At 72.5% G+C, this 57,137-nt stretch carries 49 protein-coding genes and 1 pseudogene (2 of these 50 cut by a window edge); 34 read left to right on the top strand and 16 right to left on the bottom strand.

Annotation, left to right across the window (positions count from 1 at the left end; genetic code table 11):
- A protein-coding gene (gene xseA, locus ACZ3YL_RS19910) for an exodeoxyribonuclease VII large subunit (RefSeq protein WP_188309607.1) crosses the window boundary here: on the bottom strand, positions 1–754 show its 5' portion. Its footprint begins 485 nt before the window's first position; 754 of the gene's 1,239 nt are visible here — the first part of the coding sequence; it begins with the start codon at positions 752–754; its stop codon lies off the left edge, out of view.
- A 10-nt stretch (positions 755–764) separates the two neighbouring features.
- Positions 765–2,123: an APC family permease gene (locus ACZ3YL_RS19905; RefSeq protein WP_188309608.1), complete on the bottom strand. Its 1,359-nt coding sequence runs from the start codon at positions 2,121–2,123 to the stop codon at positions 765–767.
- 109 nt (positions 2,124–2,232) lie between these two features.
- Here ACZ3YL_RS19905 and ACZ3YL_RS19900 point away from each other — a divergent pair, with 109 nt between their 5' ends.
- Positions 2,233–3,207 carry a 4-hydroxy-3-methylbut-2-enyl diphosphate reductase gene (locus ACZ3YL_RS19900; protein ID WP_188309609.1) on the top strand — a complete coding sequence of 325 codons (975 nt, stop codon included), beginning with the start codon at positions 2,233–2,235 and terminating at the stop codon, positions 3,205–3,207.
- Between the two features lie 160 nt (positions 3,208–3,367).
- On the top strand, positions 3,368–4,114 hold the full coding sequence (gene ppgK / locus ACZ3YL_RS19895; RefSeq protein WP_188309610.1) for a polyphosphate--glucose phosphotransferase: 747 nt from the start codon (positions 3,368–3,370) through the stop codon (positions 4,112–4,114).
- 18 nt (positions 4,115–4,132) lie between these two features.
- Here ppgK and ACZ3YL_RS19890 read toward each other — a convergent pair whose 3' ends face one another.
- Positions 4,133–4,723 carry a DUF6542 domain-containing protein gene (locus tag ACZ3YL_RS19890; RefSeq protein ID WP_465658756.1) on the bottom strand — a complete coding sequence of 197 codons (591 nt, stop codon included), beginning with the start codon at positions 4,721–4,723 and terminating at the stop codon, positions 4,133–4,135.
- Between the two features lie 162 nt (positions 4,724–4,885).
- Between ACZ3YL_RS19890 and ACZ3YL_RS19885 the strand changes: the two genes are divergently transcribed.
- The 4 genes from ACZ3YL_RS19885 to ACZ3YL_RS19870 all read left to right on the top strand — a co-directional run bounded on the left by ACZ3YL_RS19885 (position 4,886) and on the right by ACZ3YL_RS19870 (position 7,168).
- Positions 4,886–5,278: a VOC family protein gene (locus ACZ3YL_RS19885; RefSeq protein WP_465658754.1), complete on the top strand. Its 393-nt coding sequence runs from the start codon at positions 4,886–4,888 to the stop codon at positions 5,276–5,278.
- Positions 5,279–5,362: 84 nt separating this feature from the next.
- Positions 5,363–6,436 (top strand): redox-regulated ATPase YchF, encoded by a 1,074-nt coding sequence (gene ychF, locus ACZ3YL_RS19880; protein WP_188309613.1) that lies wholly within the window; start codon positions 5,363–5,365, stop codon positions 6,434–6,436.
- A gap of 199 nt (positions 6,437–6,635) precedes the next feature.
- Positions 6,636–6,917: a type II toxin-antitoxin system Phd/YefM family antitoxin gene (locus ACZ3YL_RS19875; RefSeq protein ID WP_188309614.1), complete on the top strand. Its 282-nt coding sequence runs from the start codon at positions 6,636–6,638 to the stop codon at positions 6,915–6,917.
- Complete coding sequence (locus ACZ3YL_RS19870) at positions 6,914–7,168, top strand: Txe/YoeB family addiction module toxin (protein ID WP_188309615.1); 255 nt, start codon at positions 6,914–6,916, stop codon at positions 7,166–7,168. Before ACZ3YL_RS19875 ends, ACZ3YL_RS19870 begins: the two co-directional genes overlap by 4 nt.
- A gap of 178 nt (positions 7,169–7,346) precedes the next feature.
- Here ACZ3YL_RS19870 and ACZ3YL_RS19865 read toward each other — a convergent pair whose 3' ends face one another.
- Both ACZ3YL_RS19865 and ACZ3YL_RS19860 read right to left on the bottom strand, forming a co-directional pair.
- Positions 7,347–8,012, bottom strand: coding sequence for an HAD-IA family hydrolase (locus ACZ3YL_RS19865; RefSeq protein WP_188309616.1), 666 nt, complete (start codon positions 8,010–8,012; stop codon positions 7,347–7,349).
- Between the two features lie 77 nt (positions 8,013–8,089).
- A pseudogene (locus ACZ3YL_RS19860) lies at positions 8,090–9,237 on the bottom strand (dihydrofolate reductase family protein).
- A gap of 190 nt (positions 9,238–9,427) precedes the next feature.
- Here ACZ3YL_RS19860 and ACZ3YL_RS19855 point away from each other — a divergent pair.
- From ACZ3YL_RS19855 to ACZ3YL_RS19765, 19 genes are all read left to right on the top strand, one after another.
- On the top strand, positions 9,428–10,267 hold the full coding sequence (locus ACZ3YL_RS19855; protein ID WP_465658752.1) for a methyltransferase domain-containing protein: 840 nt from the start codon (positions 9,428–9,430) through the stop codon (positions 10,265–10,267).
- A gap of 134 nt (positions 10,268–10,401) precedes the next feature.
- Entirely contained in the window at positions 10,402–11,817 is a 1,416-nt protein-coding gene (locus ACZ3YL_RS19850) for a DUF4190 domain-containing protein (protein ID WP_465658750.1), read from the top strand.
- A gap of 215 nt (positions 11,818–12,032) precedes the next feature.
- Positions 12,033–12,197: a hypothetical protein gene (locus ACZ3YL_RS19845; RefSeq protein WP_188309621.1), complete on the top strand. Its 165-nt coding sequence runs from the start codon at positions 12,033–12,035 to the stop codon at positions 12,195–12,197.
- Positions 12,198–12,206: 9 nt separating this feature from the next.
- Positions 12,207–12,653 carry an NUDIX domain-containing protein gene (locus tag ACZ3YL_RS19840; protein WP_465658747.1) on the top strand — a complete coding sequence of 149 codons (447 nt, stop codon included), beginning with the start codon at positions 12,207–12,209 and terminating at the stop codon, positions 12,651–12,653.
- 139 nt (positions 12,654–12,792) lie between these two features.
- Positions 12,793–15,525 carry a SpoIIE family protein phosphatase gene (locus ACZ3YL_RS19835; protein WP_465658745.1) on the top strand — a complete coding sequence of 911 codons (2,733 nt, stop codon included), beginning with the start codon at positions 12,793–12,795 and terminating at the stop codon, positions 15,523–15,525.
- 229 nt (positions 15,526–15,754) lie between these two features.
- Entirely contained in the window at positions 15,755–18,370 is a 2,616-nt protein-coding gene (locus ACZ3YL_RS19830) for a SpoIIE family protein phosphatase (RefSeq protein ID WP_465658743.1), read from the top strand.
- 93 nt (positions 18,371–18,463) lie between these two features.
- Positions 18,464–20,341 (top strand): ABC transporter family substrate-binding protein, encoded by a 1,878-nt coding sequence (locus ACZ3YL_RS19825; protein ID WP_465658741.1) that lies wholly within the window; start codon positions 18,464–18,466, stop codon positions 20,339–20,341.
- A gap of 257 nt (positions 20,342–20,598) precedes the next feature.
- Positions 20,599–22,503, top strand: coding sequence for a translational GTPase TypA (gene typA / locus ACZ3YL_RS19820; RefSeq protein WP_188304154.1), 1,905 nt, complete (start codon positions 20,599–20,601; stop codon positions 22,501–22,503).
- Positions 22,504–22,935: 432 nt separating this feature from the next.
- Entirely contained in the window at positions 22,936–24,582 is a 1,647-nt protein-coding gene (locus ACZ3YL_RS19815) for a peptide ABC transporter substrate-binding protein (RefSeq protein WP_188304155.1), read from the top strand.
- 141 nt (positions 24,583–24,723) lie between these two features.
- Positions 24,724–25,650 (top strand): ABC transporter permease, encoded by a 927-nt coding sequence (locus ACZ3YL_RS19810; protein ID WP_188304156.1) that lies wholly within the window; start codon positions 24,724–24,726, stop codon positions 25,648–25,650.
- Positions 25,643–26,584, top strand: coding sequence for an ABC transporter permease (locus ACZ3YL_RS19805; protein ID WP_188304157.1), 942 nt, complete (start codon positions 25,643–25,645; stop codon positions 26,582–26,584). Before ACZ3YL_RS19810 ends, ACZ3YL_RS19805 begins: the two co-directional genes overlap by 8 nt.
- A gap of 19 nt (positions 26,585–26,603) precedes the next feature.
- Positions 26,604–27,656 (top strand): ABC transporter ATP-binding protein, encoded by a 1,053-nt coding sequence (locus ACZ3YL_RS19800; RefSeq protein ID WP_188304158.1) that lies wholly within the window; start codon positions 26,604–26,606, stop codon positions 27,654–27,656.
- Positions 27,649–28,665, top strand: coding sequence for an ABC transporter ATP-binding protein (locus ACZ3YL_RS19795; protein WP_188304159.1), 1,017 nt, complete (start codon positions 27,649–27,651; stop codon positions 28,663–28,665). Before ACZ3YL_RS19800 ends, ACZ3YL_RS19795 begins: the two co-directional genes overlap by 8 nt.
- A gap of 212 nt (positions 28,666–28,877) precedes the next feature.
- Positions 28,878–30,503 (top strand): peptide ABC transporter substrate-binding protein, encoded by a 1,626-nt coding sequence (locus ACZ3YL_RS19790; RefSeq protein WP_188304160.1) that lies wholly within the window; start codon positions 28,878–28,880, stop codon positions 30,501–30,503.
- A 111-nt stretch (positions 30,504–30,614) separates the two neighbouring features.
- Positions 30,615–31,541, top strand: coding sequence for an ABC transporter permease (locus tag ACZ3YL_RS19785; protein WP_188304161.1), 927 nt, complete (start codon positions 30,615–30,617; stop codon positions 31,539–31,541).
- Between the two features lie 76 nt (positions 31,542–31,617).
- On the top strand, positions 31,618–32,532 hold the full coding sequence (locus ACZ3YL_RS19780; protein WP_223242083.1) for an ABC transporter permease: 915 nt from the start codon (positions 31,618–31,620) through the stop codon (positions 32,530–32,532).
- A gap of 16 nt (positions 32,533–32,548) precedes the next feature.
- Entirely contained in the window at positions 32,549–33,601 is a 1,053-nt protein-coding gene (locus ACZ3YL_RS19775; protein ID WP_465658737.1) for an ABC transporter ATP-binding protein, read from the top strand.
- A gap of 13 nt (positions 33,602–33,614) precedes the next feature.
- Complete coding sequence (locus ACZ3YL_RS19770; RefSeq protein WP_465658819.1) at positions 33,615–34,820, top strand: ABC transporter ATP-binding protein; 1,206 nt, start codon at positions 33,615–33,617, stop codon at positions 34,818–34,820.
- Positions 34,821–34,987: 167 nt separating this feature from the next.
- Entirely contained in the window at positions 34,988–36,037 is a 1,050-nt protein-coding gene (locus ACZ3YL_RS19765) for an ABC transporter ATP-binding protein (RefSeq protein WP_188304164.1), read from the top strand.
- A gap of 9 nt (positions 36,038–36,046) precedes the next feature.
- Here ACZ3YL_RS19765 and ACZ3YL_RS19760 read toward each other — a convergent pair whose 3' ends face one another.
- The 5 genes from ACZ3YL_RS19760 to ACZ3YL_RS19740 form a co-directional block, all read right to left on the bottom strand.
- A complete protein-coding gene (locus ACZ3YL_RS19760) occupies positions 36,047–37,765 on the bottom strand; it encodes an ABC transporter family substrate-binding protein (protein ID WP_465658735.1) in 1,719 nt (572 codons plus the stop codon).
- Positions 37,766–37,933: 168 nt separating this feature from the next.
- Positions 37,934–40,339: a peptidoglycan binding domain-containing protein gene (locus tag ACZ3YL_RS19755; protein WP_465658733.1), complete on the bottom strand. Its 2,406-nt coding sequence runs from the start codon at positions 40,337–40,339 to the stop codon at positions 37,934–37,936.
- 239 nt (positions 40,340–40,578) lie between these two features.
- Positions 40,579–41,037: a DUF6113 family protein gene (locus ACZ3YL_RS19750; protein ID WP_223241918.1), complete on the bottom strand. Its 459-nt coding sequence runs from the start codon at positions 41,035–41,037 to the stop codon at positions 40,579–40,581.
- The gene (mshB, locus tag ACZ3YL_RS19745; RefSeq protein ID WP_188303530.1) at positions 41,034–41,942 is read right to left on the bottom strand and encodes an N-acetyl-1-D-myo-inositol-2-amino-2-deoxy-alpha-D-glucopyranoside deacetylase; all 909 of its coding nucleotides are present in this window, start codon (positions 41,940–41,942) and stop codon (positions 41,034–41,036) included. Before mshB ends, ACZ3YL_RS19750 begins: the two co-directional genes overlap by 4 nt.
- Before the next feature lie 31 nt (positions 41,943–41,973).
- Positions 41,974–42,168, bottom strand: a complete 195-nt coding sequence (locus tag ACZ3YL_RS19740) for a DUF2304 family protein (protein ID WP_030062563.1) — start codon at positions 42,166–42,168, stop codon at positions 41,974–41,976.
- Positions 42,169–42,480: 312 nt separating this feature from the next.
- On the opposite strand from ACZ3YL_RS19740, the gene ACZ3YL_RS19735 reads away from it, so the two are divergent.
- From ACZ3YL_RS19735 to ACZ3YL_RS19720, 4 genes are all read left to right on the top strand, one after another.
- Complete coding sequence (locus ACZ3YL_RS19735; RefSeq protein ID WP_188303531.1) at positions 42,481–44,655, top strand: S9 family peptidase; 2,175 nt, start codon at positions 42,481–42,483, stop codon at positions 44,653–44,655.
- A gap of 179 nt (positions 44,656–44,834) precedes the next feature.
- The gene (locus ACZ3YL_RS19730; RefSeq protein ID WP_188303532.1) at positions 44,835–45,800 is read left to right on the top strand and encodes an ABC transporter ATP-binding protein; all 966 of its coding nucleotides are present in this window, start codon (positions 44,835–44,837) and stop codon (positions 45,798–45,800) included.
- Entirely contained in the window at positions 45,797–46,519 is a 723-nt protein-coding gene (locus ACZ3YL_RS19725) for an ABC transporter permease (RefSeq protein ID WP_188303533.1), read from the top strand. The genes ACZ3YL_RS19730 and ACZ3YL_RS19725 overlap by 4 nt, the downstream gene beginning before the upstream one ends.
- 8 nt (positions 46,520–46,527) lie before the next feature.
- Positions 46,528–47,778 carry a sensor histidine kinase gene (locus tag ACZ3YL_RS19720; RefSeq protein WP_465658730.1) on the top strand — a complete coding sequence of 417 codons (1,251 nt, stop codon included), beginning with the start codon at positions 46,528–46,530 and terminating at the stop codon, positions 47,776–47,778.
- A gap of 10 nt (positions 47,779–47,788) precedes the next feature.
- Here the strand turns inward: ACZ3YL_RS19720 and ACZ3YL_RS19715 are convergent, their stop codons facing one another.
- Positions 47,789–47,911: a hypothetical protein gene (locus ACZ3YL_RS19715; protein WP_465658728.1), complete on the bottom strand. Its 123-nt coding sequence runs from the start codon at positions 47,909–47,911 to the stop codon at positions 47,789–47,791.
- 118 nt (positions 47,912–48,029) lie between these two features.
- On the opposite strand from ACZ3YL_RS19715, the gene ACZ3YL_RS19710 reads away from it, so the two are divergent.
- Positions 48,030–48,659: a response regulator transcription factor gene (locus ACZ3YL_RS19710; protein WP_188303535.1), complete on the top strand. Its 630-nt coding sequence runs from the start codon at positions 48,030–48,032 to the stop codon at positions 48,657–48,659.
- A gap of 27 nt (positions 48,660–48,686) precedes the next feature.
- Here ACZ3YL_RS19710 and ACZ3YL_RS19705 read toward each other — a convergent pair whose 3' ends face one another.
- Positions 48,687–49,595, bottom strand: a complete 909-nt coding sequence (locus ACZ3YL_RS19705; RefSeq protein ID WP_223241920.1) for a SirB1 family protein — start codon at positions 49,593–49,595, stop codon at positions 48,687–48,689.
- Positions 49,596–49,626: 31 nt separating this feature from the next.
- The gene (locus ACZ3YL_RS19700; RefSeq protein ID WP_465658726.1) at positions 49,627–50,637 is read right to left on the bottom strand and encodes a GNAT family N-acetyltransferase; all 1,011 of its coding nucleotides are present in this window, start codon (positions 50,635–50,637) and stop codon (positions 49,627–49,629) included.
- Between the two features lie 133 nt (positions 50,638–50,770).
- On the opposite strand from ACZ3YL_RS19700, the gene fdxA reads away from it, so the two are divergent.
- A complete protein-coding gene (gene fdxA, locus ACZ3YL_RS19695; RefSeq protein WP_030287402.1) occupies positions 50,771–51,097 on the top strand; it encodes a ferredoxin in 327 nt (108 codons plus the stop codon).
- 20 nt (positions 51,098–51,117) lie between these two features.
- On the top strand, positions 51,118–52,266 hold the full coding sequence (gene dapC, locus ACZ3YL_RS19690) for a succinyldiaminopimelate transaminase (RefSeq protein WP_188303538.1): 1,149 nt from the start codon (positions 51,118–51,120) through the stop codon (positions 52,264–52,266).
- A gap of 59 nt (positions 52,267–52,325) precedes the next feature.
- On the opposite strand, the gene ACZ3YL_RS19685 is transcribed toward dapC, so the two are convergent.
- Both ACZ3YL_RS19685 and ACZ3YL_RS19680 read right to left on the bottom strand, forming a co-directional pair.
- The gene (locus tag ACZ3YL_RS19685; RefSeq protein WP_223241928.1) at positions 52,326–53,129 is read right to left on the bottom strand and encodes a hypothetical protein; all 804 of its coding nucleotides are present in this window, start codon (positions 53,127–53,129) and stop codon (positions 52,326–52,328) included.
- 309 nt (positions 53,130–53,438) lie between these two features.
- Complete coding sequence (locus tag ACZ3YL_RS19680) at positions 53,439–54,506, bottom strand: VldE C-terminal domain-containing protein (RefSeq protein ID WP_188303539.1); 1,068 nt, start codon at positions 54,504–54,506, stop codon at positions 53,439–53,441.
- A 146-nt stretch (positions 54,507–54,652) separates the two neighbouring features.
- Between ACZ3YL_RS19680 and dapE the strand changes: the two genes are divergently transcribed.
- Together dapE and ACZ3YL_RS19670 are read left to right on the top strand one after the other, a co-directional pair.
- Positions 54,653–55,729: a succinyl-diaminopimelate desuccinylase gene (gene dapE / locus ACZ3YL_RS19675; RefSeq protein WP_188303540.1), complete on the top strand. Its 1,077-nt coding sequence runs from the start codon at positions 54,653–54,655 to the stop codon at positions 55,727–55,729.
- A gap of 111 nt (positions 55,730–55,840) precedes the next feature.
- Positions 55,841–56,650: an LOG family protein gene (locus ACZ3YL_RS19670; protein WP_223241921.1), complete on the top strand. Its 810-nt coding sequence runs from the start codon at positions 55,841–55,843 to the stop codon at positions 56,648–56,650.
- A gap of 75 nt (positions 56,651–56,725) precedes the next feature.
- Here the strand turns inward: ACZ3YL_RS19670 and folP are convergent, their stop codons facing one another.
- On the bottom strand, positions 56,726–57,137 hold the 3' portion of the coding sequence (gene folP, locus ACZ3YL_RS19665; RefSeq protein WP_465658817.1) for a dihydropteroate synthase. 401 nt of this gene lie beyond the right edge of the window; the window shows 412 of its 813 coding nt (coding positions 402–813); its start codon lies beyond the right edge, outside the window; it ends in the stop codon at positions 56,726–56,728.

Genomic DNA, 57,137 nt, shown 5'->3' with positions numbered 1-57,137 from the left:
CGACGAAGTCCAGCAGCGGCTGGTCCGGCTCGTGCCCGATCGCGCTGACCACCGGCGTACGGGCGGCCGCGACCAGCCGCACCAGCCCCTCGTCCGAGAACGGCAGCAGGTCCTCCACGCTGCCGCCGCCGCGGGCCACGATGATCACGTCCACCTCGGGGTGCTCGTCCAGCTCCCGGACGGCCGCGCTCACCCGCTCCACCGCGCTGACCCCCTGCACCGGGACGTTGCGCACCTCGAAGCGCACGGCCGGCCAGCGCCGCCGGGCGTTCTCCAGCACGTCCCGCTCGGCCGCCGAGCCGCGCCCGGTGACCAGCCCGATGCACTGGGGCAGGAACGGCAGCCGCTGCTTGCGCCCCTCCGCGAACAGCCCCTCCCCGGCCAGGCGCCGCTTCAGTTGCTCCAGCCGGGCCAGCAGCTCGCCCAGGCCCACCGGCCGGATCTCCGAGGCCCGCAGCGACAGCTGCCCGCGCGCCGCGTACCACTCCGGCTTGGCGTGCACGACGACCCGCGCGCCCTCCTGCACCACGTCCGCGACCTGGTCGAACACCGAGCGGAAGCAGGTCACCGTGAGCGACACGTCGGCCTGCGGGTCGCGCAGGGTCAGGAACACCACGCCCGCGCCGGGGCGGCGGCTGAGCTGGGTGATCTGCCCCTCGACCCACACCGCGCCGAGCCGGTCGATCCAGCCGCCGATCAGCGCGGAGACCTTGCCGACCGGGAGCGGGGCTTCGGGGGAGCTGGAGTTGGCCATGCGTACGAGGCTAGCGGCGCCCGCCGACACCGTCCGCCGTACCGCCCTGCACGCCGAGCACCACCAGGCCGACCGCCAGCCAGACCAGCCCGACCAGCTGCGCGGTGGTCGAGGCCTCGTAGACCACCGCGCCGATCACCGCGATCCCCAGCAGTGGGACGACCAGGTGCCGCAGCCGGTCCCGCGATCCGTGCCGGACGGTGTACCAGCCGATCACCGAGGCGTGCAGCAGCGCGAAGGCGGTCAGCGCGCCGACGTTCACCACCGAGGTCAGCTGGTCCAGCCCGTCGTCCCGCTCGGCCGCCCAGACCGCCGCCGCCATGGTGACCACCGCGGCCGCCAGCAGCGCCCGGCGCGGCACCGCGCTGGCCGGGTCGACCGAGCCGAGCAGGCGCGGCAGCCGCCCGTCCCGGGCCATCGCGAAGACCAGCCGCCCGGCCGCGGCCTGCCCGGCGAGCGCCGCGAAGGCCGCGCCGATCGCCTTGCCGGCCGCCACCAGTACGTGCAGCCAGTGGCCGACGCCGCCCTCCACGGTGTCGTAGAAGGCCGAGCCCTGGGCGGCCGGGTCGGCGGCCAGCCGCTGGGGGGTGGTGGGCTCCAGCACCGCCGCCAGGTAGGTCTGGGCGACGAACAGCACCCCAGCTAGCGCCAGGCACCACAGCACCGCCCGGGCCACCGCCGCCGAGGCGCCGACGGCCTCCTCGACGAAGGTCGCGATCGCGTCGAAGCCCAGGTAGGAGAGCACCGCGACGGACACCGCGGAGAGCACCGCGGTCATCGAGAAGTCCCCGACGGCGGTGAACGGGGTGTCCCAGCCGCGCCGCGCGCCGTCCTGCGCCAGCACCACCGTGGCCGCGACCACGAACACCACCAGTACCGTGATCTCCAGCGCGAGCACGGCGAAGCCGACCGTGGCCGCCGTACGCACCCCGATCAGGTTGAGCGCCGTGGTCACCACCACGGCGACCGCCGTCCACAACCAGCGGGAGACCTCCGGCACCAGCGAGTGCAGCGCGATCCCGGAGAACAGGTAGGCCACCGCGGGGATCAGCAGGTAGTCGAGCATCGCCATCCACCCGGCGATGAACCCCGGCCCCTCGCCCAGCCCGGCCCGCGCGTAGGCGAACACCGAGCCGGTCTGCGGCACCGCGCGCACCATCTGGGCGTACGAGAAGGCGGTGAAGCCCATCGCGACCGTCGCCGCCAGGTAGACGGTCGCGACGGCGCCGTGGCTCTTGGCGTCCAGCACGCCGAACACGCCGACCGGGGCCATCGGGGCGATGAACAGCAGTCCGTAGACCATCAGATCGCGGACGCCCAGGGTGCGGCGCAGGCCGCTCGGCGTCGGCTGCTCGCTCACAGCGCTCATAGACACCACATTTGAGCAGTTCCGACTGATTTCGACCGGAAAGTGCCTGCTGTCGGCGCGGCTCCCCGGCCCGGGCGGCGGGGCTCCCGGCCGCCCGTACGATGGAGCCATGTCCAACACCGCGCAGCGCCGTGTCCTGCTCGCCGCCCCCCGGGGCTACTGCGCGGGTGTCGACCGCGCCGTGATCGCCGTGGAGAAGGCCCTGGAGCAGTACGGGGCGCCCATCTACGTCCGTAAGCAGATCGTCCACAACAAGTACGTGGTGCAGACCCTGGAGAAGAAGGGCGCGATCTTCGTCGACGAGACGGAGGAGGTGCCCGAGGGCTCGATCGTGGTGTTCTCCGCCCACGGCGTCGCCCCGGCCGTCCACGACGAGGCGCGGGCCGGCAAGCTCGCCACCGTCGACGCGACCTGCCCGCTGGTCACCAAGGTGCACAAGGAGGCCGTGCGCTTCGCCGACGAGGGCTACGACATCCTGCTGGTGGGCCACGAGGGCCACGAGGAGGTCATCGGCACCATGGGCGAGGCCCCGGACCGGATCCACCTGGTGGACGGTGCCGAGGACGTCGCCAACGTCGAGGTGCGGGACGAGTCCAAGATCGTCTGGCTGTCCCAGACCACGCTGTCGGTGGACGAGACCATGGCCACCGTCGGCGAGCTGAAGAAGCGCTTCCCGGCGCTGGTCAGCCCGCCCAGCGACGACATCTGCTACGCGACCCAGAACCGCCAGGTCGCGGTCAAGCAGCTGGCCCCGGAGACCGACCTGCTGATCGTGGTCGGCTCCAAGAACTCCTCCAACTCGGTCCGCCTGGTCGAGGTCGGCCTGGAGTACGGCGCCAAGGCGGCCCACCTGGTCGACTTCGCCGAGGAGATCCAGGAGTCCTGGCTGGAGGGCGTCACCACGGTCGGCCTGACCAGCGGCGCCTCGGTGCCGGAGATCCTGGTCGACGGGGTGCTGGAGTTCCTGGCCGCGCGCGGTTACGACACGGTCGAGACGGTCAAGACCGCCGAGGAGCACCTGACCTTCTCGCTGCCCAAGGAGCTGCGCCGCGACCTGCGCGCCGAGGCCGCGGGCAAGCTCTAGAGTCCGTCCGCGTCGGACCCGGTGCCCGGTGCGGGCACCGGGTCCTTTGCGTCCGCCCGTTGCGTCCGCCCGTTGCGGTGCGCCCCCGCCCCGGCTCTCGTAACTTTGTGCACAGGCTGTGGACGAGCCGGTCCGCGGCCGGACGGCGGAGGGTGGAGCGATGACGGCGGTATTCGGCGTGGACATCGGCGGTTCGGGCATCAAGGGCGCCCCGGTCGACCTCGCCCGGGGCGTACTCGCCCAGGAACGGCACAAGGTGCTCACCCCCCAGCCGTCCGAGCCGGAGGCCGTGGTCGCCGCCGTCCGCGAGGTGGTCCGGCACTTCGACCACCAGGGCCCGGTCGGGCTGACCTTCCCCGGCGTGGTGGTCGGCGGCCGCACCCGGACCGCGGCCAACGTCGACAAGGGCTGGATCGGCCTGGACGCCGCGGGCATGTTCCGCGACGCGCTGGACCTCCCCGCGACCGTCCTCAACGACGCCGACGCGGCCGGCCTCGCCGAGACCGCGCACGGCGCCGGGCGGGGCGAGCCGGGCGTGGTCCTGGTGCTCACCTTCGGCACCGGCATCGGCAGCGCGCTCTTCGTCGACGGCACGCTGGTGCCCAACACCGAGCTGGGCCACCTGGAACTGCGCGGCAAGGACGCCGAGCGCCGGGCCTCCTCGGCCGCGAAGGACCGGCACGACCTGAGCTGGGAGCAGTGGGCCGGGCGGGTCGACGAGTACCTGGACCTGGTGGAGATGCTGTTCTCGCCGCAGCTGATCGTGATCGGCGGCGGGGTGAGCCGCAAGCACGACAGGTTCCTGCCGCTGTTGAAGGACCGCGGGGTGCGGGTGGTGCCGGCGGAGCTGCGCAACGACGCGGGCATCGTCGGGGCCGCCATGGCGGCGGCCCGGGCGGCGGGCTGAGGCCCGCCCGCCGGGGCGTCAGCGGGAGCGGCGGATCCGGCGCTGGGCGACGAAGCGGGCCAGCACGATCAGCGCGGCCAGCCCGGTGCCGGAGAACAGCCAGCCGGCCCGCAGCGCCAGCCCGGTCGCCAGCGCCACCACCTGGGCGGTGACGCCCGAGGAGGTGACCGGCGCGAGCAGCAGCAGGCCGAGCGCGAAGGCGATCGGCCCGCTGATCGGGGCGGCCAGCAGGTCGGCGTAGCGGACCCGGACGGCCAGCTGGAAGCAGACCACCAGGTAACCGAGGCCGAACAGCCAGCCGAGGTCGTCGAAGAGCAGCCGGTCCAGGCCGGCCACCGCGAGCGTGGCCAGCACCGCGACCACGCCGGTACCGATCGCGGTCAGCCGGGTCGGCCGGCCGGTCCGCCGCCGCCCGTAGACCCGCAGCCGGCGCTTGGGGGACGGCCGGGGGGCGGGCCGGTCGGCCACCGGGCGCAGCCGGGAGGGGGGAGCCGCGGGGGCTCCGGCGCTCTCGGGTGCCCGGCCGGGACCGGGGACGGCGGCCGGGGCCGCGCCGCTCGACGGACGGCGTCTGGGCCCTGGCGGCTGGGTACGGATGCTCTGCTCCACCCGCCCAACGTACGGTCCGATCATCGCCACACTGTGTAATGGACCGTTCAGGTCTTGTCCCGTGTCCCCGGAAGGCGTACTCCTGTGATCGTCACTCAAGGGGCTGACCTGCTCGGCCGAGTCGACTCACCATGATCATCTGATGACCGTACGGGGACCGCGATGACCGCCGCATTCACCTTCGAACGCCTCGACCACGTCCAGCTCGACATCCCGGCCGGTGCCGAGGACGAGTTCCGCGCCTTCTGGTCCGGCGTGCTCGGGATGACGGAACTGGCGAAGCCGCCGGTGCTGGCGGCCCGCGGCGGCTGCTGGTTCCGCGGCGGCGGGGTCGAGGTGCACCTCGGCGTCACCCCGGACTTCCGCCCGGCCAAGAAGGGCCACCCGGGCATCCTGGTGACCTCCCTGGACGCCCTGGCCGAGCGGCTCACCGCCCATGGCCACGAGGTGATCTGGGACGACAACCACCCCGGTCACCGCCGCTTCTACGCCGCCGACAAGCTGGGCAACCGGCTGGAGTTCCTGGAGCCGCTGCCCGCGCCGACCGAGGAGTGAGGCTCCGGGGGCGCTGCCCGTAGACTTGGGGGTCGGCCCGTACGGTGCCGACCCAACTCCTCCAAGCCCACGGGACTGCGCTTCATGTCGCTCACGATCGGAATCGTCGGCCTGCCGAACGTCGGCAAGTCGACCCTGTTCAACGCCCTGACCAAGAACGACGTGCTGGCGGCCAACTACCCGTTCGCCACCATCGAGCCGAACGTCGGTGTCGTCGGCGTCCCGGACGAGCGGCTGGCCAAGCTCGCCGAGATCTTCGGCTCCCAGCGCATCCTCCCGGCCACCGTGGACTTCGTCGACATCGCCGGCATCGTGCGCGGCGCCAGCGAGGGCGAGGGTCTGGGCAACAAGTTCCTCGCCAACATCCGTGAGTCGGACGCGATCTGCCAGGTCGTGCGCGCCTTCACCGACCCGGACGTGGTGCACGTGGACGGCAAGGTGTCGCCCAAGGACGACATCGAGACCATCCACACCGAGCTGATCCTGGCCGACCTCCAGACCATCGAGAAGGTCCTGCCGCGACTCCAGAAGGAGGCGCGCCTCAAGAAGGAGACCGCCTCCGTGCTGGCCGCCGCCGAGGCCGCGCAGGCGGTCCTGGAGACCGGCAAGACCCTCTTCGAGGCCGGCTTCGACACCACCCCGATCCGTGAGCTGCACCTGCTGACCGCCAAGCCCTTCCTCTACGTCTTCAACGTGGACGAGGACGAGCTGGCCGACGAGGACTTCAAGAACGCCCAGCGCGAGTTGGTCGCCCCGGCCGAGGCGATCTTCCTCAGCGCCAAGATCGAGTCCGAGCTGATCGAGCTCGACGACGCCGAGGCCCTCGAACTCCTCCAGGCCATGGGCCAGGAGGAGCCCGGCCTGGCCACCCTCGCCCGGGTCGGCTTCGACACCCTCGGCCTGCAGACCTACCTCACGGCCGGCCCCAAGGAAACCCGCGCCTGGACCATCAAGAAGGGCGCCACCGCCCCCGAGGCCGCCGGAGTCATCCACACCGACTTCCAGAAGGGCTTCATCAAGGCCGAGGTGATCTCCTTCCAGGACCTGGTCGAGACCGGCTCCATCGCCGAGGCCCGCTCCAAGGGCAAGGCCCGGATCGAGGGCAAGGAGTACGTCATGCAGGACGGCGACGTGGTGGAGTTCCGCTTCAACGTGTGATCAGACCACTGCTGCATGTCACGTGACGTGGCAAGTGCGCAGGTCGGAGAGGGTCGGATTCCAGGAGTCCGGCCCTCTCGTCATTTCCGTGCTGACTTGGTGCTGACGTGCGAGAGCCTGCATCGGCTGTCTATCCACCCGGAAGCGCTCGCTTGAGTGGTACCTTATTCGGTACCACTCGCCGAAGGGGGTATGCGCCATGTCCATCACCGCGAGCGAGGCCCGCAGGGATCTCTTCCCGTTGATCAAGAAGGTCAACGAGGATCATGACGCCATCGAGATCGTGTCCAAGCACGGAAATGCCGTGCTCGTCTCGGCCGAGGATTACGCCTCCTTGCGCGAGGGCTCCTATCTCCTGCGTTCGCCGGCGAACGCGCGTCGCCTGCTGAAGGCGTACGACAATGCGCTGAACGGCACAGGGCTCTCCGAGCGCACACTCATCGACCCCGACTCGGCTGATGCCGGGCGGGGTGTCGAGTGAGGCTCGTCTTCGAAGAGCAGGGCTGGGAGGACTACACGTCCTGGCTCACGAACGATCGCAAGATGCTCGCGAGGATCAACAAGCTCATCGAGGACGTCCTGCGCGATCCGTTCACCGGGATCGGCAAGCCCGAGCCGCTGAAGTACCACCTGCCAGGGGCCTGGTCGCGGCGGATCGACGACGAGCATCGCCTCGTCTATCTGGTCACCGACCGGGAAGTCATCGTCCTGGCGGCCCGCTACCACTACTGATTTCCGGTCCTGGCGTGCTGTCACGGCGCTGATCCGTGCTGACTCGGGCCCTCGGAATCAGCGTTTCCGCGGGTCGCGGCTGTGTGGTGGCAACTCTGCCGCGGCGTCTGGCGGGTGCCGCAACTCTCGTGCCGGGGGCCGGACTCCGGGTGCAGTCCGGCCCCTTCGGCGGGTCCGGTCAGGCCTGGACGGTGACGGTCAGGGTGCCGTCGGGGGTGGTGGTGACGGTGACGGCGTCGAGGGTGGGGGCGAGGGCGTCCGGGTGGTGGGCGGCGGCGCGGGGGCCGATGCCGATGACGCGCATGCCGGCCGCCCGGGCGGCGGCGATGCCGGCGCCGGAGTCCTCGAAGGCGAGGCAGTCGGCGGGGGCGAAGCCGAGGGCGGCGGCGCCCTTGAGGAAGCCCTCGGGGTCGGGCTTGCTGGCGCCGACGGACTCGGCGGTGACCAGGACGGGCGGCATCGGCAGGCCGGCGGCGTCCATCCGGACCTGGGCCAGTGGCAGGTCGGCGGAGGTGACCAGGGCGTGCGGGAGGCCGGCCAGTGAGGCGAGGAAGGCGTCGGCGCCGGGGACCTGGACGACGCCCTCGGTGTCGGCGCGCTCCTCGGCGAGCATCTGCTCGTTCTCGGCGAGGTTGACCTCGACCGGGCGGTCCGGCAGCAGGACGGCCATGGTCGCGTGGCCCTGGCGGCCGTGGACGACGGTGAGCGCCGCGACCGGGTCGAGGCCGTGCCGCTCGGCCCAGCGGGTCCAGCAGCGCTCGACCACGGCGTCGGAGTTGACCAGGGTGCCGTCCATGTCGAGCAGGAGGGCGCGGGCGGTGAGCCGGACGGGGGCGGCGGTCATGGGGCTGCTCCTGGGAGGGAGAATGGCGGCGACGAGCCGGCGAAGGCGAGCTCTTTGTTTCTAAATGATACAAAAGATCACGGGAGCAGGTGGGCGTTGACCGCCCGGGCCTGCGCGGCCAGCTCCGCCAGCTCCACCACCTCGACGCCGGCCGCCTCCAGCAGGGCCGTGCCCTGGCAGTCGGTGACGAAGAGGTCCGGCTCCCGCCAGGCGACCACCACCCGCGGCACGCCCGCCGCGATGAGCAGCCGGGCGCACGGCACCGGTCGCGAGGCCCGCTGGCCGCAGGGCTCCAGGCTGCTGTAGACGGTCGCCCCGCGCAGTCGGGGGTCGTTCGCCGGGAGCTTGGCCAGGGCCGCCTCCTCGGCGTGGTCGTGGACGTCCGCCTCCCGGCTGTAGCCCTCCGCCAGCACCTCGCCGTCGGCGCCGACGATCACCGCGCCGACCGAGAAGGCCGTCCCGGAGGGCGGGCAGCGGCGGGAGAGTTCGACCGCCCGGCGCAGGTGGTCCAGGTCGGTGGCGGCGGGGTGGGTCACGGCGCGGGCTCCTTCGGGGCGTACCTGAGCAGGACGACGTCGCCCACCGTACGTGCCTCCAGCAACCGCATCCGCCGGGCCGGCCCGCCCGGGAAGGCGGCCGGGCGGACGAACCGGGGCGCCCCGTCCTGACCGACCAGCAGCGGGGCGACGGCCAGCTGGAGTTCGTCCGCCAGGCCCCCGGCGAGGAACTGGGTGTGCACCCCGCCGCCGCCCTCGACCATCAGCCGGCGCACCCCGCGCGCGCCCAGGTCGTCCAGCACCGCGCCGAGGTCCACCGAGTCGCCGAGCGGGACCACCTCGGCCAGCCCGTCGAGCCGGGGTCGCAGCACCGCCGCCCCGGCCGTCGTGGTGTAGGCGAGCTTGGCGCCGCCGGTGTGCCAGAAGCGCAGGTCGGCGTCGAGCGCGCCGCTCGCGCTGAGCGTCACCTTCAGCGGGTGCTCCGGCCGCCCGGCCGCCACCCGGGCGGCCCGCCGGGCGGGGTCGTTGACCAGCAGTCGCGGGTTGTCGGCGCGCAGGGTGTTGCCGCCGACCAGGATCGCGTCGGCGGCCGCCCGCTCCTCGTCGACCCGGTCGAAGTCGGCGGCGTTGGAGAGCAGCAGGCGGTCGGGGGAGGCGTCGTCGAGGTGGCCGTCGAGCGACACGGCGGCGCTCAGCAGGACGAAGGGGCGCTGGCCGGGGCCGGGCATGGGCGGGACCGTTCTGTCGGGGCCGTTCGGTCGGGCCGTTCGGTCGGGGCGCCTCCACGGTACGGCGGCCCGCGGGGACCGGGGCGATCGATGGCCGCCATGTGAGACAGTTCTTCTCGCCATACGGGATGAAGCGTAGCGTCGGAGCAGTCGCGGAGACGGAACACCGACCACGCCCCAGGGGGACCCCATGCCCGGACCGCAGCCTGCCGCCGCCTACACCCACGGCCACCAGGAGGCCGTACTGCGCTCGCACCGCTCCCGCACCGCCGCCGACTCGGCCGCCTACCTGCTGGACCGGCTGCGGCCCGGCCAGGCGCTGCTGGACGTCGGCTGCGGCCCCGGCACGATCACCGCCGACCTGGCCGAGCTGGTCGGCCCCGACGGGCGGGTGGTGGCCGTGGACACTTCCGCCGAGGTGCTGGAGCAGGCCGCCGGGTACGTCGCCGGGCGCGGGCTGTCCAATGTGGTGTTCGAACTCGCCGACGTGCACCGACTGCCCTACGGGGACGGCGAGTTCGACGTGGTGCACGCCCACCAGGTGCTGCAGCACGTGGCCGATCCGGTGGCCGCGCTGGGCGAGATGCGCCGGGTGACGGCCCCCGGCGGGGTGATCGCGGCCCGGGACGTCGACTACGCCTCGATGACCTGGTTCCCCGAGGTGCCCGCGCTGGACCGCTGGCTGGAGCTGTACCGGCGGACCGCCCGGGCCAACGGCGGCGAGCCGGACGCCGGGCGGCGGCTGCTGTCCTGGGCCCGTGCGGCCGGCCTCACCGAGGTCACCGCGAGCACCGGCACCTGGACGTTCGCGACGCCCGAGCGGCGGGACTGGTGGGGCGGGCTGTGGGCGGACCGGGTGACCGGCACGGCCCTCGGCCGGACGGCGGTGGAGCGGGGCTTCGCGGACCGGGACGAGCTGGCGCGAATCGCGGACGGCTGGCGGGAGTGGAGCGCCGCCGAGGACGGGTGGTTCTCGATGCTCCACGGCGAGATCCTGGCCCTGGTCCCGCAGGACGGACCGGGGCGGTGACGGCCGGGCGGGCGTTCGGAAAGATCGGGTAAAGTCGCGCGACCGCGCAGCGCGGGCCCGTCCGGCCCGAGCGGCGGTGTCGAGAGCCGAAACGCCGAGTAAGAGGCCCGCTCGGGCGGGTCGGGGGAGCCCACGTGTCCAAGCCTGAGTCCGAGCCGCCCGCCGCCGCGGGGCCGGACCCGCGGGTGGACTTCCGCAAGGAGCCGGACCCCGAGGACGCACGGGACACCGGGGCCGGCGAGAACCCCGGCGACGCGGCGAAGAGGGCCCCGGAGACCCCGGAGCCGCAGGACCCCTGGGCCCCGTCGGCCGGCCAACCCGCCCAGGCCGCCCCCGCGCCGTCGCAGGCCCCGCCCCAGCCGCCGCCCCCGCCGCTGCCGGCCGGCGGCTGGGCCTCGGTGCCGCCCTCCGCCGAGTCCGGCTTCCGGCCCGGGACCCCGCACCCGTACCAGCAGCCCCACCCCTACCCGCCGTACGCCTACGCCCCCCACCACCCGTACGACCCCCGCCCGGAGCCGCGCACCAACGGCTTTGCCGTCGGCTCCCTGGCGACCGGCCTGAGCCTGCTCTCGCCGGTGGCCCTGGTGCTCGGGATCGTCGCGCTGCTCCAGATAAGGCGCTGCGGGCAGCGCGGCCGCGGCATGGCGGTGACCGGCCTGGTGTTCGGGGCGGCGGGCACCGTGCTGCTCTCGCTCGCCCTGGGCGCGGGGGACTTCGGCTCCGCGCGGGACGGGCGCGGCGGCGGGTACGTCCAGCAGCCGCCGGCCGGATCCGTCCGCTGGTCAGCGCTGAAGGCCGGGGACTGCTACAACTCCTCCGGCATGAGCGGGAAGCCGGACGAGAACGGCGACGAGACGGTCGCCTGGGTGCGCCGGGTGGCCTGCTCGGAGCGGCACAACGGCGAGGTGGCCGGCACCGCGAAGGTCCCCGACGCCGGCGGCCCCTACCCGGGCGCGGCCGTCGTGCGCGAGCGGGCCGCGACGCTGTGCCGCACGGTCCTCGACGACTACGCGCTGGACCAGTGGGCCGTGCCGGACGGTATGGACGACGTCTACCTCTACCCGAGCGCCGCCAACTGGGCGGTCGGCGAACGGTACGTCACCTGCGGCTTCGAGGACCGCGAGGACCAGCACCAGGGGACGGTCCGCACCGACCGCCGCAGCCTGACCTCCGTTCAGCTGGCCTACCTGGAGGCCGTCCGGGGCTTCAACTCGGCCTACCTGGACACACCCGCCAAGGACGTGGCCGTCGCCGAGGCCGAGTACCGCTCCTGGGCCCGGAAGATGGCCACCGCCTCCCGGGCCGAGGCCGCCGCGCTGCGCCGGCCGACGGCGGAGTGGCCGACCGACATCCAGCCGAAGGTCGACAAACTGGCCGAGACCCAGACCCAGGCGGCCGCCGCCTGGGACGCCGCGGCCACCGGGGACGACCTGGCGGGGGACCTGCGCCGGGCCCGGGCGCTGGTCGCCAGGACCACGCCGCTCAGCGTGGACATCCGGCGCTCGCTCGGCCTGTCCACCGGCGAGCAGGTGCCCGACCTCCGGGTCTGAGCCCGGCCGCCGGGTCTGAGCCCGAGCCCGGCCGCCGGGGCCGGGTCTGAGCCCGGCCGCCGGTCCGGGTCTGAGCCCGGCCGCCGGGTTACCCGGCGTTAACCCCGCCCGTACCTGCCGGTAGCGAACGGCCCGTAGGGTCAGCCGCGGTGTCCCCGGCCCGACCCCCACGCCGGCCGGGGACACCGGGCGTGGATCCCCGGTAGCCTCCCGGCATGAGCACCTTCCGGGTGATGCGGCAGGACGACAACGGCAACCGCTTCCTGGTCGCCGCGGACCTGGCCGAGGCCGAGGCGCACCGCCTGGCGGCCGAGTTCGAGGCGCGCGGTCACAAGCAGCTGTACTGGGTCGAGTCCCAGGACCCGGATCCCGCCCCGTAGGGTCGGGGCATGGACCAGACCGGCGAGACCACCACCGAGGCCCCGCAGCGGATCGTCGTCGGCGGGGTGCTGATCCGCGGCGGCCGGGTGCTCGCCGCCCGCCGCAACTCACCCGCGGCGGTCGCCGGACGCTGGGAGTTCCCCGGCGGCAAGACCGAGCCTGGTGAGACCGAGGCGCAGGCGCTGGAGCGCGAACTGCTGGAGGAACTGGGCGTACGGGCGCGGGCGCTGCGGCGGCTGCCCGGCGCGTGGGCCGTGCGCCCGGGGCTGGAGCTGCGGTTCTGGGCCGCCGAACTGCTGGCCGGCGAGCCGAGCGCGCTGGAGGACCACGACGAACTGCGCTGGCTGGGCCCGGCGGAGCTGGACTCGGTGGACTGGATCGGCCACGACCGCGAGGTGCTGCCGCACGTCGCCGCCCTGCTCGCGACGGCGGACGACGCGCAAGCCGCCGGATAGGTCAATCGGACAAGACGACCCAGCGGCCGGGATAGCCTGGGTTCTGCTGGGTATGTCACTTTTCGGCACTATTCGTCACCAGTCGGTGAGCCGCCCCAGCCGGCGACGCCGATCCCGACCAGAGCCGGAGGCCCCGTCGGTGTCGACAACCGGGAACGGCGGCGGGGGAGCGCGGCGGGCAGGCACCGCCGCCGCCCGCGCCCGGCTGCGCCGCGCCGTCAGCCCGGCCGCCCCGCAGCCGCCGTCCGGCCGTCGACGCGGCGGCCCCGCCGTCCCGGGAGACGCACAGCCCGTCCAGCCGGCGCCGACCCTGGCCGTCCCCGAGGCCGGCGTCCAGCCCGGCCTGCGCAGCCGCCCCGGCCGTCCGTTCCCCGGCGGGCCCTCCGACGCCCGGCAGGGCCTCGGCGCGCCGCCCGGCGGCAGCCTGCTGGACATGCTCAAGGTTGCCATCGCGATCCTGGACACCGCGGGCCGGGTGGTGCTGTGGAGCCCGGCCGCCGAGGAGCTGCTCGGCTGGCCGAGCGAGCTGCTGGTCGGCCGCCGGATCGAGGAGCTGATCCCGGACCAGGAGCAGGTCGTCCGGATCCGGGCCGCCGTCCAGGACACCCTGCGGCACGGCCGCTGGGCGGGCAACGCCGAGCTGCGCGACCGGGCCGGCGCGCCGGTCGCCGTGGACGCCCGGATCTCCCTGCTGGTGGACGGCGACGGAACCCCGTTCCTGCAGGTCAGCCTTGCCGAGGCGGCCGCCGTACGGGCCGTCGAGCGGGACCTCGCGGTGCGCGACGCGCTGTTCGAGCAGTCCCCGCTGGGCATCGCCATCCTGGACACCGACCTGCGCTACACCGCCGTCAACCAGACCCTGGCCGAGATGAACGGCGTCGTCCTGGAGGACCACGTCGGCCGTACCACCGGCGAGACCCTGCCCGAGCGGGCCGCCGACGAGATCACCGCGATCCAGCGTCAGGTGCTGGCCACCGGCGAGCCGGTCATCGACGTCACCCTCGCCTCCCCGGTCACCACCCGGGCCGGCTACCGCTCGATCTCCTACAGCCGGATGACCGACCGGTCCGGCCGGGTGCTCGGCATCTCCGGCACCGTGATGGACGTGACCGAGCGCTACCGCGCGGTGGCCAAGGTCGAGCACGCCCGGCGCCGGCTCTCGCTGCTCAACGAGTTCGGCTCCCGGGTCGGAGACCTCCTCGACGCCGCCCGGATCGCCCAGGAACTCGCCAGCTCCGTCGTCCCCCGGCTCACCGACCACTCCGCGGTGATCCTGCTCCAGGCCGTCGCCCACGGCGACGACCTGCCCCGGCACGGCCACGACCGGCGCACCTCGCTGCTCCAGCTCGGCACCGCCTCCGTCCAGGACGGCCCCGAGGTCGAGGCGATGCTCCGACGCGGCGCCCGGATCACCTTCGCCGAGGACTCCGCCTGCGGCCGGGTGCTGCGCACCGGCGTGCCCGAGCTGCTCTCCGGCGCCGACCAGCTGGAGGACGTCACCTACCCCGGCGACCCCAAGATGCAGGCCGCCCACGACCTCGGCGTGCACTCGATGCTGGTCGTCCCGCTGCGCGCCCGCGGCATCGTGATCGGCCTGCTGCTGGTCAGCCGGGCCGGCTACCGCGAGGGCTTCGACCGCGACGACCTCGCCTTCACCGTCGAACTCGCCGACCGGGCCGGCAGCTCGCTGGACAACGCCCGGCTGTACGCCCGTGAACGCACCGCCGCGCTCACCCTCCAGCGCACCCTGCTCCCGCAGCAGGTCCCGCAGCCCACCGGCGTCGAGGTCGCCTACCGGTACGTGCCCGGCAGCAGCGGCACCGAGGTCGGCGGCGACTGGTTCGACGTCATCCCGCTGCCCGGCGACCGCACCGCGCTGGTGGTCGGCGACGTGATGGGCCACGGCCTGCGGGCCGCCGCCACCATGGGCCGGCTGCGCACCGCCGTCCGGGTGCTGGCCGCCCTCGACCTGCCGCCGGACGTCCTGCTGCGGCACGTCCACGAGCTGGCCGACGACCTCGCCCAGGGCCCGGACGAGGCGCTGCTGGCCACCTGCGTCTACGCCGTCTTCGACCCGGGCACGGCGATGCTGACGGTGGCCAAGGCCGGGCACATCCCGCCGGTGCTGGTGGTGCCCGGCGAGGAGGCCACCGAGCCGACCCGCACCGGCGGTCCGCTGCCCGGCGGGGCCGGCCGGATCCTCGACCTGCCCTCCGGCGCCCCGCTCGGCGTGGGCGGCGTCCCGTTCGAATCGGTCGAACTGAAGATCCCCGAGGGCAGCCTGCTCGCCCTGTGCACCGACGGCCTGGTGGAGTCCCGGGACAAGGACCTCGACGTCGGCCTCGGCCGGCTGGTCACCGTGCTCCAGGATCCGCACGCCTCCATCCAGGCCGCCTGCGAGGCGGTGCTCGACACCATGGAGCAGGGCCGCGAGCCGGACGACGTCGCCCTACTGCTGGCCCGGCTCGGGCACGGCCAGGCCGGCACCCCGACGGCCGGCTGGACCCTGCCCGCCGAGCCCACCGCCGTCTCCCGGGCCCGCCGGCTGGTCCGCGCCACGCTCGCCGAGTGGGGCGTCGAGGACCTCACCGACACCGCCGAGCTGCTGGTCAGCGAGCTGGTCACGAACGCCGTCCGGTACGCCAGCGCCCCGATCGGGGCGCGGCTGACGCTCGGCGAGACGCTGCTGGTCGAGATCTCCGACCCGCTGCCGGACCCGCCCCGGGAGCGCCACGCGGCCGAGGCCGACGAGGGCGGCCGGGGTCTGGAGCTGGTCCACCGGCTGGCGCTGCACTGGGGCGCCCGGGCCGAGGGGATCGGCAAGGTGGTCTGGTTCGAGCTCGCGCTGCCGGGTAGTGACCCGGGCGAGTGACGCGAGTAGAGCCGCAGGAGAACCGTGCTGCATATGCCATCGGGCGCCCAGGGGGAGCGCGCGCCCCGGAAGGGGGCGCGGGCGTGGCATTGTGGTTGCGCGGGCGGTAGGACAAAAACCTTCGCCCGATCTGATGTTGTGATGTTGAGGGCGTGTGAACGCACCCCTCGATGATGAATACTCGGTCTTCTCGACATCCGGACGGTCGCGGGTTGGAGGGGTCGGTCCGTTGAACAGCATTCCCGCGCGGAACGCGCCGAGCAGCAGCGGTCATGCCGCTGTGCCCGGGCAGGTCGGGTCCCCGCACCTGCCCGCACCGGCGGCTCCGCCGGTCCCCGGCGCCGCGGGCCCGGGCCGGGGCGCCCACCCCGCGGCCGAACCCCGGCCCTGGGGCGCCGGGGGCCCGGGCTCGATCTACGACTACATCCGGGTCGCCACCTTCGCGATCGGCCCCGACGGGCGGATCAGCCAGTGGAGCGAGCGCGCCGCCGAGTTCTTCGGCATCACCGCCGCCGAAGCCGTCGGCTCGGACCCGATCACCACCTTCGTCCCCCGCGAACTCTGGCGGCGCGGTCGCGCCCGGCTGGAGCGCACCCTGGCCGGCGAGGAGTGGGTCGGCACCACCCCCTACCGGGACGCCGTCGGCGGCGAGGGCCTCGCCGAGCTGTACCTGATGCCCGACAGCTCCCTGCCCACCGCGGGCGCCACCTGCCTGGCCGTCGACCTCGGCCGGCTGCGCCGGATCGAGACCGACCTCGCCGCCTCCGAGGCCGTCTTCGGGCAGACGCCCACCGGCTTCGTGCTCTTCGACGACCGGCTGCGGCTGCAGCGCGTCAACGACGCCTTCGCCTCCGGGATGGGCCTCGTCCCCACCGACCTCGAAGGCCTCACCCCGCACGACCTCTTCCCGTCGTCCGAGGCCGACCGGCTCAGCGCCGCCCTGCGCAAGGTCCTCGCCACCGGCGAACCCGTCTTCGACCTGCGCTTCCACAGCGCCGTCCCGACCCGCGAGGGCAACCGGCTCTGGGCCGTCTCGCTGTACCGGCTCAACGGCTCGGCCGGGCAGCCGATGGGCGTTGCCGGACAGGTCTCCGACGTCACCAGCCGGCACGTCGCCGAGCGCGAGGCCGACGGCGTGCGCCGCAACCTCGCCCTGCTCAACGAGGCCAGCGCCCACATCGGCTCCACCCTCGACCTGGAGACCACCGCCAAGGAACTCCTCGACGTCGTCGTCCCGCCGTTCTGCGACCTCGCCACCGTCGACCTCTACACCGCGCTGCTCTCCGGCGAGACCGTCCCCAGCGCCGGCCGGCTCGGCGACACCGTGCTCACCGACGGCAGCGGCGAACTGCGCCGCGTCGCCGTCTCCAGCGTGATCGGCGGCGCCTCCTCGGTGCTCGGCTCCGTCACCGGCCTGCCGATCGCCGAAGCCGGCGGCACCCTCTGCTACCCGCGCCGCTCCCCGCACGCCCGGGCCCTGCGCACCGGCCGCAGCGTCGTCCCCGAGCCCGGCCGCGACCCGCTGCTGCGCTCCACCCTGATCGTCCCGCTGGTCGCCCGCGACCAGGTGCTCGGCCTGGTCCAGCTCTCCCGGGCGATCGGCAGCGAGCCCTTCGACGCCCGCGACGTGGCGATCGCCGAGGAACTCGTCGCCCGCGCCGCCGTCTGCATCGACAACGCCCGGCTCTACCGCCGCGAGCACGAGCGGGCCCTGATCCTCCAGCGCAGCCTGCTGCCCCCGGGCAACCCGGCCGCCAGCGGCCTGGAGATCGCCTGCCGCTACCTGCCCAGCAACAACAACACCGAGGTCGGCGGCGACTGGTTCGACGTCATCCCGCTGCCCGGCAACCGCACCGCCCTGGTCATCGGCGACGTGATGGGCCGCGGCCTGCGCGCCGCCGTCGCCATGGGCCAGCTGCGCACCGCGGTACGGACCCTGGCCATGCTCGACCTCGACCCGGCCGAGGTGCTCGGCGCGCTGGACGAGATCGCCCGCGGCCTCGGCGACGACTCCGTCCCGGCCGGCCCGCCCACCCCGTACGGCCGGCTCACCTCGACGGCCGACGAGGAGGCCCGCGAGGTCTACCTGGCCACCTGCGTCTACGCCGTCTACGACGCCGTCACCCGCCGCTGCGTGTTCGCCAACGCCGGCCACCTGCCGCCCGTCCTGCTCAGCCCCGGCGAGCCCGCCCGGATGCTCGACGTGCCGCCCGGGCTGCCGCTCGGCGTCGGCGGCGAGCTCTTCGAGGAGGTCGAACTGACCCTCCCGGACGGCGCCGTGCTCGGCCTCTACACCGACGGCCTGGTGGAGAGCCGCAAGCACCCGCTGGACGAGGGGCTGCGCGCCTTCCGGGCCGCGATCGCCGACCGGGGCAAGGGCCTGGAGGACCTCTGCGACCACGTCCTCGGCGAACTCGACCCGCACCACGGCGAGGACGACATCGCGCTGCTGATGGCGAAGGTGCACGCCTTCCCCGAGGACGCCGTCGGCAACTGGTTCCTGCCGCCCGAGCCCACCTCCGTCGCCAAGGCCCGCGAACTGGCCTGCAGCTGGCTGCTCGCCCGGGGGATGGAGGACCTGGTCGACACCACCGAGCTGCTGGTCAGCGAGCTGGTCACGAACGCGCTCAAGCACGGGCGGGGCGAGATCCGGCTGCGGCTGCTGCGCGAGCGCACCGTGGTCTGCGAGGTCTGGGACGACGGCTACGCCCAGCCCCGGCAGCGGCGCGCCCAGGAGACCGACGAGGGCGGTCGCGGCCTGCAGCTGGTCAGCCTGCTGGCCGAGCGCTGGGGCAGCCGGCGCACGCCCAAGGGCAAGATCGTCTGGTTCGAGCTGGCACTGTAGGCGGCCCCGGCCCTGGGCCGTCCGGGTGCAGTCGCCCGGCGGCCCGCCGTGTCGCCGCCGGCCCGGCCGGGCCGACGGCGTTCGATGTCCGCCATGCGCGTCCGCCAGCTCACCGCCGCAGCCGTCGCGCTGCTGCTCTCCGCCACTCTCGGCGGCTGCTCCGACGGCCCGGCCCGCGGCCCCTCGGCCGCACCGGCCCCGGCCGACCCCACCGCCACCACCGGGGACGTCGGGCCCGCCGACCGCGCCACCGTCCAGGACGGCGGCACACTGCACTGGGCGCTGGACGGCGTCCCGGCCACGCTCAACGTCTACCAGCGCGGGGCCGGCGCCGACTCGGCGCTGCTCGCCCACGCGCTCTACCCCTCGCTGTTCCGGCCCGACGAGCACGGCCGGCTCGCCCCCGACCCGGACTACCTGGTCGGCGCCGAGTCCACCCCGCCCGGGCAGCAGCCCCAGGTGGTCACCTACCGGCTCAACCCGCACGCCGTCTGGAGCGACGGCACCCCGCTGTCGGCCGCCGACCTCACCGCCCAGCGGGCCGCCCTGTCCGGGCTGGACCCGGCCTACCGGAGCGGCCGGGCGGCCGGGTACGACGCCATCGACTCGGTCACCCAGGGCGGTGACCCGCACGAGGTCAAGGTGACCTTCCGGCGGCCCTACGCCGAGTGGCGGGCGCTGTTCGGGCCGCTCTACCCGGCCGCCGAGACGGCCACGCCGGAGGCCTTCAACCAGCCGCTGGCCGGCACCGGGCACCTGAGCGCCGGGCCGTACGCCCTTACCCGGTACGACGCCGAGGACGGGCGGGTCACCGTGGAGCGCAACCCGCTCTGGTGGGGGGACCTGCCGAAGACCGAGCGGATCGACTTCCTGGACGCGCCGCCGGAACGGCGCCTGGACGCGCTGGAGCAGGGGCGGCTGGACGTCGCCCCGCTCACCGCGGCGGTGGACCGGGCGGTGCCGGCCGCGCCGTCGCCCACTTCGTCGCCCGGGCCGTCCGCCACTGCCTCCGCCAAGCCCACGGCCGCCGCCGCCCCGCCCGCCGCCCCGCCCGAGGCGGCGGTGGTGGCGCTGCGGCGGGCCGAGTCGCTGCCCGGGGTCACCGTCCACCGGGCGGCCGCCGCCTCGCTCACCCAGCTCACCCTCAACGCCGCCCGCGGGCCGCTCACCGACCCGGCGGTCCGGCAGGCGGTGACCCGGGCGGTCGACCGGCGGCGGATCGCCGCGGCCGCGCTCGGCCCGCTCGGGCTGCCCGGCGCCCCGCTCGGCAGCCACCTGCTCGCCGCCGACCAGGAGGGCTACCGGGACGACAGCGCCGCGGTCGGACCGGCGGACCCGGCGCGGCTGCTGGACCGGGCGGGCTGGAAGCTCACGAGCGGCACCACCCGGGTCAAGGACGGCAAGCAACTCGCCCTGGGCCTGCTCGTCCCGGCCGGCTCCGCGACCGCCAGACGCACGGCCGACGCGCTCGCCGCCGACCTCGCCGGCTACGGCATCACGGTGAGGCCGCAGACCGCGCCCGCCGAGACCTTCGTCCAGGACCACCTGACCGCCGGGGACTACGACCTGGCGCTCTTCTCCTGGCCGGCCGGCCCCAGCCCGGCCGCCGAGCAGCGCGCCGCGTACGCCAAGCCCCGGCCGGACGCCGACGGGACGCTCGACTCCGGCGGGAACTACGGCCGCAGCGGTACCGAGGAGATCGACCGGCTGTTCGACCGGGCGGCCGCCGAGCTCGACCCGGCGGCCCGGCTGGACCTGCTCCAGGAGGCGGACGTACGGATCTGGCAGCTCGGGCACTCGGTGCCGCTGTACCAGCGGCCGGAGCTGGTCGGGGTACGGACCGGGGTGACCGGGGCCGGGGTGTTCGGGTTCGGGTGGCCGCGGTTCCAGGACGTGGGCTGGAGGCTTCAGGCCACCGAGCGGGCGGGCGGTGCGGGCGCCGGGGCGGCGCGGTCCGGAGTCGTCGGATAGGAGACGGAAGAGTGCCGGAACGCGACCGCCGGGTGAAGACCGTGTGCCCCAGCTGTGATCTTGGTCCCGCCCGACCTGCTCGTTTCTGCCCACCTGAGCGCTTCCCCGTACGATAGGAGGAAGCCGAGGCATGTCCATTGCCCGGCGGGTGGACCGGTAGTAGCAGGCGGAACGGGCGGCGGCGATCGACAGGGATCGCAAGTGCGCGTCACGCAGCCGGGCGCCGCAACCCACGATTCCGGGAGAATCAGCAAGGCATGCCCACGCGCAACGACATCCGTAACGTCGCCATCGTCGCCCACGTCGACCACGGCAAGACCACGCTGGTCGACGCCATGCTGAAGCAGGCCGGCGCCTTCGCCGCCCACCAGCACCTCGACGACCGCATGATGGACTCGAACGACCTGGAGCGCGAGAAGGGCATCACCATTCTCGCGAAGAACACGGCCGTCAAGTACCACCCGAAGGATGGTGGCGCGCCGATCACCATCAACATCATCGACACCCCGGGCCACGCCGACTTCGGTGGCGAGGTCGAGCGCGGTCTGTCGATGGTGGACGCGGTCGTCCTGCTGGTCGACGCCTCCGAGGGCCCGCTGCCGCAGACCCGCTTCGTGCTCCGCAAGGCGCTCACGGCCCGTCTGCCCGTCATCCTCTGCATCAACAAGACGGACCGCCCGGACTCCCGGATCGACGAGGTCATCAACGAGACCTACGACCTGTTCCTGGACCTGGACGCGGACGAGGACCAGATCGAGTTCCCGATCGTCTACGCCTGCGCCCGTGACGGCGTCGCGTCGCTGACCAAGCCGGAGAACGGCACCGTCCCCGCGGACAGCACCAGCCTGGAGCCGTTCTTCTCCACCCTGCTGGAGCACGTCCCGGCCCCCAGCTACGAGGAGGACGCGCCGCTCCAGGCCCACGTCACCAACCTGGACGCCGACAACTTCCTCGGCCGCATCGCGCTGCTGCGCGTCGAGCAGGGCGAGCTGCGCAAGGGCCAGACCGTGGCCTGGATCAAGCGCGACGGCTCGATGCAGAACGTCCGCATCTCCGAGCTGCTGATGACCGAGGCGCTCACCCGCAAGCCGGCCGAGGTGGCGGGCCCCGGTGACATCTGCGCCGTCGCCGGTATCGGCGAGATCATGATCGGCGAGACCCTGGCCGACCCCGAGAACCCGGTCGCGCTGCCGCTGATCACGGTGGACGAGCCGGCCATCTCGATGACCATCGGCACCAACACCTCGCCGCTGGTCGGCCGGGGCGGCAGCGGCAAGGGCGCGGACGCGAAGGCGGCCGGCAAGGTGGACCGCAAGGTCACCGCCCGCCAGGTGAAGGACCGCCTGGACCGCGAGCTGATCGGTAACGTCTCGCTGCGCGTCCTGGACACCGAGCGTCCGGACGCCTGGGAGGTGCAGGGCCGCGGTGAGCTGGCGCTGGCCATCCTGATCGAGACCATGCGCCGCGAGGGCTTCGAGCTGACCATCGGCAAGCCGCAGGTGGTCACCAAGCAGGTCAACGGCAAGACCCACGAGCCGGTCGAGCGCCTCACGGTGGACGTGCCCGAGGAGCACATGGGTGCCGTCACCCAGCTCATGGGCATCCGCAAGGGCCGGATGGACAACATGTCCAACCACGGCTCGGGCTGGGTCCGGATGGAGTTCGTGGTGCCGTCCCGCGGCCTGATCGGCTTCCGTACCGAGTTCCTCACCAACACCCGCGGCACCGGCATCGCCCACTCGATCCACGAGGGCCACGAGCCGTGGTTCGGCACGCTGACCACCCGCAACAACGGTTCGCTGGTCGCCGACCGGGCCGGTGTGGTCACCGCCTTCGCGATGACCAACCTGCAGGAGCGCGGCGTGCTCTTCTGCGAGCCGGGCACCGAGGTGTACGAGGGCATGATCGTCGGCGAGAACTCCCGCGCCGACGACATGGACGTCAACATCACCAAGGAGAAGAAGCTCACCAACATGCGTTCCGCGAACGCGGACGTGGCCGAGTCGATCGTCCCGCCGCGCAAGCTCTCGCTGGAGCAGTCGCTGGAGTTCTGCCGCGAGGACGAGTGCATCGAGGTGACCCCGGAGACGGTTCGCATCCGTAAGGTCGTGCTGGACCAGAAGGACCGCGGCCGCACCGCCTCGCGCGCCAAGAAGGCGTGATCCGGACGGCTTGATCGGCCTTTGGCCGGAATGCTTCGCCCCCCTTTCCGATGGAGAGGGGGGCGAACTTTTTCAACTACTCCAAGTTGTCGGGGCCGCTATTAACGGAATAGCGCTCATCACACCCAGGTGTCCGCTGAGCGGACGTGACAGTTCGTCATCCGTGACGACTGTCCGTTTGGTGCCTGTCTGGCTATGTCTCAAATGTCCGGTTTTCGAAACTTACCGACTGTTCATGTGACCTAATTGAGATCGTCACTGGTCACTTTCGTGTCCGTGCGTGACGGATAGTGGGTGCAGTCAGGCTCGGGTCAAGGGTTAACGCGCAGGGGTGCGCGCCGAAACCACGAGCGCGGACGGCATTGCGGGCCCGGTGACAACCGTTCCGTAGTGCCCTCCTCGTCGCAAACGTCGAATTCAGGAGGCACACCGATGCGTGGTGTGAGCCAGGCCAAGTGGGTTGTCGCAGCTGTTGCTGTCGCGCTCGCCGCGACTGCTTGTAGCAGCAGCGGCAGCAGCGACTCCTCCGGCGGGAGCTCGGACAGCGCCGCGGTCGACCCCTCGGGCACGTTCAGCTTCCAGAGCGCGGAGCCGCAGCGTCCGCTGCAGCCGGCCAACGCCATGGAGAACCAGGGCGGCCGTATCGTCAAGCAGCTCTTCACGGGCCTCGTCGACTACGACCCCGCGACCGGTGCGCTGCGCAACCAGGTGGCCGACAAGATCGAGACCACCGACGCGAAGAACTACACCGTCACGCTGAAGTCCGGCTGGACCTTCCACGACGGCACCCCGGTCACCTCCAAGTCCTTCGTGGACTCCTGGAACTGGTCCGCCAACCCGGCCAACAACCAGATCAACTCCGACTGGTTCTCGGACATCGTCGGTTACGACGCCGTCCACCCGGACAAGGGCGACCCGACCGCCAAGGAGATGACCGGTCTCAAGGTCGTCGACGACACCCACTTCACCATCGAACTGACCCAGCCCGTCTCGTACTTCACGTACAAGCTCGGCTACTCGGCGTTCTTCCCGCTCCCCACCGGCTTCTTCGCGGACCCGAAGGGCTTCGGCGAGAAGCCGGTCGGCAACGGGCCCTACCAGTTCGTCTCGTGGGAGCACAACAAGGCCATCACGCTGAAGGCGTACGACAAGTACACCGGCAGCAACAAGGCGAAGAACGGCGGAATCGTCTTCCGCAGCTACACCTCGCCCGAGGCCGCGTACAAGGACCTGATGTCCGACACCCTGGACGTCCTGGACCAGGTCGACTCGACCGACCTGCCGAAGTACAAGGACGACCTGGGCAAGCGCGCGATCGACCAGGCCCAGGGCGCCATCCAGAACATCTCGTTCGCGATGTACCAGGCCGACTGGCAGGGTGCGGACAAGGCCAAGGTCCGCCAGGGCCTCTCGATGGCGATCGACCGCGACACCATCACCAAGACCGTGCTGAACAACAGCCGTCAGCCCGCCGACTCGTTCGTGGCGCCGGGCGTCATGGGCTACAAGGCCGGCACCTGTGGTGACGCCTGCAAGTACGACCCGGCCAAGGCCAAGCAGCTCATCCAGGAGGGTGGCGGCGTCCCGGGCAACAAGGTCACCATCCTCTACAACTCCGATGGTGGCCACAAGGAGTGGGTCGACGCGGTCTGCAACTCGATCCGCCAGGCGACCGGCGTCGAGTGCCTCGGTGACCCGAAGCCGGACTTCAAGACCTCGCGTGACATCGTCACCAAGAAGCAGGTCTCGAGCATGATGCGTACCGGCTGGGTGCAGGACTACCCGCTGAACGCCAACTTCCTGCGCGACGTCTACGGCACCGGTGCCGCCGCGAACGACGCCGGCTACTCGAGCCCCGAGTTCGACAAGCTGTCGCACGACGCCGACGCGGCCACCACGGTCGAGAAGACCGCGGAGCTGTACCAGCAGGCCGAGGCCGTTCTGGCCAAGGACATGCCGCAGATCCCGCTCTGGTACTACAAGACCAACTCGGGCTACTCCAACAACGTCCAGAACGTGAAGTTCAACTCCTTCGGCGACCCGGTCTACACCGACGTCGAGGTCAAGAAGAAGAAGTAATCGGTCGGCACCGCCTGACCCGGTGACAACGGCCGGTGCCCGTCCCATCCCCACAAGGGCGGGGACTGGCACCGGCCGTTGGCACGCCGACTTATCTCTTGCCGGGTTGACGGGCCCGGCAGAGTCATACATGGAGGCACGATGGGGCGCTTTGTCGCGAGGCGACTGCTCCAGATGATCCCGGTGTTCCTCGGAACGACGGCACTCATCTTTTTCATGGTGCATTTGCTGCCCGGCGACCCGCTGGCAGCACTGTGGGGTGACAAGGCGCCGGACCCGGTGCAGCTTGCCGCCCTGAAGCACCAGCAGGGACTCGACCAGCCGCTGGTCCAGCAGTACTTCTCCTACATGGGGAAGCTGCTCACCGGTGACTTCGGAACCGCCCTGGACGGACGTCCGGTACTCGACAAGATCACCGAGGCGCTGCCGGTCACGGTCCGGCTGGCGCTGTTCGCGTTCGCCATCGAGATCGTGCTCGGCATCGGCATCGGCCTGATCGCCGGTCTGCGCCGCGGCAAGATCTTCGACAAGGGCGCGCTGGTCCTCACCCTGCTGCTGATCTCGATCCCGGTTCCGGTGCTCGGCTTCATCTTCCAGACGGTCTTCGGGCAGAACCTCAAGTGGGTCACCCCGACCGTCCAGGACAGCAACGACATCACCCAGCTGGTGCTGCCGGCCATCGTGCTCGGTTCGCTCTCGCTGGCGTACGTCGCGCGCCTCACCCGTACCTCCATAGCCGAGAACATCAAGGCCGACTACGTCCGCACCGCGGTGGCCAAGGGCCTGCCGCGCCGGAAGGTCATCGGCACCCACCTGCTGCGCAACTCGATGATCCCGGTGGTCACCTTCCTCGGTACCGACCTGGGTGCCCTGATGGGCGGCGCGATCGTCACCGAAGGCATCTTCAACGTCAAGGGTGTCGGCCACGCGCTCTACCAGGCGATCAACATGAAGGAGGGCGCGACCGTCTCCGGCTTCGTCGCCTTCCTGGTGCTCGTTTACCTGGCCGCCGGCCTGATCGTCGACCTGCTTTACGCGGTCCTGGACCCGAGGATCCGGTATGCCTGACCTGACCGAGAAGAAGACGGCCGAGGAGATCCCGGCCCCGGCCACCGTCGCGGCGGCCGCCAAGCCCGAGAAGGCCCGCAGCCTCGGCTCCGACGCCTGGCACGACCTGCGGCGCAAGCCGATCTTCGTGCTCTCCGCACTGCTCATCCTGCTGCTGATCGTCATCGCGATCGCCCCGGGCCTGTTCACCTCGGTGGACCCGCGGGCCGGCGACCTGCGCAACCACTACCTGACGAAGCCGGCGTACGACCACTTCTTCCAGGCGGACTGGTTCGGTTACGACCTCCAGGGCCGCAGCATCTACGCCCGCGTCGTCTACGGCGCCCGCGCCTCGGTCGTGGTCGGCATCTGCGTCACCCTCGGTGTGACCATCCTCGGTGGCATCACCGGCATGCTCGCCGGCTACTTCGGCGGCTGGGTCGACACGCTCATCTCCCGGGTCACCGACATCTTCTTCGGCATCCCGCTGCTGCTCGGCTCGCTGGTGATCCTGAACGCCTTCACCTCGCGCACGATCTGGAGCGTGGTCTTCGCGCTCGTCGCCCTGGGCTGGACCCAGATGACCCGTGTCATGCGCGGTTCGGTGATCACGATCAAGCAGGCCGACTTCGTCACCGCCGCCAAGGCGCTCGGTGCCGGAACCACCCGGATCCTGATGAAGCACATCCTGCCGAACGCGATCGCCCCGGTGATCGTGGTCGCGACCATCGCCCTCGGCGGCTACATCGCCACCGAGGCCACGCTGAGCTTCCTCGGCATCGGTCTGCAGGACCCGACCATCTCCTGGGGCATCGACATCAACTCGGCCCAGAAGGTGATCCGTACGGCGCCGTTCGCCCTGTTCTTCCCCGCCGGCATGCTGAGCCTCACCGTGCTGGCCTTCATCATGCTCGGCGACGCGGTGCGCGACGCCCTCGACCCGAAGCTCCGCTGAGAGAAGAGGTGACGACCCGATGACCACCGTGATCGAGAACAACAGCCAGAAGAGTGACCGTCTCGAAGTCGGAACCCCGCTCCTGGAGGTCAAGGACCTCCACGTGGAGTTCCACACCCGGGACGGCATCGCCAAGGCCGTGAACGGCGTCAACTACTCCGTCGCGGCCGGCGAGACCCTCGCCGTGCTCGGCGAGTCCGGCTCCGGCAAGTCCGTGACGGCGCAGACCATCATGGGCATCCTGGACATGCCCCCGGGCAAGGTGACCCAGGGCGAGATCCTGTACCGCGGCCGGGACATGCTCAAGATGGGCAACGAGGAGCGGCGCAAGATCCGCGGCCGGAAGATCGCGATGATCTTCCAGGACGCGCTGTCCTCCCTCAACCCGGTGCTCAGCGTGGGCTACCAGCTCGGCGAGATGTTCCGGGTGCACCAGGGCGCCTCCAAGGCCGAGGCCAAGGCCAAGGCCGTCGAGCTGATGGACCGGGTGCGCATCCCCGCCGCCAAGCAGCGGGTGAACGACTACCCGCACCAGTTCTCCGGCGGCATGCGCCAGCGCATCATGATCGCCATGGCGCTCTCGCTGGAGCCCGACCTGATCATCGCCGACGAGCCCACCACCGCCCTGGACGTCACCGTCCAGGCCCAGGTGATGGACCTGCTGGCGGAGCTCCAGGCCGAGTACAACATGGGCCTGATCCTGATCACCCACGACCTCGGTGTGGTCGCCGACGTCGCGGACAAGATCGCCGTGATGTACGCGGGCCGGATCGTCGAGACCGCCCCGGTGCACGACCTGTACGCGAACCCCGCGCACCCGTACACCAAGGGCCTGCTCCGCTCGATCCCGCGCCTGGACCAGAAGGGCCAGGAGCTGTACGCGATCAAGGGCCTGCCCCCGAACCTGCTGAAGGTTCCGGCCGGTTGCGCGTTCAACCCCCGCTGCGACGTCGCCACCGACCTGTGCCGCACGGAGACCCCGGCGCTGCACCACGTGACCGACGAGGACGGCACGGAGCTCACCGGCCGCCGCAGCGCGTGCCACCTCTGGAAGGAGACCCTCCATGGCTGAGAACATCCTGGAGGTCAAGGACCTGGTCAAGCACTACCCGCTGACCCAGGGCGTCCTGTTCAAGAAGCAGGTCGGCGCGGTCAAGGCCGTCGACGGCATCAGCTTCGAGCTGAAGAAGGGCGAGACGCTCGGCATCGTCGGCGAGTCCGGCTGTGGCAAGTCCACGCTGGCCAAGGTGCTGATGAACCTGGAGCGGGCCACCTCCGGTCAGGTGCTGTTCAAGGGCGAGGACATCTCCACCCTGGGCGGTGCGGCCCTCAAGGCCGTCCGCCGCAACATCCAGATGGTGTTCCAGGACCCGTACACCTCGCTGAACCCGCGCATGACGGTCGGCGACATCATCGGGGAGCCGTTCGAGATCCACCCCGAGGTGGCGCCCAAGGGCGACCGCCGCAAGGCCGTCCAGGACCTGCTGGACGTCGTGGGTCTGAACCCGGAGTACATCAACCGGTACCCGCACCAGTTCTCCGGCGGCCAGCGCCAGCGCATCGGCATCGCCCGCGGCCTCGCGCTCAAGCCCGAGATCATCATCTGCGACGAGCCGGTCTCCGCCCTGGACGTGTCCGTCCAGGCGCAGGTGATCAACCTGCTCGAGCAGCTGCAGGGCGAGTTCGGCCTGTCGTACATGTTCATCGCGCACGACCTCTCCATCGTCCGGCACATCTCCGACCGCGTCGGCGTGATGTACCTGGGCAAGATGGTCGAGATCGGCTCCGACGAGCAGATCTACGAGAACGCCACCCACCCGTACACCCAGGCGCTGCTCTCGGCCGTGCCGGTGCCGGACCCGACGGCGCGCGAGAACCGCGAGCGGATCATCCTCAGCGGGGACATCCCCTCGCCGGCCAACCCGCCGTCCGGCTGCCGCTTCCGCACCCGCTGCTGGAAGGCGGAGGAGCGCTGCGCCGAGGAGGTCCCGCTGCTGGCGATCCCGACCACGCTGGAGGGCCCGGCCGCCCACGACTCGGCCTGCCACTTCGCCGAGGTCCGGGAGTCGGCCGCGGCCTGACGTCCCGTACGCACCCGGAAGGGCCCGTGGCTCCGGCCACGGGCCCTTCCGGCATTCGGAGGAGCCGGTGCCGCGGCGTTGCGCGGATCCGTCGCGGCGTCAACTCGGCGGGAGGTCACGGCACCCGTCCGGGTGCTCCCGACTCGCGCCGTCGCCGGGGCGCGCTTCTCATGGGGTGTGATGCGACACACACCCCATGAGGAGGGACCTCCATGCCCGTAGCCGCCCGTGCTCGCCTGGTCCTCGCCGCTGCGACGTCCGTGGTCCTGGTGGCCACCGGGTGCAGCAGCAGCGGCGGCGGAGGAGGCAGTAGCTCGTCGGACACCAGCAAGACCTTCAGTTACCAGAGCAACGAGCCGCAGAACCCGCTGCAACCCGCCAACGCGAACGAGGTCGGCGGTGGTCGCATCATCCAGAACCTCTTCAAGGGGCTGGTCGACTACAACCCCAGCAACGCCCAGCTCCGCATGCAGGTCGCGAGCGCGATCGACACCAGCGACTCCCAGACCTTCACCGTCACGCTGAACGACGGCTGGACGTTCCACGACGGCACCCCCGTGCAGGCCAAGAACTTCGTCGACGCCTGGAACTGGGCCGCCAGCCCGGCGAACAACCAGATCAACAGCTCCTGGTTCTCGGACATCGAGGGCTATCAGGACGTCCACCCGGCCACCGGCAGTCCGACCGCGGCCAAGATGTCCGGGCTGACCGTCACGGACAACCTGCACTTCACCATCAAGCTGAACCACAAGGTCTCGTACTTCGAGTACAAGCTCGGCTACATCGCCTTCTCGCCGCTGCCGGACGCCTTCTTCAACGACCCGGCCGGGTACGGGCAGAAGCCGGTGGGCAACGGCCCCTACCAGTTCGTCAGCTGGGCGCACAACACCCAGGTGGTCACCAAGTCCTACCCGGGCTACAAGGGCGTGGACAAGCCGAAGAACGGCGGCATCGTCTTCAAGATGTACACCACGTCCGAGGCCGCCTACGCCGACCTGCAGTCCAACAACCTCGACGTGATGGACCAGGTCCCGCCGTCCGCGCTGGCGACGTACAAGAGCGACCTCGGCGACCGGGCGGTGGACTCCCCGCAGGGTGCCATCCAGAACATCGGCTTCACGCTCTACCAGGCCGACTGGGCCGCGCCCGAGAAGGCCCAGGTGCGCCAGGGCCTGTCGATGGCCATCGACCGCGCGACCATCACCAAGACCGTGTTGCAGGGCTCCCGGGCGCCGGCCAGCGCCTGGGTCGCCGAGGGCGTCCAGGGCTACAAGGCCGGAACCTGCGGGGACTTCTGCAACTTCGACGTCGCCAAGGCCAAGCAGCTGATCCAGCAGGGCGGAGGCGTCCCCGGCAACAAGGTGCTGATCACCTACAACGCGGACGGCGGCCACAAGGAGTGGGTCGACGCGGTCTGCAACTCGATCCGGCAGAACACCGGCGTCGACTGCCTCGGCGACCCGAAGCCGGACTTCAAGACCGCCCGCCAGGCCATCACCTCGCACCAGCTCAACGGCGCGTTCCGCACCGGCTGGGTCCAGGACTACCCCCTGAACGCCAACTTCCTGGCCGACGTGTACCGCACCGGTGCCGCCTCCAACGACACCGGCTACAGCAACCCCCAGTTCGACCAGATGGCCACCCAGGCCGACGAGGCCCCGAGCGTCAGCGACTCGACGACCGGTTACCAGCAGGCCGAGGCCGTGCTCGCGTCCGGCATGCCGACCATCCCGCTCTGGTACTACCGCACCAACTCGGGCTACTCGACCAAGGTGCAGAACGTGGCCTTCGACTCCTTCGGCAACCCGGCCTGGACCCAGGTCGAGGTCAAGGGCTGACGCCCCGGCCCTGATCCCTCGCGCCGGCCCCGCCCTCCCCGCACGGAGGGCGGGGCCCGGTCTCCCGGCCGACCGGCTCCCCCCGGTCGGACACCTAGGAAGGAGGACCGGATGGGCAGTTACGTACTGCGGCGGGTGCTGCAGATGATTCCGGTGTTCTTCGGCACCACGTTCCTGATCTTCGTGATGGTCTACACGCTGCCGGGCGACCCGGTGGTGGCGCTGTTCGGCGAGAAGGCCGCCGACCCGTCCGTGGTCGCGAGCATCAAGCACACGTACTTCCTGGACCAGCCGGTCTGGAAGCAGTACCTGCACTACATGGGGAACCTCTTCCAGGGGGACTTCGGCACCAGCTTCACCGGCCGCCCGGTCGCCGACATCATGGCGGACGCCTTCCCGGTCACCATCCGGCTGGCACTGCTGGCCTTCACCTTCGAGATCGTCGTGGGCCTCGCCTTCGGCGTGGTCTCCGGGCTGAAGCGCGGCAGCATCGCGGACACCCTGGTGCTGGTCCTGACCCTGGTGGTGATCTCGATCCCGGTCTTCGTGCTCGCCTACATCGCCCAGACGGTGTTCGCCACCAACCTGGGCTGGGTCACGCCGACGGTGCAGGACAGCTACGACCTCACCCAGCTGGTCCTGCCCGCGGTCGTCCTGGCCTCGCTCTCGCTCGCGTTCGTCGCCCGGCTCACCCGGACCTCCATCGGCGAGAACCTGCGGGCCGACTACATCCGGACCGCGACCGCCAAGGGCCTGCCCCGGCGGACCGTCATCACCCGCCACCTGCTGCGCAACTCACTGATCCCCGTGGTCACCTTCCTGGGCACCGACCTCGGCGCGCTGATGGGCGGTGCGATCGTCACCGAGGGCATCTTCAACGTGCAGGGCATCGGCAACGTCCTGTACCGGGCGATCAACCAGAAGGAAGGCCCCACCGTGGTCGGCATCGTGACCGTGCTGGTGATCATCTACCTGGTTGCCAGCCTGCTCGTCGACCTGCTCTACGCGGTCCTGGACCCGAGGATCCGCTATGCCTGACATCCACGACGAGGACTCGTACGAACGGCACCCCAAGCCGGGCGTGGACCGCCTGGACTTCGCGGGGGAGCAGGGCATGGCGGTCGAGCAGGAGACCCTGGTCGAACCCGACGTGGAGAAGCGGGAGCAGGCCCGCAGCCTCTGGGGCGACGCCTGGCGGGACCTGCGGCGGCGGCCGATCTTCCTGATCTCGGTGCTGCTGATCGTCCTGCTGGTGCTCATGGCGATCTTCCCGTGGGCCTTCACCGACGCCAACCCGCGCAAGGCCGACCTGGTGCACGACTACCTCAAGCGGCCCGACTGGACCGACTTCTTCGGCGCCGGCTGGTTCGGCTACGACGCCCAGGGACGGTCCATCTACGCCCGGGTGATCTACGGCGCCCGCGCCTCGATCACCGTCGGCATCGTCGTGACCGCCGGGGTCACCCTGCTCGGCGGGCTGACCGGCATGGTCGCCGGGTACTTCGGTGGAGCCGTCGACGCGGTGATCTCCCGGATCATCGACATCTTCTTCGGCATCCCGCTGCTGCTCGGCGCCCTGGTGCTGCTGAACGGCTTCGCCAGCCGTACGGTCTGGGCCGTGGTGTTCGCGCTGGTCGTCCTCGGCTGGACCCAGATCGCCCGCGTCATGCGCGGCGCGGTGCTGACCGTCAAGCAGTCCGACTACGTGGTGGCGGGCCGGGCGCTCGGTGCCGGGACCGGGCGGCTGATGTTCCGACACATCCTGCCGAACGCGGTGGCCCCGGTGATCGTGGTGGCGACCATCGCGCTCGGCGGCTACATCGCCACCGAGGCGACGCTGAGCTTCCTCGGCATCGGCCTGCAGGAACCGACCATCTCCTGGGGCATCGACATCTCCTCCGCCCAGAAGGTGATCCGGACCGCGCCGTACGTGATGTTCTTCCCGGCCGCGGCACTGTCCATCACCGTGCTGGCCTTCATCATGATGGGCGACGCGGTGCGCGACGCCCTCGACCCGAAGCTTCGCTGAGCGAGGGGAGCGCATCGTGAACACTGCTGTGGAGACCACCAAGCAGGAACGGGAGACCCCCTACGAGGGGCCGCTGCTCGACGTCCGGGACCTGCACGTCGAGTTCGTCACCCGGGACGGCGTCGCCAGGGCCGTCAACGGGGTCGACTACAGCGTCCGGGCGGGGGAGACGCTGGCGGTGCTCGGCGAGTCCGGCTCGGGCAAGTCGGTGACCGCGCAGGCGATCATGGGCATCCTGGACATGCCGCCGGCCCGGATCCCGCGCGGGGAGATCCGCTTCCGCGGCCGGGACATGCTGAAGATGGGCAAGGACGAACGGCGGAAGATCCGCGGCCGGAAGATCGCGATGATCTTCCAGGACGCACTGTCCTCCCTCAACCCGGTGCTCAGCGTGGGCTTCCAGCTCGGCGAGATGTTCCGGGTGCACCAGGGCGCCTCCAGGGCCGAGGCCAAGGCCAAGGCCATCGAGCTGATGGACCGGGTGCGCATCCCCGCCGCCGAGCAGCGGGTGAACGACTACCCGCACCAGTTCTCCGGCGGCATGCGCCAGCGCATCATGATCGCCATGGCGCTGGCCCTTGAACCGGACCTGATCATCGCCGACGAGCCCACCACCGCCCTGGACGTCACCGTCCAGGCCCAGGTCATGGACCTGCTGGCGGAGCTCCAGGCCGAGTTCAACATGGGGCTCATCCTGATCACCCACGACCTCGGTGTGGTCGCCGACGTCGCCGACAAGATCGCGGTGATGTACGCGGGCCGGATCGTCGAGACCGCCCCGGTGCACGACCTGTACGCGCGGCCCGCCCACCCGTACACCCGGGGCCTGCTGGACTCCATCCCCCGGCTGGACCAGAAGGGTCAGGAGCTCTACGCCATCAAGGGCCTGCCGCCCAACCTGCTGCGGATCCCCAAGGGCTGCGCCTTCAATCCCCGCTGCCCCCGGGCGCAGGACATCTGCCGGGCCGAGGTGCCGGAGCTGTTCCCGGTCGCCGAGGACGACGGCACCCCGCTGGAGGGGCGCGGCAGCGCCTGCTTCTTCTGGAAGGAGACCCTCCATGACCGTTAACGGGGCCAGCCCGATGGGTGTGGTGGTGCCGGAGGAGGTCGCCTTCGCCCAGCAGGTGCCGCGCGGTGAGCCGATCCTGCAAGTCCGGGACCTGGTCAAGCACTTCCCGCTGACCAAGGGCGTGCTGTTGAGGAGGCAGGTCGGCGCGGTCAAGGCGGTGGACGGGGTCAGCTTCGACCTGATGCAGGGCGAGACGCTCGGCGTCGTCGGCGAGTCCGGGTGCGGGAAGTCCACGCTGGCCAAGGTGCTGATGAATCTGGAGCCGGCCACCGGAGGGTCCGTCCGCTACAAGGGGGAGGAGATCTCCCGGCTGTCCGGATCCGCGCTGAAGGCCGTCCGGCGCAACATCCAGATGGTGTTCCAGGACCCGTACACCTCGCTGAACCCGCGCATGACGGTCGGCGACATCATCGGGGAGCCGTTCGAGATCCACCCCGAGGTGGCGCCCAAGGGGGACCGCCGCAAGGCCGTCCAGGACCTGCTGGACGTGGTCGGACTCAACCCCGAGTACATCAACCGGTACCCGCACCAGTTCTCCGGCGGCCAGCGCCAACGCATCGGCATCGCCCGGGGGTTGGCGCTCAAGCCGGAGATCATCATCTGCGACGAGCCGGTCTCGGCCCTGGACGTGTCCGTCCAGGCACAGGTGATCAACCTGCTGGAGCAGCTGCAGGGCGACTTCAACCTGTCGTACATGTTCATCGCGCACGACCTCTCCATCGTCCGGCACATCTCCGACCGGGTGGGGGTGATGTACCTGGGGAGGATGGTCGAGATCGGCAGCGACGCCGAGATCTACGACCACGCGACCCACCCGTACACCCAGGCGCTGCTCTCGGCGGTGCCGGTGCCGGACCCGACGGCGCGCGAGACCCGGGACCGGATCGTGCTCGTCGGGGACGTGCCCTCGCCGGCCAACCCGCCCTCGGGGTGCCGCTTCCGCACCCGGTGCTGGAAGGCGCAGGAGCGCTGCGCGGTCGAGGTCCCGCTGCTGGCCGCGCCGGGCTGGCTGTCGGGCGCGGCGCGGCACGACTCGGCGTGTCACTTCGCGGCGGAGCGCGAGATCGGGCAGAGCGCGGCGGAGCGCGAGGTCGGGCCGGGCCCGGCGGAGCGCGAGGTCGGGCAGAGCGCGGCGGAGCGGGAGATCGGGCCGGGCCCGGCGGAGCGCGAGATCGGGCCGGGCCCGGCGGAGCGGGACGACGGGCCGGGCGCCGGCTGACGGGTGCCGTACCCGGTTCCGCACCCAGGGCGCGTCCTCGCAACGAGGGCGCGCCCTTCGCCGTGATGGAACCGAGATCTACCGCAGGCTCCCCAAGTGGCTTCCGTTCCTTGATAGTTGCTCTGCGCCTGTCGATGGTCGCTGCTGCGCTGAGGAGGGCTGCCCGCATGGACGTGGTGGAGGTGACCGGCGGCGGACGGGAGAACCTGGCGCCCGGGACGCCGTTGCTGGAGGTCGAGGACCTGCACATCGAGTTCCACACCCAGGACGGCGTGGCCAAGGCCGTCAACGGGGTGAGTTACTCGGTGTCGGCGGGGGAGACGCTGGCGGTGCTGGGCGAGTCCGGCTCGGGCAAGTCGGTGACCGCGCAGGCGATCATGGGCATCCTGGACGTGCCGCCCGCGAAGATCACCTCGGGGCGGATCCTGTTCCGGGGCGAGGACCTGCTGACCATGAGCCCCAGGCACCGGCGGACGGTCCGGGGCCGGCAGATCGCGATGATCTTCCAGGACGCGCTGTCCGCCCTCAACCCGGTGCTCAGCGTGGGCTACCAGCTCGGCGAGATGTTCCGGGTGCACCAGGGGCTGTCGCGCGCCGAGGCCAAGACGAAGGCCGTCGAGCTGATGGAGCGGGTGCGCATCCCGGCCGCCAGGCAGCGGGTCGGCGACTACCCGCACCAGTTCTCCGGCGGGATGCGCCAGCGCATCATGATCGCCATGGCGCTGGCCCTGGAGCCCGACCTGATCATCGCCGACGAGCCCACCACCGCGCTGGACGTCACCGTCCAGGCTCAGGTGATGGACCTGTTGGCCGAACTGCAGGCCGAGTTCAACATGGGCCTGATCCTGATCACCCACGACCTCGGTGTGGTCGCCGACGTCGCCGACAAGATCGCGGTGATGTACGCGGGCCGGATCGTCGAGACCGCCCCGGTGCACGAGCTGTACGCGCGGCCCGCGCACCCGTACACCAAGGGCCTGCTGGCCTCCATCCCGCGCCTGGACCAGAAGGGCCAGGACCTGCACGCCATCAAGGGTCTGCCGCCGAGCCTGCTGCGGATCCCCGAGGGCTGCGCCTTCAACCCGCGCTGCGACCGGGCGCAGGACCTCTGCCGGACCGAACTCCCGCCGCTGGTGCCGGTGGCGACCGAGGACGGCGCCGAGCTGCCGGGCCGCCGCAGCGCCTGCCACTACTGGCGGGAGACCCTGCACGGCTGAGGCCCGGCGCTACTTGGTGAAGCCGACGTTCTCCCAGACGATGTCGGACAGACCCTGGGCGCCGATGTTGGCGAGGTCGGCGCGGGCGCCGTACAGCTGGGGGCGCTGGTAGAGCGGCAGTACGCCGGCCACCTTCCAGAGTTCGCCGTCGGCCTGGTTGATCGCCTCGGAGGCGGTGCCGGCGTCGGCCGCGCCGGCCGCCCGGTCGAGCGCGGCGTCCACCGCGGCGCTGCCCGCACCGGACCGGTTGCCGGCGCTGTTCTGGACGTAGCCGGCGCGGCTGCCGCTGGCCGGGAACGGGGTGCCGAGCAGCGCGTAGACGGCGATGTCGAAGTCGTTGCGGTTGACGTACTTGTCGAAGAACTCGTTGGGGGTGGCGGTGACCGGGGTGACCTTGATGCCGACGTCCTTGAGCATCTTCGACAGCGACGCCGTCTCGTTCTGGGCGATGGCGACCCCGGCCGGGACGACCATCCGCAGGTTCAGCTCGTGGCCGTCCTTCTTCCGCACGTCGCCGTCGAGCTTCCAGCCCGCCGAGTCCAGCTTGCGGGCGGCCTCGGCCGGGTCGAAGCGGGACAGGCCCAGGGAGTTGTCGCGGTAGCCGTTCTGGTTGGCGACCAGCAGGTGGTTGTTGAGCGGGATGGCGGGCCAGTCCAGGCCGTTGAGGTCGGTGCGGATCAGGGCGTCCCGGTTGATCGCCTGGAAGACGGCCTGGCGGACGGTCGGGTCGGTGAGCAGCGGGGTGCGGGCGTTCAGGGTGAGCTGGCGGTAGTCCGGCCCGCCGGCCCGGCGGACGGCCGCGCCCTTGGTGTTCTTGATGACCTGGTAGCCGGCCACGTCCGGGCCGTTGTCGAGGAGGTCGATCTCGCCCTTGGCGAAGGCGGTGCGCATCGCGTCGGGCAGCATGGTGTGGAAGACGATCCGGTCCAGCAGGGGCTTGTCGCCCCACCAGGTCGGGTCGGCGACCAGGGTGACGGTCTGCGCGGTCGGGTCCAGGCGCTCGACCTTGAACGGGCCGGCGGTGAGCGGGATGGCGTCCAGGTAGGCCGAGTTGAAGAGGTCCGGGGTGGCGATCCTGCTCGCGGGCAGCAGCGGGGCGTTGGCGGCGCTGTTGAACATCGACTGCCACTCGGAGAACGGCCGGTCGAAGGTCATCACGGCCTGGTAGTCGTCCTTGCCCCGCTCGACCGAGGTGACCAGGTCGAAGCCGGAGGTGCTGGACGGCTGGTAGGCCGGGTCCTTGCCGTTCATGGCGCGCCAGTTGGCCTCGATGTCGCGCCAGGTGATCGGGGTGCCGTCGGACCAGTGGGCCTTGGGGTTGAGCGTCCAGGTGACCACCTGGCGGCCGTCCCTGACCTCGGAGTGGGCCTCCTGGAGGTAGGCCGGGTTGACGGTCTGGGTGCCGGCCGCGTCCGAGCGGAAGAAGGTCGGCAGCAGCGGCTTGCTGACCGCGACGGTCGAGGACACGGTGCCGTCGGTGTGGATCGGCGACCACTGGTGGGAGAACTGGGCGATCGCCAGGTTCAGGGTGCCGCCCGGGCGCAGCTGGGCGCGGGCGTGCGCGTTGATGTCCACCGAGGTGAGCTTGGGCATCCCGGCGGCGGGCAGCGCGTCCGCGGCGGCGCCGCCGTCCGACCCGGAGGAGCAGGAGCAGAGCGCCAGGGAGAGCGTGAGGACGGTGAGACCGGCGAGCAGTGCCGTCCGGTGGTGCTGGAGGCGGCGGCCCATCGGCGTGACTCCCGGGGTGACTGTGACGGATGGTGTGGCGTCACATCTTGCTGACCGGGAGGGGGGTTGTCGAGGGGCGGGACGGCGGCATCCGGTGGATGCGGCCGTCCCGCCCGTCGTTCGTGTCCGGTTCGTCGGCCCCCGAGCCGGAGCGGGTGCCGGGTGACGTCAGGCGACGGGGAACTTGTAGGTGCGATCCTTGTCGCCGGTCTTGTCGAAGAGCGAGCTGACGGCGTCCGCGACGTCCTGCGGGGTGATCGCGGCGCTCTGGCCGTTCTTCTTGACCTTCACCTTGTCGAACACCCCGTTCAGCTGGGAGTTCAGCGCGTCGAGGTCCCACTTGGGCACGATCTTGCCGGAGGCGTCCGGGGTCAGCGTGAGCGCCTTGGCGGCGGTCTTGCTGCCGAAGTCCCAGGGCTTGGCGCCGGCCAGGAGGTGGATCTTCCCGCTGGTCACCTGCTTGCCGAGGCTGTCGGCGGCGGCCTGCAGGGCCTGGGTGGAGACCTTGGGCTGGGCGGCCGTGACGGCCAGCGCGATCGGCTGGTCGGGCTTGCCGGCGGCGCGGTCGCGGTAGGCCTGCTCGATGACGTCCAGGGCGGCGTTGGAGTCCACCGCCTGCCCGGCCTTGCCGGGGACCACGACCGGGTCGCCGTTGTCGGCGAACTTGACGTAGCCCTCCTGCAGGCCCTGGCCCGAGCCGGCCGCCAGCGAGTCCAGCGCGGCCTTGAGCTTGGCGCGGTCGATCCGGACCTCCGGGGCGACGGCCTTGGTGCCGCCCTGGATCGACTTGATGACGTCGACCGGGTTGTAGCTGTGCGCGGCGAGGCCGTCCACGGTGGCCGTGGTGTCGAAGCTCAGCCCGGCGACGGTCGGGTCGAGGTCGACCGACTGATCGCCGATCTTCAGCTTCAGCGGCTGCTGCCCGGCCTTGCCGACCGAGGCGTCCAGCGCGTGGATCGCCTGGTCGCGGCCGTTGCCGCCGATGTCCGTGCCGAGCACCACGGTGCCCTTGGGGATGTCGGACTGGTTGAGCATCAGGCCGGTGCCGTACGCCGCGGCGCCGAGGAAGAACACCCCGCCGACGGCGTAGACGCCGAGCTTGACGAGCTTCTTCGCGCCGCCGCGCTTGGCCTTGGCAGGGGCGGCCGGCTCGGCCTTGGCCTTGGCGGGTGCCGGGCCGGGCGCGGGAACGGGAGTGGCGTCGGGGCCAGGACCGGGGCCGGGCTGGGCGGCGGGTCCGGCCGGGGCACCAGGGGAACCGGGGGCGCCGGCGGCCTGGGGGCCGGGGGCCGGCAGCGGAGTGACCTCGGTGGCCTCCGGGTCGCGGCCGGCCCGCCGGGGCCCGGAGGGGCCGGACTGCGGGGCCGGCTGGGGCGCGCCCGGGAAGAGCCCGCCGGGGCCCGCCGGGGTGGCGAACGGGTCCTGACCGGGGGCGGCCGGGCGCTGGGTGGCGAACGGGTCGGCGCCGGTCGGGGCGGAGGCGAACAGGCCCGGCTGCGGACGGCCGTCGGCGCCGCGCGGGGCGCCGTTCTGGGCGCCGTGCGGGGGCAGGCCGGGTATGGCGGCCGGCGGCGGGGTGTTCTCGCGGATCGGCGCGAAGCCGTCCACCGAGGTGTCCTCCGGGTTGGGCTCGCCTTGCGGCAGCCCGCCCTGCGGCAGCCCGCCCTGCTGGGGCCCGTTCGGGCGGGTCCTGGTGGTCCGGGGCGGGCCCTGGGGGAGGCCGCCCTGCTGCGGCGCCCGCTGCTGCGGACGGTCGCCGCGCGGGCCGCGCGCACCGGCGCCGGGGCCGGACGGGGCGAACGGGTCGGCGACCGGCGCGAACGGGTCGGCGGCCTCGTACACGCCGGGCTCCTCGGCCGGGCCCCCGGTGCCGTACGGCGAGGCGGGAGCGGCCGGGGTGGGCGCGGCGCCCGGGTTCGGCGCCTTGCCCTGGGCGGGCACCGGACGGCCGTTCGGCCGGGCCGCACCGGCGGCCGGGGCCGGGCGGGCGCCGTTCGGGGCCGCCTGCGGGCGGTTCTCGGCGGCGGTGCCGGGCCCGGTCGGGGCCTCCGGTGCGCCCGGGGCGCCGACCGGCACGGCGGCCGGGGCGGGCTCGGCGGTCGGGGTCTTCTTCTGCCGCGGCCGGAACCAGGCGCCGGTGGACTCGGCCTCCGAGGTCGCCGGCGGGATCGGCGGGATCTGCCACTCCGGCGGCAGGTTCGGCGGGGTGGCCGGGTGTCCGCCGCCGTCCATCACCCCGAGGACGGGTGAGGCGGGCGCGGAGCGGTGCCGCGGGCCGCCGGGTTCGGCCGGCTCGGCGGGGCCCTCGTCGGACCGGGCGGTCTCGTTCTTGACGGTGCTGCGGACGACGACCGGCGGGATCGGGCGCGAGCCGGGGATGTTGATCCGCACCCGGGTGGTCAGGGTGGTCTCGGTCTTCGGACCGTCGTCCTCGCCGCCCGACCCGGCTTCGGCGCCGGCCCGGTCTCCGCCGGGGAGGCCCGGAGTGCCGTAGGGCGGCGTGCCCGACGGGTAGGCGTCCGGACCCGTGCGCCGGGGCGTCGGGTTGGCGTTGTCAGATTCGCGGCTGCTCAATGCTGCTCTGCTCCGGGTTCGCGGGCGGGCCGTGTGGCGCGACCGCGGTTCGTGGTCGCCGGGCCTGGGGCAAACGGCGGTCGGGTACGACGTACTGCGGGACCACCATACTGGGAAGAACTGAGCGGTGAACGGCTTCGGACAGATCCTGATACGTCCGGTTCCTCCGGTATGAGAGTACGGCGGAGTGATCCTGACTGCGCGTTGTGCGCGCTACCGTACGCGGCCGACCACCGGGATCAGCGTGGGGGGTTGGGCACCCCGGGGAACCAACTGGTGCGGGTCGGCAGGGTGGCGCAGATCACGCCCAGGATCGAGCCGACGAACAGCCAGGCCAGCGAGGTGGCGTTGGACCAGAGCACGTTGTCGCCCTCCGGCCGGGGCACCATCATCAGCAGCATCGCCAGGAACCAGCCGGCCGCGGGCATCGCGGCGCCCAGCCGGGTGCCGGTGACCCGCAGGCCCGCGTAGAAGGTCGCGGCGGTGGCGGCGAGCGCCAGCAGAACCCCCACGGGCGGCCACAGGGCCTGCACAAAGGATCCGCACACCGATACCGCGACGCCCAGCAGGAAGAACAGGACATACGCCGCGATCCGGGCGGCGCGCGGGGGTTGGGGCTCGGCCAGCCGCTCCTCGCGGGTGCCGAGGACGGTCACCGCGATCGAGCGGCTCTTCGGCTTGGCGGCGGGCGCGGTCATCGGGCGTTCCCCTCGCTGGGAGTCGGATCCTCGGTCAGGCCCGCGAACAGGTCGCGTTCGGGCCGTTCCGGCCCGGCCTGGCCGCGCACCAACTGGTAGTACTCGGTGGCGAACAGTGGCTGGCCGAGGTGGTTGGAGAGCGCGAAGGAGGCGCCGGCCACGGTGATCTGGGTGGCGTGCGCGGCCATCGCCGCGGCCTTGGGCCCGGCGTACCCGGTGCCGTCCAGCACCGTGGTGACCACCTCGTCGGCCACCACCCCGGGTACGTCCGCGGGTTGGGCGACGCCCGGGAAGGACGCCTCGGCGGCGGTCGCGGCGAGCCCGGCGTCGAGCACCGAGCCGGGCATCCGGTTCCAGTACACCTTGGCGATCCGCCAGGGGGCGCCGAGTTCGGGGCGGTGCGCCGGATCGGCGGCCAGCTCGTAGGCGCGCATCGCGACCCGGTGCGCCTGGATGTGGTCCGGGTGCCCGTAGCCGCCGTCGTCGTCGTACGTGACCAGCACCTGCGGGCGCACCTCGCGGATCACCGCGACCAGGTGGCCCGCCGCCTCGTCCACGTCGGCCCGCCAGAAGCAGCCGGGGTCGTCGTTCTCGGGCACGCCCATCATCCCGGAGTCGCGGTAGCGCCCCGGGCCGCCGAGGAATCGGAAGTCGGTGACGCCGAGGGCGCGCATCGCCTCGGTCAGCTCGCCGATCCGGTGCGCGCCGAGGGTGTCGTCCCGATCGGCCGTCAGGTGGGCCAGCGCGGGCGGGATCACCTCGCCGCCCTCGCCGAGGGTGCAGGTCACCAGGGTCACCCGGGCGCCCTCGGCGGCGTACCTGGCCATGGTGGCGCCGTTGCCGATCGACTCGTCGTCGGGATGGGCGTGCACCAGGAGGAGGCGGCGGCCGGTAGTCGCGGTCATGGGAGGAAGCCTAACGACCGCGGTCGTGGGGTCAGAGCTTCAGGCCATTGATCATTCCGGCGAGGTTGCTGGTGACCTGGCTGATCGACGGCGCGATCGAGCTGGAGGCCAGGTAGAAGCCGAGCAGCGCGCAGACGATGGCGTGCGCCAGCTTGAGGCCGGAGCGGCGGATCAGCACCACCACGATGACGAGCATCAGCACGGCTGCGGAGATGTTCATGGCCATGTGGGCTCATACCCCTTCTCGGGCGCCGCCCCCTGGGGAGGACGGCGGTGGGACCGTACGGGAACCGGGGCCGGGTGACCGGGGCCCGGGACGGGGCCCGACGATCACTCGTCTGACCAGTCATACCCGATGAGTAAGGGGAGCATTACATTCAGTGAGTCCACGCGCGCCGGGGCACGGGGGCACTTGTGGGGCGCATGGGCCGGTCGGAGGGGGTATGGGCCCCTTTGGGGCGTACTCGGGCGGGATGCTCCGAACGAGTGATCGTCAGTCACCCGGCCGTGGGAGTCGGCCGTCGTAGGGTCTGGTGCCATGACCTCCCACACCCCTGCGGACACCTTCCCCCGGCAGTACGCGCGGACCCTGCGCTACACCGTCGGCGCCCCCCGCTCCTTCTCCGTCGCACCGGACGGCTCGCGGGTCGTCTTCCTCCGCTCCCGGCCTTCGGCCGGGGGGACCCCCACCGGCAGTGACAAGGCCAACCTGCTCTGGACCCTCGACACCGCCACCGGCGAGGAGCGGATCGCCGCCGACCCGGCCGTCCTGCTCGGCGGCGGCGAGGAGGACCTCTCGCCGGCCGAGAAGGCCCGCCGCGAGCGCAGCCGGGAGGGCTCGGCCGGCATCGTCGGCTACGCCCTGGACGCGGCCGGGGGGCTGGCCGCCTTCGCGCTGTCCGGCCGGCTGTTCACCGCCGACCTCGTCACCGGCGGCACCGCCGAACTGCCCGCCGTGGGCCCGCTGCTGGACCCGCGGCTGTCCCCGGACGGCACCCACGTCGCCTACGCCAACACGGCCGGCGAACTGCGGCTGACCCGCACCGACGGCGGCGGCGACCGGGCCCTCGCCGAGCCGGACGGCCCGAACGTCACCTGGGGCCAGGCCGAGTTCATCGCCCAGGAGGAGATCGACCGCGACCGCGGCTTCTGGTGGTCCCCCGACGGCGAGCGGCTGCTGGCCGAGCGCGCCGACGACAGCCCGGTGCGCCGCTGGTGGATCGCCGACCCGGCCAACCCGGACCGCGAGCCCGCCGAGGTCGCCTACCCGGCGGCCGGCACCGCCAACGCCGAGGTCGGGCTCTGGGTGCTCGACCTGCACGGCGGGCGCACCGAGGTGGCCTGGGACCACGAGGCCTTCCCGTACCTGGCCCGGGTGCACTGGTCCGAGGGCGGCGTGCCGCTGCTGCTCGTCCAGTCCCGCGACCAGCGCACCCAGCGGATCCTCGGCCTGGACGTGACCACCGGCGCCACCGAGGTGCTGGTCGAGGAACGCGACGAGGCCTGGCTGGAGGCCTTCCCGGGGGTGCCGGCCTGGACCCCGGACGGCAAGCTGGTCCGGATCTCCGACCAGGGCGGGGTACGCGCGCTGGTGGTCGGCGACCAGGTCGTCACCGGCGCCGACCTGCACGTCCGCTCGGTCGTCGCGGTCACCGCGCGGGAGGTGTTCTTCAGCGCCGCCGGCGGCGCCGGGGAGGCCGACCCCGAGCCCGGCTGGATCGCCGTCGGCCGGATCAGCCACGACGGCAAGCAGCTCGCCTGGGAGTCCGCCAACGGCCGTCCGTTCACCTCCGTCACCAGCGCGGTGCACGCTGGCGGGATCACCGTCCGGGCCACCGCCGAGCCCGACCTGCCCGGCACCCTGGTGCAGGTCGCCCGGGACCTCGCGGAGGGCGTGGTGGTCGACGACGTCGCCACCATCACCTCGTACGCCGAGACCCCGGTGATCACCCCCCGCCCGGTCTTCCGCTTCGCCGGGGAGCGGCGCATCCCGGCCGCCGTCTTCCTGCCCACCGGCTACGACCGCGAGCGCGACGGCCTGCTGCCCGTCCTGATGGACCCGTACGGCGGCCCGCACGGCCAGCGCGTCGTCCAGGCGCACAACGCCCACCTCAACTCCCAGTGGTTCGCCGACCAGGGCTTCGCGGTGGTCGTCGCCGACGGGCGCGGCACCCCCGGGCGCGGCCCGGCCTGGGAGAAGTCCATCGCCTTCGACTTCGCCGGGGCCACCCTGGAGGACCAGGTGGACGCGCTCCAGGCGCTCGCCGGGGAGTTCCCGCTGGACCTCGACCGGGTGGCGATCCGCGGCTGGTCGTACGGCGGCTACCTCGCCGCGCTCGCCGTGCTGCGCCGCCCCGACGTGTTCCACGCGGCGGTGGCCGGGGCGCCGGTGACCGACTGGGAGCTGTACGACACCCACTACACCGAGCGCTACCTGGGCCACCCGGCCGAGCGGCCCGAGGTGTACGGGGCGAACTCGCTGACCGGCTACGCGGCCGGCCTGGAGCGCCCGCTGATGATCATCCACGGCCTGGCCGACGACAACGTGGTGGCCGCCCACACCCTGCGGCTCTCCTCGGCCCTGCTCGCCGCCGGCCGCCCGCACACCGTGCTGCCGCTGTCCGGCGTCACCCACATGACCCCGCAGGAGGAGGTCGCGGAGAACCTGCTGCTGCTCCAGGTCGACTTCGTGAAGCGCTCGCTGGGGCTGTAGCCCCCCGACCAGCGCGTTCCGCGGCCGGCACCTCCGCCCGGGGGGCCGGCCGCCGGCATGACATCCGTCATACCGAAGGCACGACGGCCGACACTGCCGCCGGCCCCGGCCCGCGCGGGACCCTGAGGTGGTGCGGACAGCACCGCACGCGACACCACCAGGGAAGAGGAGCCGGGCGAATGGTTACCGAGGTGGCCGCCTTCCGCGGCGTCGGAAAGAGCTACGGGCGGGTGCGCGCCGTGGACGGACTGGACCTCGTGCTGCGGCCGGGCGAGACCGTCGCCCTGCTCGGCCCGAACGGCGCCGGGAAGTCCACCAGCCTGGACCTGCTGCTCGGCCTGCGGGAGCCCGACCAGGGCAGCGTCACGCTGTTCGGCGGCACCCCGCGGGCGGCGATCGAGGACGGCCGGGTCGGCGCGATGCTGCAGAGCGGCGGGCTGATGACCGACGTCAAGGTCCGCGAGCTGGTCGAGCTCGCCTGCACGGTGCACCCGCGCGGCCGGTCGGTCACGGGGGTGCTGACCGACGCCGGGATCACCGGGATCGCCGACCGCCGGGTGGACAAGCTGTCCGGCGGCCAGGAGCAGCGGGTCCGCTTCGCCCTGGCGATCGCCGGCGACAGCGACCTGATCGTGCTGGACGAGCCCACCACCGGCATGGACGTCAGCGTCCGGCAGGCGTTCTGGGCGAGCATGCGCGCCCAGGCCGACGCCGGGCGCACGGTGCTGTTCGCCACCCACTACCTGGAGGAGGCCGACTCGATCGCCGACCGCGTCCTGGTGCTGCACCGGGGCCGGCTGATCGCCGACGGCAGCTCGGCGGAGATCAAGGCGCGCGCCGGGGCCCGCCGGATCGCCTTCGAGCTCCACGACGCCGACCTCACCGCGGACGCCGCCCGCTTCGACGAGGCCGTGCTGCGCGCCCTGCCGGGCGTGCGGTCGCTGGACGTCACCGCCCGCGTCCCGGGGGTGCGGACGGTCCGGATCCGGACCGCGGACGCCGACGCCAGCGTGGCCGGGATCTACCGGGCGGGCCTGTACCCGCGCGGGCTGGAGGTCACCGGGGTCGGCCTGGAGCAGGCCTTCCTGACCATCACGGGCGAGCTGGACCGCGAGGCCGACGCCGAGAAGGAGACCGTGCGATGACCACCCTGATCAAGCTGGAGATCCTGCGGACCCTCCGCAACCGGCGCTACTTGTTCTTCACCGTCGTCTACCCGGCGCTGATGTACGTCTTCTTCATCAACGCCTACGGCTCCGGCAACCAGGCTGGCGGCCTGCCCGTGAAGACCTACTTCATGGTCTCGATGGCCACCTTCGGCGCGGTCGGCGCGGTGCTCACCGGCAGCGCCCAGCGGATCTCGCTGGAGCGCAAGAGCGGCTGGACGCGCCAGCTGCGGCTGACCGCCCTGCCGGGCCGGGCGTACACCGTCGGCAAGATCGCGGCGACCGCGGTGACCACGCTGCCGGCGATCCTGGTGGTCTTCGTGGTCGGCGCGAGCCAGGGCGTCTCGCTGAGCGTGCCGCAGTGGATCGGGCTGGCGGCCGCGCTCTGGCTGGGCAGCTTCGTCTTCGCCGCGCTGGGGGTGGCGCTCGGCTACGCGGCGGCGCCCGAGGCGGTGCAGCCGATCGTGATGATCACCTACATGGCGATGGCGCTGCTGGGCGGCACCTGGTTCCCGGTGAGCGGTTCGCTGGAGAAGTTCGCCCGGTTCAACCCGGTATTCCTGTACAACAAGCTGGCCGGCTTCACCCAGCCCGGCCACTCGCTGGACCTGGCCGCCGTCGCCGGGCTGGTCGCCTTCTTCGCGGTGTTCGTGGCCGCCGCGACGGTCCTGTACCGGCGTGACACCCGCCAGGCATGATGATCCACATGAGTGACGAGCGCCGGACGGAACGCCCCGACGAGCCGACGGAGGCCGGTCCGGCGAGCGCGTCCTTCATGAACGTCCCCGGCGCCCCGGTGGAGACCCGGCGACAGCTGATGGTCAAGGTCGCCTGGATGCTGCTGTGGATGCTCTACCTGGTCTACCCGGCGAGCGACCTGATCAAGGGCGGCCACCGTCTGACCGGTCAACTCCTCGGCTGGGCCTGCCTGGTGGTCTTCGTGGGCTCCTACGTGCTGCTGGTGATCTTCCGCTCGCAGGCCGGGATGAAGCCGCGGGCCTGCCAGCTGATCGTCGGGACGATGATCGTGCTGGCCGTGGCCTCCTCGGCCGTCCTCGGCGGCGCCTTCCTGACCATGTTCATCTACGCCTCGGTCTGCCTCGCGGTGATCACCCCGCTGAAGCACGCGCTGCGCGCGCTGGTCGGCATGGCCGCGCTCACCGCCGCGACCGGTCTGGTGATCCACGCCGGCTCGGACAACACCACCACCTTCGCCCTCAGCGCCTTCCTCTCCGGCGTCGCGATGACCGGCCTGCAGCGGCTGGTCGCCACCATGAAGGAGCTGCGCGAGGCCCGGGCCGCCGTCGCCCACCTGGCCGCCTCCGAGGAGCGGCTGCGGCTCGCCCGCGACCTGCACGACCTGCTCGGGCACTCGCTCTCGCTGATCACCCTGAAGAGCGAGCTGGCCGGACGGTTCATGGACGCGGGCAAGGACGAGGCGGCGCGGGCCCAGGTCGCCGACATCGAGCAGGTCGCCCGGCAGTCGCTGATCGACGTGCGCGAGGCGGTGACCGGTTTCCGCCGCCCCACCCTGCCGGTCGAACTGGCCGCCGCCCGCACCGCCCTGTCCGCCGCGCAGGTCCGGCTGGAGGCCGCGCCGGAACTGGTGGACGCCTGGCCGTCGCTGGCCAACGAGGAGGCGGGCGCGCTGGCCTGGGCGCTGCGCGAGGCCGTCACCAACATCGTCCGGCACGGCGAGGGCGCCACCGTCTGCACGGTGACGGCGGACGAGAGCTGGGAGGACAGCGGCGAGCGGTACGCCGTCCTGGAGATCACCGACGACGGGCGCGGGCCGGGCAAGTCCCAGCCGGGGAACGGGCTTTCCGGGCTGGGCGAGCGCCTGGCCCTGGTCGGCGGGCGGCTGGAGACCGGCCCGGGGCCGCGCGGCAAGGGCTTCCGGGTACGGGCCTCGGTGCCGCTGCGGACGGTGCCGGCGCCCGCCCCGCAGGTCCCGTAGCGGTCCGCTCTCAGGACGACCGGGGGGCGTCCAGGGCGCGGTGGTAGCGGACGGCGGGGCGGTCGTCGAGGACGAACTCCCGCTCCAGGGTCAGCATCCGGTCAGTCTGGAGTGCGGCGCCCCGGTGAACCACTCGATAACCTCGCGGCCCCTCCGTTCGGAGGCTGGGGGCCGGGCCTCCGAACGGGCCTGCCCCCCGGATCCCGTCGGCCCCGGCGAGGGCCCGACGGGCAGGCCCTAAGGTCATGGCCATGGGTAACGCAGAGAACAGCCCCTCGATCCGCGTGCTGCTCGCCGAGGACCAGGGGATGGTCCGGGAGGCGCTGGCCGCGCTGCTCGGGCTGGAGGGGGACCTCGACGTCGTCGCGCAGGTGGGTCGCGGGGACGAGGTCGTGGCGGCGGTACTGGCGAACGACGTGCAGGTCGCCGTGCTGGACATCGAGATGCCGGGGATGACGGGCATCGAGGCGGCCGCCGAACTGCACCGCCGGTCGCCCGGTACGAAGGTGGTCATCGCGACGACCTTCGGCCGTCCCGGCTACCTGCGCCGGGCGATGGAGTCCGGCGCGGACGCCTTCCTGGTGAAGGACGCGCCCGCCTCCGAGCTGGCCGAGGCGATCCGCCGGGTGCTGCGCGGCGAGCGGGTGATCGACCCGGTGCTGGCGGCGGCCGCGCTGGCCGAGGGCGCCAACCCGCTGACCGCGCGGGAGCGGGACGTGCTGGGCGCGGCCGCGGACGGCGCGGTGAACGCGGACATTGCCGGGCGGCTGCACCTGTCGGAGGGGACGGTCCGCAACTACCTCTCGATGGCGATCCAGAAGACCGAGGCCCGCAACCGCACCGAGGCGGTCCGGATCGCCCGGGAGAAGGGCTGGCTGTAACCCCGCGCGGAGCCGCCGGCCGAGCCGCTAGTTGAGCCGGTGGCGGGCCGCCCGGGCCTCCTGGCGGACCTTCGCGGCGGTGTCCGGGTCGAAGGCGTCCAGGATCTGCGCGTAGGAGTCCATCTCCGCCGCGCCGCCGAGGAAGTCGCCCATCCGCACCAGGAGTTCGGCCCGTTCCAGGCGGAGCTGGGCCGGGTGCCGGGGAAGCAGCAGGGCGAGTTCGGTGGCCCAGAGCTGGGTGCGGGCCTGTTCGGGCCGGTCGGCGGCCCAGACCCGGATGTTGCCGAGCACCCGCAGCACGATGTCCAGCGGCTGGGCGGGGGTGAGCAGGGCCGGGGTGAAGTCGTGCCCGGAGGCGGCGACCAGGCGTTCGACGTCGGCCGGGTCGAGCAGCCGGCCGCCGTGGAACGGGTCGGCGAGGACGTAGTCCTCGCCGCCGCCCGGGCCGCCGACCGCCACGATGAAGTGGCCGGGCAGGGCGATGCCGTGGACGGTGAGCCCGGCGCGCCGGCCGACCGCCGCCCAGACCAGCGAGAGCATGATCGGCAGGCCGCGCCGTCGGCGCAGCACGTCCGGCAGCAGCGAGGACTCCAGCCGCCGGTAGTCGGACTGGCGTCCGTGGAAGCGCTCCCGCCCGCCGAGCACCGCGGCGAGCAGGGCGGCGGTCTCCTCCGGCCCGGACGGCGAGCGTTCGGCCACGGCCTGCCGGACGGCCGCCGCGTGCCGGTCGAGGGCGGCCTCGCAGGCGGCCAGCAGGGTGTCCACGCCGGGTGGTTCGCCCGGATCGCCCGGGTCGAGGACGGGGTCGTGCTCGGCGGCGGCGAGCAGGCAGAGCAGCACCGGGTCGGGCTGCTCGGTGCGGGCGGCGGTCCGGAAGCGGTCTCTGCTCTGCTCGGTCACGGTGACGGCGACGGCCTTCGTACGACGGACGGACAAGCGGACATACCAGGATGGAACGGTCGGGCGGCTACTCCTGGGGAAGGAGCGCGTAGTGGTAAGTGTGACTGGTCGTGAAGCCGAGTCCGTCATAGAGCGCGATCGCACCGTCGTTCTCGGCCTCGACCTGCAGGTACGCGCCGCTCGCGCCCTCCTCCGCCGCGCGGGCGGCGAGCACCGCCATGACCGAGGTCGCCAGTCCGGCCCGGCGGGCGTACGGCTGCACCTCGATCGCGCCGAAGCCGGCCCACGGTCCGTCGATGACGCAGCGTCCGATCGCCAGCGGCGGCTGCCCCGGGGCGCCGGGCACGGTGGCGAACCAGACCGAGGGGCCGCCGTGCAGCACCTCCCGGGCGGCCCGCTCCAGGGCCGGGTCCGGGCTCATCCGGCGGTACAGCGACGTCCACTCGGCGTCCGCCGTCCGGGAGAGCCGCACCTTCTGGTGCCCGGCGCCGGTCCGGGCGAGCGGGGCGAGCGGCGCGGTGCGCACCAGGGTGGGGGAGTACCCGGCGCCCAGCCGGTCGAGTTCGGCGCGCAGGTCCGGGGGCGATCCGGGGGTGATCACCTCGACGTACGCGGGCAGTCCGCGCGCCGCGTACCAGTCCCGGACGGCGGCCAGGGCCCGCGGCAGCGGCGCGCCCGGGTCGCCGAGCGCCTGGACGGAGTTGGCCCGCCGGGTGAACCCGGCCGCGGCGCGCAGCGTCCACGCGCCGAGCGCCTCCTGCTCGACCCCGGGCCAGCCGCGTCCGGCGATCCGCTGCAGGTCGACCGGTGTGGCGGCGGGCAGCGGCGCGCGCCGGGCCGGGAAGGGCGGCACGACCTTGCCCGCGACCAGCAGCTTCTCCGGGAAGGTGACCGGTCCGCCGGAGCGGGGCTCGACCGTCAGTCCTTGATCGTCCCACGATGTGAGCACGCCGATCACATCACGGAACACCGGGCGGTCGTCCACGAACTCCGAGAGGCGTCGCACGGAGACTCGAAGTCCCACGTCAGAGCGATCTATCCGGACTTCCGGACGGCTCTCCAGCTGGTCTCGGGTCATGATCCGGCCACCTCCTGTGCATTTGCCTGCTCCGACCCGCGATACTAGGGGCGGGCATCGACGACGCCGCGCTCACCGCGCACGGCAGCAGAACAGAACGGGCCGCCAGGCCCTTCCGAGGAGGAACGACAGCGTGACCTACGTCATCGCGCAGCCTTGTGTCGACGTGAAGGACAAGGCGTGCATCGAAGAGTGCCCGGTTGACTGCATCTACGAGGGCCAGCGCTCCCTCTACATCCACCCGGATGAGTGTGTCGACTGTGGCGCGTGCGAGCCGGTTTGCCCGGTCGAGGCGATCTTCTACGAGGACGACACTCCGGAGGAGTGGAAGGACTACTACAAGGCGAACGTCGAGTTCTTCGACGACCTGGGTTCGCCCGGCGGCGCCTCCAAGCTCGGCCTGATCGAGCGGGACCACCCGTTCATCGCCGCGCTGCCGCCGCAGAACGCCGACCACTGACGATCGGTGGCTACTGAGCTGTGAACGCCAACAGCACGCACGCGCCGTTCCCGGGCCACCCGGGAGCGGCGCGCCGCGTTTCCGACCGGCTCCCGGTGTTCCCCTGGGACAAGCTGGAGCCCTACAAGGCCACCGCCCTCGCCCACCCCGGCGGCCTCTGCGACTTCTCCGTCGGCACCCCGGTGGACCCGGTCCCCGAGGTGATCCAGAAGGCCCTGGCCGCGCACGCCGACACGCCCGGCTACCCGACCGTCTGGGGCCCGCTGGAGCTGCGCGAGGCGATCGCCGGCTGGCTGCACCGCCGCCTCGGCGCGCAGATCGGCCCGCGGGCCGTCCTGCCGACCGTCGGCTCCAAGGAGCTGGTGGCCTCGCTGCCGACCCAGCTCGGCCTCGGCCCGGGCGACCAGGTCGCCTACCCGCGGCTGGCCTACCCGACCTACGAGGTGGGCGCACGGCTGTGCGGCGCCGAGCCGGTCGAGTACGACTCGGTGGACGAGCTGGACGGCTCCCGGGTGCGCCTGCTCTGGGTGAACTCGCCGTCCAACCCGACCGGCCGGGTGCTCGGCGCGGACGAGCTGCGCCGCACCGTCCAGTGGGCCCGGGAGCACCGGGCGCTGCTGGTCAGCGACGAGTGCTACCTGGAACTGGGCTGGGAGGCCGAGCCGGTCTCGGTGCTGCACCCGGACGTCTGCGGCGGCGACCACGAGGGCCTGCTGGCCGTCCACTCGCTCTCCAAGCGCTCCAACCTGGCGGGCTACCGCGCCTCCTTCGTGGCGGGCGACCCGGTGGTGGTCCAGGAGCTGCTGGGGCTGCGCAAGCACGGCGGCATGATCGTGCCGGCGCCCGTCCAGGCGGCGACGATCGCGGCGCTGGCCGACGACGCGCACGTGGCCGAGCAGCGGGAGCGGTACGCGGCCCGGCGCTCGGCGCTGCGGGCGGCGCTGGAGGCCTCCGGCTTCCGGGTCGAGCACTCCGAGGCGAGCCTGTACCTGTGGGCGACCCAGGACCGTCCGTGCTGGGAGACGGTGGCCGAACTGGCCGCGCTGGGCATCCTGGTGGCGCCCGGTGACTTCTACGGGCCGGCCGGCGCCGGCTTCGTCCGGGTCGCGTTCACCGCGACCGACGAGCGGGTCGCCGCGGCCGTGGAGCGGCTGACCGCGGCACGCTGACGGCACGACGGAAGGGGTCGGTGTTCCGCACGGAACACCGACCCCTTCCGTCATCGGGACTACAGCGGCAGGCCGCTGATGCTGCCGCCGTTCACGCCGCCCAGCAGGCCGCCGACCGGGCCGAGCGAGTTGGTCAGGCCGGACAGCGGGTTGTTCGGGCCGAGGTCGGCGCCGCCGAGCCGGTTGGCCGAGCCGTGCTCCGCCAGGCCCAGGACGTCGGTGCCGGGCAGGCCGCCGGGCAGCGCGTGCTCGACCGGGCCGAGCGGCAGGGCGCGCTCGACCGCGCTGGTCGGCAGCGCGTCGGTGACGGCGTTGGTGCCGGGGACGGCGCCGGAGAGCTTGTCGGCACCGGGCAGGGCCTGGGCGATCGAGCCCGCCTGGGCGAGCCCGCCGACCGGGCTGGCGCCTGCGTCGGCGCTGCGGGTGCCCATGCCCTTGCCGGTGACGGCCTCGCCGAGCTTGCCGGCCAGGGCCGAGGCGACCTTCGGGGTGACGGCGGAGAGCTGGCCGGTGGTGGCGGCGGTCTGGTCGACCGGGGCGGTCAGCGAGCTGGCCTTCTCGTTCGCCTCCGGGAGCTGGTGGGCGACGATGTTCCCGGCCGCGTCGGCGGAGGCCGGTACACCCGCGGCGACGGTGGCCGCACCGGTGGTGCCGGCCGCCTGACCGAGCTGGTGGGTGGTGTGCTGCAGGGTGGAACCGGTGTCGGTGTTGGTCAGCTGGCCCAGCGGCGCCGCGAGGTCGCTCTTGGGAAGCAGGGCGTCCCCGCCCAGGGCGGACGCGGAGCCGGCCGCGACCAGCGGGGTCGCTCCGGCCGCCACGACGAGCGCGGCATGGGCGATCCGGCGCGTGAGGGGGTGAGACATGAGGCTCCTCGAAGGGGTCTGGGTCATCCCGTCCGCCAGGTGGACGATCCGGGCGTGGACGGGACCGGGCGGACGACGTTGTTACCGCTTGAGAAGCCAGAAGGTTTCGGCCGGTGCAAGGAAAGTGCCTGACCGACCATCGGATCGTACGACCGCAGTAGAGGTCTCCTCCGGACCCCGTCGGAGGCCGTCGGACCGGTGTCGGCCAAGGGAAGTGACGGTTCGCCACTCAGGGCCGCCGCAGCGGGCGGCCGGTCCAACGGAGTTGACCGGAATCACCCGTCCGGCGGCAACCCGAACGTGTGTCCGTCAGCCCTTCCCGTACGGGGCCAGGGTGACCTGAACGAGCTTGGTCGACGTCCCGGAGGTCTGGGACTGCCAGCCGTCCTCCGACTCGGTCTTGCGCCAGATCTTCCCGTCGTAGGCGACCGTCGCGATGCCCAGCTGCTGGGCCTGGGCGACCGCCCAGTGGGCCACCTCCCAGCCGCTGGCCCGCTCGGCGCCCGCCCCCGCGTCGGCCCCGGCGTCGGCCGAGGTGGTCAGCGCGGCGGTGGCCGGGTCCGGGGTCAGCGCGACGGCGTTCTCCGCGCCCTTGATCGTCGAGGCGTAGCCGGCGGCCGGGGTGACCGTCCGGCCGAACTCCCGGCGCACCCGGTCCGACAGCACCTGGGTGCGGTCCGGCTGGGCGGCCGGCGTGGCCGAGGCGCCGGCGGTCGGCGACGGCGAGTCGGCCGGGTCCGGCTTGGCGTAGTCCTTCACCACGCAGGTGAACGAGGCGGGCTCCCGGCCGGCCAGCGCCGAGGTGAGCAGCGTCGCCTTGGTCTCGTGCTTGGCGTACGCCTGCGGGTAGCCGCTCTTCTGCACCGCCTGGGCGGCGTCGGTCAGCGGCATCCGGGTGTAGCCGGACACCTTGACCAGACCGTCCAGGAACTTGTTGGTCGCGTACACCGGGTCCGCGATCTGGTCCGGGGTGCCCCAGCCCATCGAGGGCCGCTGCTGGAACAGGCCGATCGAGTCCCGGTCGCCGCCCGCGAGGTTGCGCAGCTTGGACTCCTGCATCGCGGTCGCCAGCGAGATCGCGGTCGCCCGGTCCGGCAGCCCGCGGGCACGGGCCACCGCGGCGATCGTCGCCGCGTTGGCGGCCTGCGGCAGCTCCAGCGTGCCGCTGCCGGCCGCGGTCTTCACCGTGCACTCCTCCGTGGCACTCTGCCGGAACCCGAACCACCAGATCCCGACCACCGCCAGGCCCGCGACCATCGCCAGGCCCAACAGCCCGACCAGCACGAGCAACAGCGCGCGTACCGGACCGCGGCGGCGGGGCGCCACATCGTCGCCCAGCTCCTCGCCCAGCTCATCGCTGTGCCTTCTCCTGGCCACCGTCGCCCCTCTCGCGCCCTGCCGTCTTGATCCGACACCGTACCCACTCGGACGGATGTGCGGCGCACTCCGGTTGCCGATCCGGGGGCGTTCCACGTCACAGAACGACCACACAGGGTGCACAACCGCGCGACTAGGCTGGCGCCATGAGCAGCCCGAACCCGACGCCCCTGGACCTGACCCTCGACGGCGGCGCGCTGACCGCCCGGCTCGTCGACTTCCCCTCGGTGAGCGGCGACGAGCAGGCGCTCGCCGACGCCGTCGAGGCCGCCCTGCGCGGCTACCCGCACCTGACCGTGGACCGCCACGGCAACAACGTGGTGGCCCGCACGAACCTGGGCCGCACCGAGCGCGTCGTGCTGGCCGGACACCTGGACACCGTGCCGATCGCCGACAACCTGCCCTCGTACGTCGACGGCGACCTGCTCTACGGCTGCGGCACCTCGGACATGAAGTCCGGTGTGGCCGTGGCGCTGCGGCTCGCCGCCACCCTGACCGAGCCCAACCGCGACCTCACCTACGTGTTCTACGACTGCGAGGAGGTGGAGGCCGACCGCAACGGCCTCGGCCACCTCGCCAAGGACCGTCCGGACTGGCTGGCCGCCGACTTCGCGGTGCTGATGGAGCCCAGCGACGCCATGGTCGAGGGCGGCTGCCAGGGCACCCTGCGGGCGCAGATCCGGCTCACCGGCGTGCGCGCCCACGCGGCCCGCAGCTGGCTCGGCGACAACGCCATCCACCACGCCGCCGAGGTGCTCGCCCGGCTGGCGGACTACCGGCCGCGCCGGGTGGAGATCGACGGCCTGGAGTACCGCGAGGGCCTCAACGCGGTGCGGATCGACGGCGGCGTGGCCGGCAACGTGATCCCGGACGAGTGCGTCATCACCATCAACTTCCGCTACGCGCCGGACCGCAGCGAGGCCGACGCGGAGAAGCACGTCCGCGAGGTCTTCGACGGCTTCGAGCTGACCGTGACCGACTTCGCCCCGGGCGCCCTCCCCGGCCTGTCCCAGCCGGCCGCCCGGGCCTTCCTGGCGGCCACCGGCGGCCAGGCCCGGGCCAAGTTCGGCTGGACCGACGTCGCCCGGTTCAGCGCGCTCGGCGTCCCGGCGGTCAACTACGGCCCCGGTGACCCGAACTACGCGCACAAGCGGGACGAGCACTGCTCGCTGGCCGCCATCGCCGAGACCGAGGCCCGCCTGCGCGCCTGGCTGACCAGCTGAGTCGAAAACGTTCGAGGCCGATCCGCCAACGGTCGAACGCCACCTTCCGGTTGCCCAACCGACCTTCCCCCGTTGCCTGAAAACGGGGGAAGGCGGGCGTAGGGTTTCGTCATGACAGGCACAGGAGACGACAAGCACTACGGACACGGCCCCGAGCAGGTCGGCGTGCCGCGGAAGAAGAAGGCCTGGCCCGAGAAGCAGAAGGGCCCGGTGCTGGTGCGCCGGGACCAGGTCGGCACCAGCACCACGGACCAGCGCCTGCTGGACACCACCGGTCCCACCGACTGGCTGCACACCGACCCCTGGCGGGTGCTGCGGATCACCTCCGAGTTCGTCGAGGGCTTCGGCGCCCTCGCCGAACTCCCGCCCGCGATCAGCGTGTTCGGCTCGGCCCGGACCCCGGCCGACTCTCCCGAGTACGAGGCCGGGGTGGCCATCGGCCGGGCCCTCGCCGAGGCCGGCTACGCGGTGATCACCGGCGGCGGCCCGGGCGCGATGGAGGCCGCCAACCGCGGCGCCTCGGAGGGCGGCGGCCTCAGCGTCGGGCTCGGCATCGAGCTGCCCTTCGAGCAGGGCCTCAACGAGTTCGTCGACCTCGGGCTGAACTTCCGCTACTTCTTCGTCCGCAAGACGATGTTCGTGAAGTACGCGCAGGGCTTCGTGGTCCTGCCCGGCGGACTCGGCACGCTGGACGAGCTGTTCGAGGCGCTCACCCTGGTGCAGACGAAGAAGGTCACCCGCTTCCCGGTGATCCTCTTCGGCAGCGCCTACTGGGGCGGCCTCTACGAGTGGCTGAAGAACACCCTGGTCGCGCAGGGCAAGGCGGCCCCGCACGACCTGGAGCTGTTCCACATCACCGACGAGATCGACGAGGTCCTGAAGATCCTCGCCGAGGCCCGCCGGCCCGCCGACGACATCTAGCGCGAGCGAGCCGAAGGGGCGCGCCGGGCCCGAGCGCCCCGGAGGCGGGCCGAGCGCCAAGGATGAGGTACGGCCTCAGGCCAGCCCCCGGCGGGCGACCGCCGGGGGGCGGGTGCCCCGGATCGAGGCGACCATGTCCAGCACCTGGCGGGTCTCCTCGACCTGGTGCACCCGGTAGACCCGGGCGCCCAGCCAGGCCGAGACCGCCGTGGTGGCCAGGGTGCCGAGCAGCCGCTCGTCCACCGGCCGGTTCAGGGTCTCGCCGACGAAGTCCTTGTTGGAGAGCGAGACCAGCACCGGGAAGCCGGTCGCGGTCATCTCCGGCAGCCGCCGGGTGGCCTCCAGCGAGTGCCGGGTGTTCTTGCCGAAGTCGTGCCCCGGGTCGATGATCACCGCGTCCCGGCGGACACCCAGCTCCACCGCCCGCTCGGCCAGCCCCACGGTGATCCGCAGGATGTCCGCCATCACGTCCTCGTACCCGGCCCGG

The organism is Kitasatospora sp. NPDC023176, assembly GCF_055560495.1.
Note: the sequence above shows the minus strand (reverse complement) of the source record. Positions and strands in the feature narration are given on the sequence as shown.

Excerpts from the sequence above, each read along its gene's own strand:
- ACZ3YL_RS19905 (WP_188309608.1), bottom strand. The coding sequence starts at position 2,123 with ATGAGCGCTGTGAGCGAGCAGCCGACGCCGAGCGGCCTGCGCCGCACC.
- ACZ3YL_RS19900 (WP_188309609.1), top strand. The coding sequence starts at position 2,233 with ATGTCCAACACCGCGCAGCGCCGTGTCCTGCTCGCCGCCCCCCGGGGC.
- ppgK (WP_188309610.1), top strand. The coding sequence starts at position 3,368 with ATGACGGCGGTATTCGGCGTGGACATCGGCGGTTCGGGCATCAAGGGC.
- ACZ3YL_RS19885 (WP_465658754.1), top strand. The coding sequence starts at position 4,886 with ATGACCGCCGCATTCACCTTCGAACGCCTCGACCACGTCCAGCTCGAC.
- ychF (WP_188309613.1), top strand. The coding sequence starts at position 5,363 with ATGTCGCTCACGATCGGAATCGTCGGCCTGCCGAACGTCGGCAAGTCG.
- ACZ3YL_RS19875 (WP_188309614.1), top strand. The coding sequence starts at position 6,636 with ATGTCCATCACCGCGAGCGAGGCCCGCAGGGATCTCTTCCCGTTGATC.
- ACZ3YL_RS19865 (WP_188309616.1), bottom strand. The coding sequence starts at position 8,012 with ATGACCGCCGCCCCCGTCCGGCTCACCGCCCGCGCCCTCCTGCTCGAC.
- ACZ3YL_RS19855 (WP_465658752.1), top strand. The coding sequence starts at position 9,428 with ATGCCCGGACCGCAGCCTGCCGCCGCCTACACCCACGGCCACCAGGAG.
- ACZ3YL_RS19845 (WP_188309621.1), top strand. The coding sequence starts at position 12,033 with ATGAGCACCTTCCGGGTGATGCGGCAGGACGACAACGGCAACCGCTTC.
- ACZ3YL_RS19840 (WP_465658747.1), top strand. The coding sequence starts at position 12,207 with ATGGACCAGACCGGCGAGACCACCACCGAGGCCCCGCAGCGGATCGTC.
- ACZ3YL_RS19825 (WP_465658741.1), top strand. The coding sequence starts at position 18,464 with ATGCGCGTCCGCCAGCTCACCGCCGCAGCCGTCGCGCTGCTGCTCTCC.
- typA (WP_188304154.1), top strand. The coding sequence starts at position 20,599 with ATGCCCACGCGCAACGACATCCGTAACGTCGCCATCGTCGCCCACGTC.
- ACZ3YL_RS19815 (WP_188304155.1), top strand. The coding sequence starts at position 22,936 with ATGCGTGGTGTGAGCCAGGCCAAGTGGGTTGTCGCAGCTGTTGCTGTC.
- ACZ3YL_RS19810 (WP_188304156.1), top strand. The coding sequence starts at position 24,724 with ATGGGGCGCTTTGTCGCGAGGCGACTGCTCCAGATGATCCCGGTGTTC.
- ACZ3YL_RS19805 (WP_188304157.1), top strand. The coding sequence starts at position 25,643 with ATGCCTGACCTGACCGAGAAGAAGACGGCCGAGGAGATCCCGGCCCCG.
- ACZ3YL_RS19800 (WP_188304158.1), top strand. The coding sequence starts at position 26,604 with ATGACCACCGTGATCGAGAACAACAGCCAGAAGAGTGACCGTCTCGAA.
- ACZ3YL_RS19795 (WP_188304159.1), top strand. The coding sequence starts at position 27,649 with ATGGCTGAGAACATCCTGGAGGTCAAGGACCTGGTCAAGCACTACCCG.
- ACZ3YL_RS19790 (WP_188304160.1), top strand. The coding sequence starts at position 28,878 with ATGCCCGTAGCCGCCCGTGCTCGCCTGGTCCTCGCCGCTGCGACGTCC.
- ACZ3YL_RS19785 (WP_188304161.1), top strand. The coding sequence starts at position 30,615 with ATGGGCAGTTACGTACTGCGGCGGGTGCTGCAGATGATTCCGGTGTTC.
- ACZ3YL_RS19780 (WP_223242083.1), top strand. The coding sequence starts at position 31,618 with ATGGCGGTCGAGCAGGAGACCCTGGTCGAACCCGACGTGGAGAAGCGG.
- ACZ3YL_RS19770 (WP_465658819.1), top strand. The coding sequence starts at position 33,615 with ATGGGTGTGGTGGTGCCGGAGGAGGTCGCCTTCGCCCAGCAGGTGCCG.
- ACZ3YL_RS19765 (WP_188304164.1), top strand. The coding sequence starts at position 34,988 with ATGGACGTGGTGGAGGTGACCGGCGGCGGACGGGAGAACCTGGCGCCC.
- ACZ3YL_RS19760 (WP_465658735.1), bottom strand. The coding sequence starts at position 37,765 with ATGGGCCGCCGCCTCCAGCACCACCGGACGGCACTGCTCGCCGGTCTC.
- ACZ3YL_RS19750 (WP_223241918.1), bottom strand. The coding sequence starts at position 41,037 with ATGACCGCGCCCGCCGCCAAGCCGAAGAGCCGCTCGATCGCGGTGACC.
- mshB (WP_188303530.1), bottom strand. The coding sequence starts at position 41,942 with ATGACCGCGACTACCGGCCGCCGCCTCCTCCTGGTGCACGCCCATCCC.
- ACZ3YL_RS19740 (WP_030062563.1), bottom strand. The coding sequence starts at position 42,168 with ATGGCCATGAACATCTCCGCAGCCGTGCTGATGCTCGTCATCGTGGTG.
- ACZ3YL_RS19735 (WP_188303531.1), top strand. The coding sequence starts at position 42,481 with ATGACCTCCCACACCCCTGCGGACACCTTCCCCCGGCAGTACGCGCGG.
- ACZ3YL_RS19730 (WP_188303532.1), top strand. The coding sequence starts at position 44,835 with ATGGTTACCGAGGTGGCCGCCTTCCGCGGCGTCGGAAAGAGCTACGGG.
- ACZ3YL_RS19725 (WP_188303533.1), top strand. The coding sequence starts at position 45,797 with ATGACCACCCTGATCAAGCTGGAGATCCTGCGGACCCTCCGCAACCGG.
- ACZ3YL_RS19720 (WP_465658730.1), top strand. The coding sequence starts at position 46,528 with ATGAGTGACGAGCGCCGGACGGAACGCCCCGACGAGCCGACGGAGGCC.
- ACZ3YL_RS19710 (WP_188303535.1), top strand. The coding sequence starts at position 48,030 with ATGGGTAACGCAGAGAACAGCCCCTCGATCCGCGTGCTGCTCGCCGAG.
- ACZ3YL_RS19700 (WP_465658726.1), bottom strand. The coding sequence starts at position 50,637 with ATGACCCGAGACCAGCTGGAGAGCCGTCCGGAAGTCCGGATAGATCGC.
- ACZ3YL_RS19685 (WP_223241928.1), bottom strand. The coding sequence starts at position 53,129 with ATGTCTCACCCCCTCACGCGCCGGATCGCCCATGCCGCGCTCGTCGTG.
- dapE (WP_188303540.1), top strand. The coding sequence starts at position 54,653 with ATGAGCAGCCCGAACCCGACGCCCCTGGACCTGACCCTCGACGGCGGC.
- ACZ3YL_RS19670 (WP_223241921.1), top strand. The coding sequence starts at position 55,841 with ATGACAGGCACAGGAGACGACAAGCACTACGGACACGGCCCCGAGCAG.